Source organism: Dankookia sp. P2 (assembly GCF_050632255.1).
In the GTDB taxonomy this organism is placed as follows: Bacteria; Pseudomonadota; Alphaproteobacteria; order Acetobacterales; family Acetobacteraceae; genus Paracraurococcus.
This window is the reverse complement of the sequence record NZ_CP192581.1, coordinates 4,529,475-4,583,900: the sequence shown is the minus strand read 5'-3', so window position 1 is coordinate 4,583,900 and position 54,426 is coordinate 4,529,475. Positions and strand designations below refer to the sequence as shown.

General features: G+C 73.4%; 55 protein-coding genes and 10 pseudogenes (1 of these 65 cut by a window edge). 42 read left to right on the top strand and 23 right to left on the bottom strand.

Annotated features, from left to right (window positions below):
• The first annotated feature begins 105 nt into the window (after positions 1–105).
• The 19 genes and pseudogenes from ACQ86J_RS27125 (at position 106) to ACQ86J_RS27035 (ending at position 11,993) form a co-directional block, all read left to right on the top strand.
• A complete protein-coding gene (locus tag ACQ86J_RS27125; RefSeq protein WP_431267972.1) occupies positions 106–336 on the top strand; it encodes a hypothetical protein in 231 nt (76 codons plus the stop codon).
• Positions 337–497: 161 nt separating this feature from the next.
• Positions 498–683, top strand: coding sequence for a Flp family type IVb pilin (locus ACQ86J_RS27120; protein ID WP_431267971.1), 186 nt, complete (start codon positions 498–500; stop codon positions 681–683).
• Complete coding sequence (locus tag ACQ86J_RS27115; protein WP_431267970.1) at positions 680–1,186, top strand: prepilin peptidase; 507 nt, start codon at positions 680–682, stop codon at positions 1,184–1,186. Before ACQ86J_RS27120 ends, ACQ86J_RS27115 begins: the two co-directional genes overlap by 4 nt.
• 162 nt (positions 1,187–1,348) lie before the next feature.
• Positions 1,349–1,618, top strand: a pseudogene (locus ACQ86J_RS27110) (Flp pilus assembly protein CpaB); the annotation flags it as partial.
• A gap of 76 nt (positions 1,619–1,694) precedes the next feature.
• Positions 1,695–2,045, top strand: coding sequence for a Flp pilus assembly protein CpaB (gene cpaB / locus ACQ86J_RS27105; protein ID WP_431272552.1), 351 nt, complete (start codon positions 1,695–1,697; stop codon positions 2,043–2,045).
• A complete protein-coding gene (locus ACQ86J_RS27100; protein WP_431272551.1) occupies positions 2,045–3,448 on the top strand; it encodes a type II and III secretion system protein family protein in 1,404 nt (467 codons plus the stop codon). The genes cpaB and ACQ86J_RS27100 overlap by 1 nt, the downstream gene beginning before the upstream one ends.
• Before the next feature lie 10 nt (positions 3,449–3,458).
• The gene (locus ACQ86J_RS27095; protein ID WP_431267969.1) at positions 3,459–3,749 is read left to right on the top strand and encodes a hypothetical protein; all 291 of its coding nucleotides are present in this window, start codon (positions 3,459–3,461) and stop codon (positions 3,747–3,749) included.
• On the top strand, positions 3,749–4,084 hold the full coding sequence (locus ACQ86J_RS27090; protein WP_431267968.1) for a hypothetical protein: 336 nt from the start codon (positions 3,749–3,751) through the stop codon (positions 4,082–4,084). The genes ACQ86J_RS27095 and ACQ86J_RS27090 overlap by 1 nt, the downstream gene beginning before the upstream one ends.
• 50 nt (positions 4,085–4,134) lie before the next feature.
• Positions 4,135–4,965, top strand: coding sequence for an AAA family ATPase (locus tag ACQ86J_RS27085; protein WP_431272550.1), 831 nt, complete (start codon positions 4,135–4,137; stop codon positions 4,963–4,965).
• Positions 4,962–5,516: pseudogene (locus ACQ86J_RS27080) on the top strand (ATPase, T2SS/T4P/T4SS family); the annotation flags it as partial. The gene ACQ86J_RS27085 and the pseudogene ACQ86J_RS27080, both read left to right, overlap by 4 nt.
• Positions 5,494–5,838, top strand: coding sequence for an ATPase, T2SS/T4P/T4SS family (locus ACQ86J_RS27075; protein WP_431272549.1), 345 nt, complete (start codon positions 5,494–5,496; stop codon positions 5,836–5,838). The pseudogene ACQ86J_RS27080 and the gene ACQ86J_RS27075, both read left to right, overlap by 23 nt.
• 19 nt (positions 5,839–5,857) lie before the next feature.
• Positions 5,858–6,358, top strand: a complete 501-nt coding sequence (locus tag ACQ86J_RS27070) for an ATPase, T2SS/T4P/T4SS family (RefSeq protein ID WP_431267967.1) — start codon at positions 5,858–5,860, stop codon at positions 6,356–6,358.
• On the top strand, positions 6,355–7,302 hold the full coding sequence (locus ACQ86J_RS27065; protein WP_431267966.1) for a type II secretion system F family protein: 948 nt from the start codon (positions 6,355–6,357) through the stop codon (positions 7,300–7,302). Before ACQ86J_RS27070 ends, ACQ86J_RS27065 begins: the two co-directional genes overlap by 4 nt.
• A complete protein-coding gene (locus tag ACQ86J_RS27060; RefSeq protein WP_431267965.1) occupies positions 7,299–8,225 on the top strand; it encodes a type II secretion system F family protein in 927 nt (308 codons plus the stop codon). The genes ACQ86J_RS27065 and ACQ86J_RS27060 overlap by 4 nt, the downstream gene beginning before the upstream one ends.
• Positions 8,222–8,692, top strand: a complete 471-nt coding sequence (locus tag ACQ86J_RS27055) for a TadE/TadG family type IV pilus assembly protein (protein WP_431267964.1) — start codon at positions 8,222–8,224, stop codon at positions 8,690–8,692. The genes ACQ86J_RS27060 and ACQ86J_RS27055 overlap by 4 nt, the downstream gene beginning before the upstream one ends.
• A gap of 50 nt (positions 8,693–8,742) precedes the next feature.
• Complete coding sequence (locus ACQ86J_RS27050) at positions 8,743–9,252, top strand: hypothetical protein (RefSeq protein ID WP_431272548.1); 510 nt, start codon at positions 8,743–8,745, stop codon at positions 9,250–9,252.
• On the top strand, positions 9,249–10,715 hold the full coding sequence (locus tag ACQ86J_RS27045; protein ID WP_431267963.1) for a pilus assembly protein TadG-related protein: 1,467 nt from the start codon (positions 9,249–9,251) through the stop codon (positions 10,713–10,715). Before ACQ86J_RS27050 ends, ACQ86J_RS27045 begins: the two co-directional genes overlap by 4 nt.
• A gap of 11 nt (positions 10,716–10,726) precedes the next feature.
• Positions 10,727–10,957, top strand: coding sequence for a hypothetical protein (locus ACQ86J_RS27040; protein WP_431267962.1), 231 nt, complete (start codon positions 10,727–10,729; stop codon positions 10,955–10,957).
• A 232-nt stretch (positions 10,958–11,189) separates the two neighbouring features.
• Positions 11,190–11,993, top strand: coding sequence for a hypothetical protein (locus ACQ86J_RS27035; RefSeq protein ID WP_431267961.1), 804 nt, complete (start codon positions 11,190–11,192; stop codon positions 11,991–11,993).
• Positions 11,994–12,003: 10 nt separating this feature from the next.
• Here ACQ86J_RS27035 and ACQ86J_RS27030 read toward each other — a convergent pair whose 3' ends face one another.
• The 3 genes from ACQ86J_RS27030 to ACQ86J_RS27020 form a co-directional block, all read right to left on the bottom strand.
• Positions 12,004–12,765 (bottom strand): DUF4189 domain-containing protein, encoded by a 762-nt coding sequence (locus ACQ86J_RS27030; RefSeq protein ID WP_431267960.1) that lies wholly within the window; start codon positions 12,763–12,765, stop codon positions 12,004–12,006.
• A 211-nt stretch (positions 12,766–12,976) separates the two neighbouring features.
• On the bottom strand, positions 12,977–14,146 hold the full coding sequence (locus ACQ86J_RS27025; RefSeq protein WP_431267959.1) for a pyridoxal phosphate-dependent aminotransferase: 1,170 nt from the start codon (positions 14,144–14,146) through the stop codon (positions 12,977–12,979).
• Between the two features lie 9 nt (positions 14,147–14,155).
• Positions 14,156–15,703: a gamma-glutamyltransferase gene (locus ACQ86J_RS27020; protein ID WP_431267958.1), complete on the bottom strand. Its 1,548-nt coding sequence runs from the start codon at positions 15,701–15,703 to the stop codon at positions 14,156–14,158.
• Here ACQ86J_RS27020 and ACQ86J_RS27015 point away from each other — a divergent pair.
• Positions 15,663–17,087, top strand: coding sequence for a M48 family metalloprotease (locus ACQ86J_RS27015; RefSeq protein WP_431267957.1), 1,425 nt, complete (start codon positions 15,663–15,665; stop codon positions 17,085–17,087). The genes ACQ86J_RS27020 and ACQ86J_RS27015 overlap by 41 nt on opposite strands.
• A complete protein-coding gene (locus ACQ86J_RS27010; RefSeq protein WP_431267956.1) occupies positions 17,084–18,649 on the top strand; it encodes a DsbA family protein in 1,566 nt (521 codons plus the stop codon). Before ACQ86J_RS27015 ends, ACQ86J_RS27010 begins: the two co-directional genes overlap by 4 nt.
• A gap of 257 nt (positions 18,650–18,906) precedes the next feature.
• On the opposite strand, the gene ACQ86J_RS27005 is transcribed toward ACQ86J_RS27010, so the two are convergent.
• Positions 18,907–19,752: an MlrC C-terminal domain-containing protein gene (locus tag ACQ86J_RS27005; protein ID WP_431267955.1), complete on the bottom strand. Its 846-nt coding sequence runs from the start codon at positions 19,750–19,752 to the stop codon at positions 18,907–18,909.
• On the bottom strand, positions 19,752–20,426 hold the full coding sequence (locus ACQ86J_RS27000; protein ID WP_431267954.1) for a M81 family metallopeptidase: 675 nt from the start codon (positions 20,424–20,426) through the stop codon (positions 19,752–19,754). The genes ACQ86J_RS27005 and ACQ86J_RS27000 overlap by 1 nt, the downstream gene beginning before the upstream one ends.
• On the opposite strand from ACQ86J_RS27000, the pseudogene ACQ86J_RS26995 reads away from it, so the two are divergent.
• The 4 genes and pseudogenes from ACQ86J_RS26995 to ACQ86J_RS26980 all read left to right on the top strand — a co-directional run.
• Positions 20,416–21,078: pseudogene (locus ACQ86J_RS26995) on the top strand (M20/M25/M40 family metallo-hydrolase); the annotation flags it as partial. The gene ACQ86J_RS27000 and the pseudogene ACQ86J_RS26995 overlap by 11 nt on opposite strands.
• 148 nt (positions 21,079–21,226) lie before the next feature.
• The gene (locus ACQ86J_RS26990; protein WP_431272547.1) at positions 21,227–21,685 is read left to right on the top strand and encodes a M20/M25/M40 family metallo-hydrolase; all 459 of its coding nucleotides are present in this window, start codon (positions 21,227–21,229) and stop codon (positions 21,683–21,685) included.
• A complete protein-coding gene (locus ACQ86J_RS26985) occupies positions 21,685–22,284 on the top strand; it encodes a hypothetical protein (protein WP_431272546.1) in 600 nt (199 codons plus the stop codon). The genes ACQ86J_RS26990 and ACQ86J_RS26985 overlap by 1 nt, the downstream gene beginning before the upstream one ends.
• Positions 22,245–22,700: a hypothetical protein gene (locus ACQ86J_RS26980; RefSeq protein WP_431267953.1), complete on the top strand. Its 456-nt coding sequence runs from the start codon at positions 22,245–22,247 to the stop codon at positions 22,698–22,700. Before ACQ86J_RS26985 ends, ACQ86J_RS26980 begins: the two co-directional genes overlap by 40 nt.
• A 91-nt stretch (positions 22,701–22,791) precedes the next feature.
• Here ACQ86J_RS26980 and ACQ86J_RS26975 read toward each other — a convergent pair.
• From ACQ86J_RS26975 to ACQ86J_RS26950, 6 genes and pseudogenes are all read right to left on the bottom strand, one after another.
• Positions 22,792–23,561 (bottom strand): annotated as a pseudogene (locus ACQ86J_RS26975) (competence/damage-inducible protein A).
• Positions 23,558–23,977: a type II toxin-antitoxin system VapC family toxin gene (locus tag ACQ86J_RS26970; protein ID WP_431267952.1), complete on the bottom strand. Its 420-nt coding sequence runs from the start codon at positions 23,975–23,977 to the stop codon at positions 23,558–23,560. Before ACQ86J_RS26970 ends, ACQ86J_RS26975 begins: the two are co-directional and overlap by 4 nt.
• Positions 23,977–24,219, bottom strand: a complete 243-nt coding sequence (locus tag ACQ86J_RS26965) for a FitA-like ribbon-helix-helix domain-containing protein (protein ID WP_431267951.1) — start codon at positions 24,217–24,219, stop codon at positions 23,977–23,979. Before ACQ86J_RS26965 ends, ACQ86J_RS26970 begins: the two co-directional genes overlap by 1 nt.
• A 43-nt stretch (positions 24,220–24,262) precedes the next feature.
• On the bottom strand, positions 24,263–25,171 hold the full coding sequence (locus tag ACQ86J_RS26960) for a bifunctional GNAT family N-acetyltransferase/(deoxy)nucleoside triphosphate pyrophosphohydrolase (protein WP_431267950.1): 909 nt from the start codon (positions 25,169–25,171) through the stop codon (positions 24,263–24,265).
• Positions 25,172–25,522: 351 nt separating this feature from the next.
• Positions 25,523–26,794, bottom strand: a pseudogene (argJ, locus tag ACQ86J_RS26955) (bifunctional glutamate N-acetyltransferase/amino-acid acetyltransferase ArgJ).
• A gap of 70 nt (positions 26,795–26,864) precedes the next feature.
• Positions 26,865–27,791: a peptidylprolyl isomerase gene (locus ACQ86J_RS26950; protein WP_431267949.1), complete on the bottom strand. Its 927-nt coding sequence runs from the start codon at positions 27,789–27,791 to the stop codon at positions 26,865–26,867.
• A gap of 307 nt (positions 27,792–28,098) precedes the next feature.
• On the opposite strand from ACQ86J_RS26950, the gene secA reads away from it, so the two are divergent.
• From secA to ACQ86J_RS26910, 8 genes and pseudogenes are all read left to right on the top strand, one after another.
• The gene (secA, locus tag ACQ86J_RS26945) at positions 28,099–30,021 is read left to right on the top strand and encodes a preprotein translocase subunit SecA (protein WP_431267948.1); all 1,923 of its coding nucleotides are present in this window, start codon (positions 28,099–28,101) and stop codon (positions 30,019–30,021) included.
• A pseudogene (locus ACQ86J_RS26940) lies at positions 29,934–30,509 on the top strand (preprotein translocase subunit SecA); the annotation flags it as partial. The gene secA and the pseudogene ACQ86J_RS26940, both read left to right, overlap by 88 nt.
• 188 nt (positions 30,510–30,697) lie before the next feature.
• Complete coding sequence (locus tag ACQ86J_RS26935; RefSeq protein ID WP_431272545.1) at positions 30,698–30,835, top strand: SEC-C metal-binding domain-containing protein; 138 nt, start codon at positions 30,698–30,700, stop codon at positions 30,833–30,835.
• A gap of 87 nt (positions 30,836–30,922) precedes the next feature.
• Positions 30,923–31,483: a hypothetical protein gene (locus tag ACQ86J_RS26930; RefSeq protein ID WP_431267947.1), complete on the top strand. Its 561-nt coding sequence runs from the start codon at positions 30,923–30,925 to the stop codon at positions 31,481–31,483.
• A 98-nt stretch (positions 31,484–31,581) separates the two neighbouring features.
• Positions 31,582–31,872, top strand: a complete 291-nt coding sequence (locus ACQ86J_RS26925) for a pseudouridine synthase (protein WP_431267946.1) — start codon at positions 31,582–31,584, stop codon at positions 31,870–31,872.
• Positions 31,872–32,213 (top strand): pseudouridine synthase, encoded by a 342-nt coding sequence (locus tag ACQ86J_RS26920; RefSeq protein WP_431267945.1) that lies wholly within the window; start codon positions 31,872–31,874, stop codon positions 32,211–32,213. Before ACQ86J_RS26925 ends, ACQ86J_RS26920 begins: the two co-directional genes overlap by 1 nt.
• 87 nt (positions 32,214–32,300) lie before the next feature.
• A complete protein-coding gene (locus ACQ86J_RS26915; protein ID WP_431267944.1) occupies positions 32,301–32,582 on the top strand; it encodes a hypothetical protein in 282 nt (93 codons plus the stop codon).
• A gap of 66 nt (positions 32,583–32,648) precedes the next feature.
• Positions 32,649–33,134, top strand: a complete 486-nt coding sequence (locus ACQ86J_RS26910) for a hypothetical protein (RefSeq protein ID WP_431267943.1) — start codon at positions 32,649–32,651, stop codon at positions 33,132–33,134.
• A 114-nt stretch (positions 33,135–33,248) separates the two neighbouring features.
• Here the strand turns inward: ACQ86J_RS26910 and ACQ86J_RS26905 are convergent.
• From ACQ86J_RS26905 to ACQ86J_RS26870, 8 genes and pseudogenes are all read right to left on the bottom strand, one after another.
• Positions 33,249–33,674: pseudogene (locus ACQ86J_RS26905) on the bottom strand (YaiI/YqxD family protein); the annotation flags it as partial.
• A gap of 65 nt (positions 33,675–33,739) precedes the next feature.
• Entirely contained in the window at positions 33,740–34,165 is a 426-nt protein-coding gene (locus ACQ86J_RS26900; RefSeq protein ID WP_431272544.1) for a hypothetical protein, read from the bottom strand.
• A 355-nt stretch (positions 34,166–34,520) separates the two neighbouring features.
• Positions 34,521–35,477: pseudogene (locus ACQ86J_RS26895) on the bottom strand (transglycosylase domain-containing protein); the annotation flags it as partial.
• A gap of 348 nt (positions 35,478–35,825) precedes the next feature.
• A complete protein-coding gene (locus ACQ86J_RS26890; protein WP_431272543.1) occupies positions 35,826–36,095 on the bottom strand; it encodes a hypothetical protein in 270 nt (89 codons plus the stop codon).
• Positions 36,007–37,968: an alpha-2-macroglobulin family protein gene (locus ACQ86J_RS26885; protein ID WP_431267942.1), complete on the bottom strand. Its 1,962-nt coding sequence runs from the start codon at positions 37,966–37,968 to the stop codon at positions 36,007–36,009. Before ACQ86J_RS26885 ends, ACQ86J_RS26890 begins: the two co-directional genes overlap by 89 nt.
• Positions 37,857–38,852, bottom strand: coding sequence for a hypothetical protein (locus ACQ86J_RS26880; protein ID WP_431267941.1), 996 nt, complete (start codon positions 38,850–38,852; stop codon positions 37,857–37,859). The genes ACQ86J_RS26885 and ACQ86J_RS26880 overlap by 112 nt, the downstream gene beginning before the upstream one ends.
• A 64-nt stretch (positions 38,853–38,916) precedes the next feature.
• Positions 38,917–39,384, bottom strand: a complete 468-nt coding sequence (locus ACQ86J_RS26875) for an MG2 domain-containing protein (protein WP_431267940.1) — start codon at positions 39,382–39,384, stop codon at positions 38,917–38,919.
• Positions 39,312–40,931, bottom strand: coding sequence for a hypothetical protein (locus tag ACQ86J_RS26870; protein WP_431267939.1), 1,620 nt, complete (start codon positions 40,929–40,931; stop codon positions 39,312–39,314). Before ACQ86J_RS26870 ends, ACQ86J_RS26875 begins: the two co-directional genes overlap by 73 nt.
• A 327-nt stretch (positions 40,932–41,258) precedes the next feature.
• Here ACQ86J_RS26870 and ACQ86J_RS26865 point away from each other — a divergent pair, with 327 nt between their 5' ends.
• The 4 genes from ACQ86J_RS26865 (at position 41,259) to ACQ86J_RS26850 (ending at position 45,786) form a co-directional block, all read left to right on the top strand.
• Entirely contained in the window at positions 41,259–41,888 is a 630-nt protein-coding gene (locus tag ACQ86J_RS26865; RefSeq protein ID WP_431267938.1) for an efflux RND transporter periplasmic adaptor subunit, read from the top strand.
• On the top strand, positions 41,870–42,271 hold the full coding sequence (locus tag ACQ86J_RS26860; protein ID WP_431267937.1) for an efflux RND transporter periplasmic adaptor subunit: 402 nt from the start codon (positions 41,870–41,872) through the stop codon (positions 42,269–42,271). The genes ACQ86J_RS26865 and ACQ86J_RS26860 overlap by 19 nt, the downstream gene beginning before the upstream one ends.
• 99 nt (positions 42,272–42,370) lie before the next feature.
• Complete coding sequence (locus ACQ86J_RS26855; protein WP_431267936.1) at positions 42,371–45,457, top strand: efflux RND transporter permease subunit; 3,087 nt, start codon at positions 42,371–42,373, stop codon at positions 45,455–45,457.
• Positions 45,454–45,786, top strand: a complete 333-nt coding sequence (locus tag ACQ86J_RS26850) for a DHCW motif cupin fold protein (RefSeq protein WP_431267935.1) — start codon at positions 45,454–45,456, stop codon at positions 45,784–45,786. The genes ACQ86J_RS26855 and ACQ86J_RS26850 overlap by 4 nt, the downstream gene beginning before the upstream one ends.
• A gap of 161 nt (positions 45,787–45,947) precedes the next feature.
• Here ACQ86J_RS26850 and ACQ86J_RS26845 read toward each other — a convergent pair whose 3' ends face one another.
• The 3 genes and pseudogenes from ACQ86J_RS26845 to ACQ86J_RS26835 form a co-directional block, all read right to left on the bottom strand.
• The gene (locus tag ACQ86J_RS26845) at positions 45,948–47,366 is read right to left on the bottom strand and encodes an MDR family MFS transporter (protein ID WP_431267934.1); all 1,419 of its coding nucleotides are present in this window, start codon (positions 47,364–47,366) and stop codon (positions 45,948–45,950) included.
• A complete protein-coding gene (locus ACQ86J_RS26840; protein WP_431267933.1) occupies positions 47,363–48,379 on the bottom strand; it encodes an NADPH:quinone oxidoreductase family protein in 1,017 nt (338 codons plus the stop codon). The genes ACQ86J_RS26845 and ACQ86J_RS26840 overlap by 4 nt, the downstream gene beginning before the upstream one ends.
• Before the next feature lie 109 nt (positions 48,380–48,488).
• Positions 48,489–49,273: pseudogene (locus tag ACQ86J_RS26835) on the bottom strand (tripartite tricarboxylate transporter substrate binding protein).
• Positions 49,274–49,522: 249 nt separating this feature from the next.
• Here ACQ86J_RS26835 and ACQ86J_RS26830 point away from each other — a divergent pair.
• The 5 genes from ACQ86J_RS26830 to ACQ86J_RS26810 all read left to right on the top strand — a co-directional run bounded on the left by ACQ86J_RS26830 (position 49,523) and on the right by ACQ86J_RS26810 (position 53,404).
• Complete coding sequence (locus tag ACQ86J_RS26830) at positions 49,523–50,653, top strand: CaiB/BaiF CoA transferase family protein (protein ID WP_431267932.1); 1,131 nt, start codon at positions 49,523–49,525, stop codon at positions 50,651–50,653.
• On the top strand, positions 50,650–51,915 hold the full coding sequence (locus tag ACQ86J_RS26825; RefSeq protein ID WP_431267931.1) for a hydantoinase/carbamoylase family amidase: 1,266 nt from the start codon (positions 50,650–50,652) through the stop codon (positions 51,913–51,915). Before ACQ86J_RS26830 ends, ACQ86J_RS26825 begins: the two co-directional genes overlap by 4 nt.
• 132 nt (positions 51,916–52,047) lie before the next feature.
• Positions 52,048–52,296, top strand: a complete 249-nt coding sequence (locus ACQ86J_RS26820) for a hypothetical protein (protein ID WP_431267930.1) — start codon at positions 52,048–52,050, stop codon at positions 52,294–52,296.
• 65 nt (positions 52,297–52,361) lie between these two features.
• Positions 52,362–53,120 (top strand): hypothetical protein, encoded by a 759-nt coding sequence (locus tag ACQ86J_RS26815; protein WP_431267929.1) that lies wholly within the window; start codon positions 52,362–52,364, stop codon positions 53,118–53,120.
• 20 nt (positions 53,121–53,140) lie between these two features.
• Positions 53,141–53,404 (top strand): hypothetical protein, encoded by a 264-nt coding sequence (locus ACQ86J_RS26810; RefSeq protein ID WP_431267928.1) that lies wholly within the window; start codon positions 53,141–53,143, stop codon positions 53,402–53,404.
• 136 nt (positions 53,405–53,540) lie between these two features.
• On the opposite strand, the pseudogene ACQ86J_RS26805 reads toward ACQ86J_RS26810, so the two are convergent.
• Positions 53,541–54,426: pseudogene (locus ACQ86J_RS26805) on the bottom strand (efflux RND transporter permease subunit); it runs 2,165 nt beyond the window's last position.

The window sequence follows — 54,426 nt, the reverse complement described above, 5'->3', positions numbered from 1 at the left end:
GCTTCCTGCGCGGATGCAGGGCCGCGCCGGCGGCGGGAATGGAGCCAGGCAGTCGCTTGGTACCATTCGGCGACACCCGAGCGCGGCGAGGCCTACCGGCTGCGGGTGATGGCCAACCTGGGCGCTCCGGCTGCGCTGCCTCTCTCCGCGCCGCGCCTGCCGGCCGTGCTGCGGCCCGACCCGGTGGCGCCGCTGCTCTCCCCGGTCGCGCTGCGCATCCCGGTCTTCGTGCCGCAGGCCCTGGCGCGCCCGGTCGCACCGGCGGGTCCGGCGGTGGCGAAGCCGGTGCCGCTGCTGGGCACCGGGCCGCGGGTCATCACCCTGCGGGGTGGCTGACCGGTGGATGGCTTCCACTCGCAATGGTTGAGAAAGACATCTCGTCGCAAGGTGTAAATAGTTAATCGCAGTCTCAATTGCATATCATAGATAGAAAAAAGTACGACCTCTTCGGGCACCCGGATCGTCTCCCGGGCTGCCGCCAGCACGAAGGAGGTCCCATGTCCCTGACGTCCCTGTATCTCTCCGCCCGCAGCCTGGTCACCGACCGCAAGGGCGTCACCGCGCTCGAGTACGGTCTGATCGCCGCGCTCATCGCCACCGTCATCATCGGTGCGGTCACCGCGCTCGGCACCAATGCCTCTGCCATGTTCCAGAACATCGCCGACAAGATCGCCGGCAAATGAGCCCGATCGCCGGCGGGGCCCTGGGCCTCGCCGGCATCGCCCTGCTGGCGGCAGCGCTGCATGACGTCGCCGCGCGCACCATCCCGAACCGCCTCAGCCTCGCCATCGCCTGCGCCGGCCTCGCCGCGCGTGGCTTGGCCGGCGACCTGCTGCCGAGCCTGGTCGCCGCCGGCCTTGTCTTCCTCCTGGCCCTGGCCGCCTGGCGCTGCCGGGTGATGGGCGGCGGCGACGTGAAGCTGCTGACCGCCTGCGCCCTGCTGGCGCCGCCCGCCGCGGTGCCTGGCCTGCTCCTGGCGGTCGCGCTCGCCGGCGGGCTGCTGGCGCTCGGCTATCTCGTGCTGCGGCCGCTGGTGCCGGTGCCCGCTTCAGCGCCCGTCCCGGCACGGCCCGCCCCGCTGCTCGCCCGTGCCCGGCGGGCCGAGGCCTGGCGCATCCGCCGCCGCGGCCCGCTGCCCTACGGCGTCGCCATCGCTCTTGGGACTTTCTTCACGCTCCTTGGCTGAAGGTGCGGCCCATGCTGCTCCGCATCCTCCTCTTCGGCCTTCTCACGCTCGGCCTCGCCGGCTTCGGCGGCGTCGCCTGGTACAGCCTGCAGCCCGGTCAGCCCCCCGTCGTGGAGGCGCCGCCGCCTCGCCAAGGCCGGCTTCCTGGTCGCCGCGCGGCCGTTGCGCGCCGGCGCCCTCATCAAGCCGGAGGATTTCACCGTCCAAGAGCTGGAGATCGACGCCGCCCCCGCCGGCGCCCGCCGCGACAGCCGGGAGGCACGGGCCGAACTGTTCGGCGCCATGGTCCGCCGCAGCCTGCCGCCCGGCGACCCGATGCTGGCCGAGGACGTGCTGCGTCCCGGCGACCGCGGCTTCCTTGCCGCCGTGCTCGGGCCCGACATGCGCGCGGTCTCGGTGGGCGTCGATGCCGTCTCAGGCACGGCCGGGCTGATCTGGCCGGGCGACCGCGTCGACGTCGTGCTCACCCAGCAGCTTCAGCGACGACAACCTGCCGGCCTATCGCCGCGTGGCCGGGGAGACGGTGCTGCCCGACATCCGCGTCATCGCCATCGACCAGGCCCTGATGCAGGGCGCCATGGGCGAGGGCCCGGAGAGCAACCGCCAGGTCCGCACCGTGACGCTCGAGGTCACGCCGAAGCAGGCGGAGCGCGTCGCGGTGGCGACCCGGCTCGGCCGGCTGGCGCTGGTGGTCCGCTCCGCCAGCGGGGCGGAGGCCCCAGCCGAGACCGACGCCACCATCACCTGGGGCGGCGATGTCTCGCCGGCGCTCCGCGCCGGGCGGGGCGCCGCCGATGTCCAACCCCAGACCCTGCAGATCTTCCAGGGTGCCGCAAAACGCGAGGAGTTCCGCTTCTGATGCGCATCGCCGGATTTCTGGCGCTGCTCCTGCCCGCGCTGGCCGCGGCGCAGGACGCGCCGCCCCCACGCCCCGCCGCGCCGCCCATCCGGCAGGTCACGCAGGAGAACAGCGCCGCACTGCGCGCCGGCCTGCCGCTGGCAATCGAAGCCGGGGCGGGCCGCATCCTGCAGCTGAACCGCGCCGCCGGCTCGGTCTTCGCTGCCGATCCGCGGGTCGTGGAAGTGCGGCCGGCCAGCCCGACCAGCCTCTTCCTCTTCGGCGTGGCGCCGGGCCGCACTACGATCGCCGCCATAGACGGCCAGGGCAATCCGGTCGCGCAGTACGAGGTTACGGTTCGCCCCTCAGGCTTCGGTGCGGGAGAGGCGCAGTCGACCATCGCCCGCCTGCTGCCCGGCAACCGCATCCGTGCCGAGCAGCGCGGCAACGGCATCGCCCTGCACGGCGAGGTGGCGACCGCGGCCGAGGCCGACCAGGCCGCCAGCATCGCCCGCGGCTACCTGGCCGAGGGGCAGCAGCTTGACAACCGGCTCTCGGTGCTCGGCCAGGTGCAGGTGAACCTCCGCGTGCGCATCGCCGAGGTGTCGCGCGAGGTGACGCGGCAGCTTGGCGTTGACTGGCAAGCGGTCGGCCGGTCCGGCAATTTCGCACTCAGCCTGCTGACGCGGAACGCGTTGTTCGACGCGATCAACCCGTCCAGCACGATTGTCGCCGGCTGGACCGACGGCAAGTCCGACATCAACGGCATCATCGACGCGCTGGCGCAGGACCGTCTGATCACCGTGCTGGCCGAGCCGAACCTGACCGCGATGAGCGGCGAGACCGCGAGCTTCCTGGTCGGCGGCGAATTCCCCATCCCCGTCGCGCTGCGCGACAACGTCGTCACCGTGCAGTTCAAGCAGTACGGCGTCAGCCTGGCCTTCGTGCCGACGGTGATGTCGCAGGGCCGCATCAGCCTGAAGGTCCGGCCCGAGGTCAGCGACCTGACTGAACAGGGCGCGGTCCGCCTCAGCTCCGGCAATTCCTCGATCCAGATCCCCGCGCTGACGGTGCGGCGGGCGGAGACGGTGGTCGAGCTCGGTAGCGGCCAGAGCTTCGCCATCGCCGGCCTGCTGCAGGACAACGCCCGCACGCTGGGCCGAGCGCTGCCGGGGATCGGCGAGGTGCCGGTGCTCGGCGCGCTGTTCCGCTCCGACCGCTTCCAGCGGAACGAGACCGAGCTGGTGATCATCATCACCCCTTATGTCGTCCGTCCGGCGAGCGAAGCCGTGGCGCTGCGCGCCCCGACCGATGGCTATGTGCCGCCCGACGATGCCGACCGCATCCTGCTGTTCCGCCAGATCGCCCGCCAGCGCGGCCTGCCACCGCGGCTGCCCGGCGAGGCCGGCTTCGGCCTGAACTGAGGAGGCCGTCATGCGCATCCGCCTACTTCTGGCCCTGCCGCTGCTGGCGACGACCGCCGGCTGCGACATCTTCGATCCCTACAAGCGGGAGGGCACGTGGCGGCCCACCGCCGCCAATGAGCGGAACCTGGCGACCATGGCCGTGATCCCGGCCGAGCGGGTGCAAGGCACCGGTGCGGCCGGTGCCGCTGGCTTCACCGCCGCCGGAGCGATCGACCGGCTGCGGGTCGACCGGGTGAAGCCGCTGCCGGATACCGGCCTCGCGCGGATCATCACCGTGCCCGGCGGAGGCGGCAACTGATGCCCGACCATCCCTTCCCCGATCCGCCCGAGGACCAGCAGCACCGGCCGGAACGCAAGCCGTTGGTCTGCTTCGCCGCCGACGCCGAGACCGAGGAGGCGCTCCGCACCGGCCTCGGCGACACGGTGCGGCAGGACGCCGAGTTCCGCCGCGCCGACATCACTCGCGCCATCACTGCACTGCGCGAGATGCCGACCCCTGGACGCTGGTGGTCGATGTCGCCGGCCATCCGCAGCCGCTCGCCGCGCTCGAGGACCTGTCGCAGGTGGTCGAGCCCGATGTCCGGGTGCTGGTGGTGGGCGACCGCGAGGATGTCGGCTTCTACCGTCAGCTGACCCGCGGCCTCGGCGTTGCCGACTACCTCTACAAGCCGCTGACCGCCGCAATGGTGGCGGAGAATTTCGGCCCCGTGGTCGCCCGCCGCCGCTTCGCCGCGGCGCCGGCGCGCGGCGGCCGGCTGCTGACCGTGACCGGGGTGCGCGGCGGGGTCGGCGCCTCCACCATCGCCGCCAACCTCGCCTGGTACCTGGCCAATATCGCACACCGCCACAGCGTGGTGCTGGACGCCGACCTGCATCGTGGCACCCAGGCGCTGCTGCTCTCGGCCCAGGCCGGGCCTGGCCTGCGCAACGCGGTCGAGCATCCGGACCGGGTCGACGAACTCTTCGTCGAGCGCGCGGCGACCGCGGCTGGCGACCGTCTGCACCTGCTGGCGGCCGAGGAGGCGCTGAGCTCGCCGCTGGCCTATGCGCCGGGTGCGGCGGAACGGTTGGTGGCGATGCTGCGCCGCCGCTACAACTTCATCCTGGCCGATGCCCCCTTCGCCGCGGATGGCATGGAACGCGAGCTGCTGGACCTGGCGCAGCACCGCATCCTGGTGCTGGAGCCGACCCTGGCCTGCCTGCGCGACACGCTGCGATTGCTGCAACTGGAACCGGGGCCGGGCCAGGCAAACCGGCCGCTGCTGGTGCTGAACCGCGCCGGGCGCAAGGGCGGCCTCTCCGCCCGCCAGGTGGCCGAGGCGCTGAAGCTCGCCCCCGACATCGTCGTGCCAGACCTGCCGAAGCGACTGGAGGAGGCGGCGACGCTCGGCCAGCCCGCGGCGGCCGCAGGCGGCCCCTTCCGCGAGGCGATCGCCCGGCTGGCCCGCGCCGCCGGCGGCGTGGCTGAGGATGCGGCGCCCCGCAAGGGCCTGCTGGCACGGTTCCGCCGATGAGCAACGCCCTCGTTCCCAGCTTCGGCCGGCGCCGGCCGGAACCGGCCCCGAGCCCGGCCGGGCCGGTCATGCGCCAGGTGCCGGAGCCAACCGCCCCGGCCGCGCCTGCGGCCAGGCCGGGCCCGGGCGCCGGCGCGCCGCTGGCCGAATTGCGCGCGCTCTGCCTTGCCCGCATCGACCCTTCCAGCGTCGCCACCATGGCACCCGACCGGCTGGCAGCCGAGGTCGAGCGGCTGCTGGCCGAGGTGGCGACCGAGCAGCGGCTGCAGCTGAACGCGCGAGAGCAGCGGCAGCTCGCGCTCGACCTCGTGGACGACATGCTCGGCCTCGGCCCGCTCGAGCCGCTGCTGGAGGACGAGGCCATCACCGACATCATGGTCAACGGCCATGACAAGGTCTTCGTCGAGCAGCGTGGCAAGGTGGTGCTGTCCGGCATCCGCTTCCGTGACAACCAGCACCTGGCCAATATCGCCCAGCGCATCGCCGCAGCGGTCGGTCGCCGGATCGACGAGAGCAGCCCGATGGTCGATGCCCGGCTGGCCGATGGCAGCCGCGTCAACATCGTCTTTCCTCCGTTGGCGATTGACGGGCCGGCGGTCTCCATCCGGAAATTCTGCCCGCCGCGTCATCGACTTCGACAAGCTGGTCGAGTTCGGCGCGCTGACCCGACCGATGGCGAAGGCGCTGCAGGTGGCCGCGCGCTGCCGGCTGAACGTCGTCATCTCGGGCGGCACCGGATCCGGCAAGACAACCATGCTGAATGCCCTCAGTCGCATGATCGACCAAGGCGAGCGGATCGTCACCGTCGAGGACGCGGCGGAATTGCAAGCTGCAGCAGCCGCATGTGGTGCGGCTGGAGACGCGGCCGCCTAGCCTCGAGGGCCGCGGCGAAGTGACCCAGCGCGACCTTGTCCGCAACGCGCTGCGGATGCGGCCCGACCGTATCATCCTCGGCGAGTGCCGCGGGCCGGAGGCCTTCGACATGCTGCAGGCGATGAACACCGGCCATGACGGCAGCATGAGCACGGTGCACGCGAACACCTCGCGCGACGCGCTGATCCGCGTCGAGAACATGGTGATGATGGGCAGCTTCGGCCTGCCGACCCGGGCGATCCGCACGCAGATCGCCAGCGCCGTCGACCTGATCCTGCAGGTGGAACGCCAGCGCGACGGCTCTCGCCGCTTGGTCCAGGTCACCGAGCTGGTTGGGCTGGAAGGCGATGTCTTCACCCTGAACGACATCTTCCAGCTGGAGCACGAGGGCGAGGACCAGGACGGACGCCTGCGGGTTCGCTGGAAGGTCAGCCGCGCCCGGCCGGCCTTCCTGCCGCGCCTCGCCTATTTCGGCCAGGACCGCGCCTGGGCCGCGGCGCTCGAGGAAGCGGAGCGGTGAAGGGGGTGTTCCTCGCCGGCAGCGGGCTGCTCGGGCTCGGCCTGCTGGTCGTGCTCGGCCTCGGCGCGCTGCAGCGCCAGGACCGGCGACGGGCGCGCGTCACTGCCGTGGTCGGGCCGCATCGCCCGGCCGGCATGGTCGCGCCGCCACGGCGGCACTGGCTGCTCGACGCGGCGGAAGGGGCATGGCTGGTCCGCCTTGCCACGCTGTTCGGCCTGCGACTGGACCGTGTGGCGGAATACCCGGTGCGCTGGTGGATCATCCCGCTGGTCGCACTGCCGGCGGCGCGTGCCGCGGCCGGGCTGGCGGCGCTCCTCGGCGGCGACCTGCTGCTGCTGGCGACGCCCGCCTTCTGGTTCCTGTTCTGCCGCTGGGCCTTCGGCTGGCTGGACACCAGGCGGATCGAGACGCTGTTTCGCCAGTTCCCCGATGCGCTCGGCATGGTCACCCGCGCCGTCCGCGTCGGCATCCCGGTCAGCGAGGCGATCCGCGCCGTCGCGCGGGAGGCGCCGAAGGAGACCGCGGCGGAGTTCCAGCGCATCGCCGACCGGCTCTCAATCGGCCTGCCGATCGACCAGGCCCTTGGCGAGACCGCGCATCGCAACGGCGTGCCGGAATACCGCTTCTTCGCCACCGCGCTGTCGCTGCAGAGCCAGACGGGCGGCGGCCTGGGCGAGACGCTCGAGAACCTGGCCGAGGTGATCCGCAAGCGCGTCGCGCTGAAGGAGCGCGGCTATGCCCTGGCGGCGGAGGCGCGAACCTCGGCCGGCATCCTGGCCGCCCTGCCCTTCTTCACCGCCGGCGTGCTGGCGGTGCTCAGCCCGGGCTATGTGGCGCTCCTGTTCAGCGACCCGGGCGGGCAACGCATCCTGGCTGCCGCCATCGGCCTGCTGCTGATCGGCATCCTGGTGATGCGCGGCATGATCAAGCGGTCCCTGTCATGACCCCGGCGCTGCTCGGTGCCGGTGCGGCGGCGCTGCTCAGCTTCGGCCTGCTCCTCGCTTGGCTGCTGCGCGCCATTGGGCGAGAGCAACGGGTCGGCGAGCGCCTGCTCGCGGTGCAGCGCAGTGCCGGGATCGATCAGGTGGCGCTGCCCTGGTCGGCGCGGCGGGCGGTCCTGCGCGGCCTGGCCGGGATCGGCCGCCTGCTGACCGGCGGCGGCATCCTGTCCGGCCGGACGGTGGAGGAGCTGGAGCAGACCCTGATGGCCGCGGGCTTCCGCGGCGACCGGGCACTGGCCATCTTCGTCGGCGCCAAGGTTCTGCTCTTCCTCGGCCTGCCACTGGCCGCCGCCGCCGCGCTGCAGGCGCTTGGCGCCGGGCAGAAAGCCTGGACCATTGGCTTGCTGGCGGCGGCGATCGGCGGGCTGCTGGCGCCGGACATGGTGGCGAAGCGCCTCCGCAAGCATTACCTGCGGGAGCTGGAGCGCGGCCTGCCGGACGCGCTCGACCTCATGGTCATCTGCTCGGAAGCCGGCCTCGCGCTGGAAGGCGCGGTGGAGCGCGTGGCGACCGAGATCGGCCCGGCCAACCGCGCCGTTGCCGCCGAATTCGCCGTCTGCAGCAGCGAGCTGCGGATTCTGTCCGACCGCCGCGCGGCGCTGATGAACATGGCCGAGCGCACCCGGCTGGAGCTGCTGCGCCGGCTCGGCACGACCCTGGCGCAGACGCTGCAATACGGCACGCCGCTGACCCAGGCGCTGCGCACCCTCTCGGCCGAGATGCGGCAGGACCAGCTGGTGCGGTTCGAGGCGCGCGCGGCGAAGCTGCCGGTGCTGCTGACCGTGCCGATGATCCTCTGCATCCTGCCGACGCTGTTCCTGGTGGTCGCCGGGCCGGCCATGCTGCAGGCCTCCCGCCTGTGGTGAGGCGCCTGCTGCAGGATGCGCGCGGCGCCACGGCGGTGGGATTCGCCCTCGCCGGCTCGGCCTTCTTCGCCGTGCTGCTGCTGATGACGGAGGCCTGCTGGCAGGTGGCGACCGGCGCCGCGCTGGATGCGGGTGGACGGGAAGCGGCGCGCTGGGCCGCGACCGGCCAGGCGCCGCCGACCGGATTCAACGCGACCGGCTATGTCGCCGACACCATCCTGAAGACCTCCGGCCTGCCGCTCAGCTCGGCCGGACTCAGCGTGACGGCGGAAAGCTTCCCCGGCTTCGGCAGCCTGGCCACACCCGGGGCCGCCAAGCCCGGTCTCGGCGGGCCGGGCGACGTGGTGCGCTACACCGTCGTCTATCGCGGCCGCGGCCTGACCCCGCTCGGCCGCGCGCTGCTGCCGCTCGGCGTTCTGCAGATCCAATTCGTGATCCTGGCGAAGAATGAGCCTTATCCGGCATAGCTGACCCGCGGCGCGGCGCGGCGGCGGTTGAATTCGCCCTGCTCGTCCCGCTGCTCATCCTGCTGTTCGGCGCGACGGCGGAGATCGTCGTCCATATCCGCACCAATTTCCGGCTGGAACGCACGGCGGCCGAGGTGGCGAATGTCGCCAGCCAGTTCGATGCGCTGGCCCCGGCCGATATCGCCGGCCTGTTCGACGCGGCCAAGGCGATCGCAGCACCCGTGCTCGCTTGGTCCAACGGCACCGGCACCGGCCGCGCCCGGACGATGATCGGCGTGGTCAGCGGCACGGCGTCCGGCAACAGCCTCGCCTGGTCCTGCTCGCGCGGCGATGCCGGGCTGGTCAGCCTCGTCGCCGGCAAGGCCGCCCTGCCGAACGGGTTCGTGGTGCCGAACGGCCAGAGCGTACTGGTGGTGGAGGTGATCAACGCGGTGACGCCCTGGTCCATCATGGCGGCGCCAATCTTCTTCGGCACGGCGGGGCCCGGCCCGGTGCGGACCTACGCCATCGTCCGGCCGCGCACCGCGGCGCTCACCAGCATCGGCGGGGCCTGCCCATGAAGCGCCTCGGCCGTCGCGGCAACATCGCCATGCTGGTGGCGCTGCTGGCGGTGCCGCTGGTCGGCATGGTCGGCATCGCCACGGATGGCGCCCGCGCCTGGCTGCTGCGGTCGAGGCTGCACACCGCACTCGACGCCGCGGCGCTGGCCGGGGCGCGCAATATCGCCCTGCCGGCGGCGCAGCGGGATGCCGAGGTCGCGGCGATGTTCTGGACCAATCACGGCGTGCGTGGCACCGGCTACACGCCGGCCAAGGCCACCGGCACCGCCTGGCGCGGCTTCCTCGACGCCTCGACCACGCTCGATCCCCCGCTCGCGGTCGACAGCAGCACAATGCGCGTGACCGCCCGCGCGGTGCTGGACACCACCTTCGCCCGGGTCATGGGCATCCGGACGCTGACCGTCGCCGCCGCAGCCGAGGCGCGGCGGGCCGATATGGGCATGGAACTGTCGCTGGTGCTCGACGTCACCGGCTCGATGGGCGCGAACCTCACGCCGAGCCCGATTGGCAGCGCCACGACCAACGGCACCAACATCGACGCGCTGCGCCTCGCCGCCGCCGACCTCGTCGGCATCCTGTACGGGACGCGGGAGACGGTGCCGAATCTCTGGGTCTCGGTGGTGCCCTACACCACCACCGTGAACATCGCGCCGCAGCGCACCGGCTGGCTCGATCCCGGCAGCCGCGACCTGACGCGCTACGCGCCGCGCGGCTGGACCGGCTGCGTCGAGGCACGCGCGGCGACAGGCAACGACCAGACCGATGCGCCGCCGGGGAGCGAGCCGTTCAAGCCCTTCTTCTGGGCCTCCACCCTCGGCAAGTACACGCTGAAGAACGGCGGCGCGGCGGTGCCGGGCGACAACGACTGGGCGGCGTCGCTCACCGGCACGAACGGCATCTCCGAGATGTACCAGGACGTGCGGGAGAACAACAATTCGGGCCCGAACGCAGGCTGCCCACAGGCTCCGATCCTGCCGCTGACGGCGGCGAAGACCAGCGTGCTGGCACGCATCATGGCGCTGCGCTCCACCTTCAAGGGCGGCACGATGCACAATGTCGGGCTGCAGGCCGGCTGGTTCACCCTCAGCCCGCGCTGGCGCGGGCTCTGGACCACCGGCGCGCTGGATGCCGGGGCGGATACCAGCCCTGCCACGCTGCCGCTGAACTACGGGACGCAATACATGCAGAAGGTCGTCGTGCTGATGACCGACGGCCAGGCGAACTGGAACGACTGGGGCGGCGGCGCCCCGGCGACTGCAGCGATACCAGCACGAGCAACGCCGCGACGCCGGCCGGCGCGCCGCCGCTGCGGCCGCTCGGCTGCCCGAAATCAGGCTATCCGGGGAACGTCATCCTCGCCGCCGGCGCGCCGCCGATCCAGGACGCGTCGGGCAACAACAACACTGACTATTCCGGCCATGGCCGCCGGCTGGAAAATCGCCTCGGCATCACCCCGCCGCTGACCGCGGCACGGATGACGAGCGAGCTGAACACCCGCATGTCCAATCTCTGCGCCGCGATGAAGCGGCAGGGAATCATCGTCTACACCATCACCTTCAACCTGACCGAGGCGGCGACCCAGGCGCTGTTCCGCGGCTGCGCCAGCCAGCCGGACTACTGGTTCAACAGTCCGACCCAGGCCGACCTGCGCAACGCCTTCCGGCAGATCGGCTCGCAGCTGGCCAATCTGCGCCTGGTGCGATGAGCGATCTTCACCACGCGGCAAGACCTGCCGGGGTAATCGATGGGGGAAAAGGACCCGTGCCGAAAATGGTACTCAACATCCCGCCGCGGCGCCGCGCCCGCACCACGTTCCTACTGTTCCTGCCGCTGCTGCTGGCCGCCTGCCAACCGGCGCGGAAGCCGGACTCCTCTCGCTCGAAAGCCGGCTGCGGCTGGCCGCGACGCTCGACGGCCCGCGCGGCGGCGTCGCCTCGGTGGAGGTGCTGCGCGAAGCGGTGCAGCAGCGGCCGCAGGACGGCGCGCTGCGCGAGAAGCTGGCCATGGCGGCCGAACGCGCCGGCCGGGACGGCGAAGCAGCGCAGGCGTTGCGCGAGGCGATCGGGCTGCTCGGGCCGACGCCGCCGCGGCTGATGGCGCTCGGCCGGCTCGAGCTGCGGGCCGGCAACACCGCCGCTGCGGCCGCGGCCTTCGCGGAGGCCAATGCGCTCGCCCCCGGCAATGCCGCGGCGCTCGGCGCGCTCGGCCTGGCGAAGGACCTGTCCGGCGACCCGGCGCAGGCGCAGGAAGCCTACCGGGCAGCCCTGCTGCTGGCGCCGCGGGACTGGGGCATCCGCGCCAATTACGCCATGTCGCTGCTGCTGAGCGGCCAGGCCCGGACGGCGGCGGAGGCGTTGGCGGAAGCCGAGTACGCGCCGGATGCGCCACGCCGGGCCCGGCACAACCTGGCCCTCGCTTTGGCTGCCACCGCCCGGCCGGACCGCGCGGTGCGGCTGCTGCGGCTCGACATGGGACCGGCCGAAGCCGCAGCCATGGGCCAGGAGCTCACGGCGATCGCCGGGCAGCTCGATCCGGCGCCGGCCCCGCCGCTGCCGCCGGTGGCGCGCCGCGCCGCCAGCCGGGCGGTCGCGCCGGCGCAGGGACGCCTGGCCCAGCTCCGCCCGGAGATCGTGCGGGAGGAATTGCCGCCCCTGCCCGGCCCGCCCCCTTCGCCCCGGGCGCAGCCTGGGCCCGCCGCCGTGCAGGCGCTGTTCCTACCAGGCGAGGATCCGCCGGCCTGAGCCGGCCGGCTCAGGGCCTGCCGCAGGAACTGGCGACCACCTCGCAGCCGGTGGTGCGCTCGCGCGACCGGCACTCATCCATCGCCATCCCCTCGGCGGCTTCCCGCGTCGGCCCGCTGCCGGCGGCGGCATAGCTGACCGAATAGGTCCGCGGGTCGGCGGTGCGGAACAGCCCGAGCGTCCGCCGTGCCTGCGCCACCGCGCCGCAGCGGTCGGCGAACTCCAGCGCGGCCCGGCAGGGGGCGCCGCGTGCACCGCAGGCGGATTGCGCCTGGGTATGGGCCGCAAGCCGGTCGGCCACCCCAACGGTGAGGCCGAAATCGGTGCCCGGCGCCGCAGCCAGGTAGGCGGCGCCCCAGCCGCGACCAGCCGGCGCCGCCACCGCGGCGCCGCCGGCCGAGGCGGCAAGTTGCGCGCCCCGCGCCGCGGGCGGGGGCGCCGCCGACGAAGCCGGGGGCGCGGCGGCAGCATAGGGCAGGCCGCGCGCGGCCGCCGCCGGGACGGCCTGGGCCGGCGGCGCGGCCCGCCGGGCCTCGGCCTGGGTCGAGGGCCGGCTTCGCAGCCGGGAAGCCGGCGGCGCTTGCTGCGGCCGAGTGGCGCCGGCGGCGCGATCGTAGTCCTGCGAAGCATTGCAGCGGATCAGGCAGGCCTGGATCTCCGGCCGGTTGTCGCGCACCTGTCGCGAGACGGCGCCGCATTGCTGCGCGCAGGCACCGCTGACCGCGAGGGTCTGGGCCATCGCCGGCCGCCCTGCCGGCAGCAGCACCGCCATGGCGAGCAGCCAGCCGAGGCGGCTACCGCCCCACCGTCTGCCGGCCGCATCCCAGGCTCCCCGTCGCCCCATCTGGTCCCCATCCGGTCCGGCGGGTGTAGCCGCGCCAATCTGGAGTTGATGGTCCCGAGATAACGATCGCGAGGCCGTGCGGCAAAGCCTCAGTCACGCTCGGCTCTCGATTATGTGTGCCATCACACATCGCAGGGCTTCAGCGCCCGAGCCAGGCCGCCAGCCGGGCAGGCGCCGCCGCCATGTCCGCCTCCGGCCCGCAATAGCTGAAGCGCAGGAAGCGCCCGCCTCGCTCACGGTCGAAATCCACTCCCGGCGTCGCGGCGATCCCGGCCTCGGCCAGCATCCGCTGGCAGAAGGCGACCGAGTCGTTGGTCAGGTGCCCGACATCGGCCCAGAGGTAGAAGGCGCCGTCGGCGGTGGACAGCCGGTCGAACCCGGCCCGCGGCAGCGCCTGCAGCAGGGTGGCGCGGGAGCGCCGGTAGGCGGCGATATTGGCCTCCGGCTTCTCCCGACAGTCGAAGGCCGCCTCGGCCGCCACCTGGGCGACATGCGGCGCCGAGATGACCATGTTCTGCGCCAGGCATTCCACCGGCCGCACCAAGTCTTCCGGCAGCACCAGCCAGCCGATCCGCCAGCCGGTCATCGAGAAGTACTTGGAGAAGCTGTTGACCACGATGGCCGAGGCCGAGACGGCCACCGCCGTGGTCTCCGGTACCTCGCCGTAGCTCAGCCCATGATAGATCTCGTCCGAGATAAGCCGTACCCCGGCGCGCTCGCACCAGGCGGCGATGGCGGCGAATTCGGCCGGCGGCAGCATGGTGCCGGCCGGGTTGCAGGGGCTGGCCAGGATGAGGCCGGCCGGCGGCGGGTCCAGTGCCTCCAGCATGGCGACCGTCGGCTGCCAGCGCGTCTCCGGCCCGCAGGGGATCAGCTGCGGATGCATGCCGAGCGCGGTCAGGATATTCGCGTAGGGCGGGTAGAAGGGCGTCGCCATGGCGACACGGTCACCCGGGTCGAAGGCGGCCAGGAAGGCCAGCGGGAAGGCGCCGGAGGCGCCGACCGTCACCGCCACCCGCTCCATCGGTACCGCCGCGCCGTAGCGTTCGGCATAGTGGCGGGCGATCCGGGTGCGGAGCGAGCGTAGCCCGAAGGCCTCGGTATAGCCCATCGGCGCGCCCGCCTGCAGGGCGCGGATCGCCGCCTCGGCGGCGCCGCGCGGGGCACCGGTGCCGGGCTGGCCGACCTCCATCCGCAGGATTCCCGGGGCGCCGGGCGGCAAGGCCGCTGCCTGGGCATTGGCCGCGCTGATCACGTCCATCACCAGGAAGGGCGGCGCTGCGGCGCCCCGGCCGGTCTTGAGCGCCACCCCCGCCTCCTACTGGTCCACCGCGCCGAGCGAGACGCCGGCGCCACGCGGGTCGGTCACCGCGAGGCAGCGGTCCGGCCGCCCCGGCAGGTAGTTGGTGCAGGCGGCGAGCTGGGTCCGCGCCGTGCCCGGGGCACCGCCTTCCAGCGCCGCATCCGCCGGCAGGGCGCGCAACAGCTGCAGCGCCGCCGGCCCGGCCACCCCGATCGGCGCCGATTCCTGGCCGGAAGCCGCGGCGGCCAGCCGGAAGCCGCGCAGGTTGGGATTGTAGGCGATGGCAGCGGAGAGCAGCGGCGGCTGCACCGCGCCGATTCCCGGCGCCGCGGCCAGCAGGAAGCCCATCCCCGGCACCACGCGCCCGGTGCCGAAGAGGTTGTTCATGGTGAAGGCGCAGGACACGGCGATGCCCTGGCGATCGAAGGCGACCAGCCCGGCCGAGGCCGGCAGCGCGCCGAGCCGCCCGGGCGGCAGGTCGGCGGCGGCGACCAGCGCCTTCGGATCGCCGCCGCGGGCACGCCAGGCGGCGCCGACGGCTAGGCCGCGCGCATTGGCCTGGGCGATGTCCGCGCCGCCCCGCAGCGCCTCGAAGGCGGCGGCGGCGGCGAGCCCGCCATCGGCCGGCGGCGGCAGGAAGGCGATCCGGTCGCCGCCGCGGGAGGCGTAATCGAGTGGCGCCAGCAGGTCCGGCAGCGCCGCGCGCAGCTCGTCCAGGGTCAGGTTGCCGCCGACCGTGCGGGAGGTCTCCTCCAGCCGCCGGGCCAGCACGCCCTGGTGCATGTCGCCGACCCCGGCCAGGCGAAGCTGGCCGAGCGTGCCGGCCAACTCGGCCTGGATGATGGTCTCGCCCGCCTGCTTCGGGCCGCCGCCCGGGCGGCCGAAGATCGCCTGCGCCGTCGGGTCGGCCAGCAGCGGGCCGGAGACGGCCGCGAGGTCGGCGGCCAGGCCGCGGCTGACCTCGGTGCCGAAGCGGGCGCGCTGCTCGGCCGGGGCGATCAGCTCCTCGAAGGGGCGGCTGGAGCGACGGGTGTGCAGAGCGAAGAGGCCGCGCGCCAGCAGCGGCACCGCCGCCGGGCGGTCGGCGCCGGCCGGGATGCCGGCCCGGCCACCGGGCAGGAACATGACGGCCTCGACCGCCGCCTTCCGCGGGTCGAAGACCAGGCAGGCGCCGCCGCCGCCGATCCCGACCCGGGACGGCAGGGTGACGGTCATCATGAAGCCGGCGGCGACCGCCGCATCCACCGCCGTGCCGCCGGCCGAGAGCACCTGCCGCCCGGCCAGCGCCGCGGCCGGGTCCTCGGTGGCGATGCCGCCGAGGAAGCCGCGGACGAAGCCGGGCTGGCCCTCGGCCGGGCCGCTCGGGCCGAGCGGGTTCAGGCTGGCCAGGGTCTCGCAGCCGGGCAGCGCCAAGGCGGCCATGGCCAGCAGGGCGGCGCGCAGGCCGCGGCCGGCCGGCCGGGGCGAGGCCGTCGCCTGCCCTCCTGGGCGGCCCCGGTCACCCTGGGGTATGACGCCCGGCATGCGGAAGGCGTGGGCCCTGTTCTCGGCGCTGCTGGTCATGCTGGCGTCCCTGGTCCCTTCTCTCGCGCCGATCGCGGCGCGGGCCCAAGGCGGCGCGTCAGCGGTGGTCACGATCCGCGACGCCGAGACGGAGGCCTTCCTCCGCGGCATAGCGCATCCGCTGTTCCGCGCCGCCGGTGTGGACCCCGCCCTGGTGCGGATCACGCTGGTGCAGGCGCGGCCCATAAACGCCTTCGTCACCAGCGGCAACCGCATGTTCATCAACACCGGGCTGATCCAGCAGTCCGGCAGCGTCGCGGAGCTCGCCGGGGTGCTGGCGCACGAGACCGGCCACATCGCCGGCGGCCATGTTGCGCGGCTGCCGGAGGAGATGCGGAACGCCTTCATCCGCTCCATCGCCGGGATGCTGCTGGGCGGCGCCGCGGCGGTCGGCGGCGGCCGCAATGTGGGCGGCAATGCCGGGGCCGCCATCATGCTCGGCAGCCAGACCATGGCGATGGGCGAGCTCTATGCCTTCACGCGCGCCCAGGAACAGGCGGCCGACCAGGCCGGCGTCGCCTATCTGGACCGGCTCGGCTGGTCGTCCCAGGGCCTCGCGACGCTGCTCGGCCGGCTGCGGGAGCAGGAGATGCTGGCGGTCGGCCGGCAGGACCCCTATTTCCGCACCCATCCGCTGTCGCGCGACCGGCTGGAATTCGTCACCGAGCACCTCGCCCGCAGCCGGCTGGCCGAGGCGCCCTGGCCGGCGGCGCTCGAGGGCGGCTACCGGCTGGTCCGCGCCAAGCTGGACGGCTTCATCGACCCGCCGATGACGACCTGGAAGCGCTACCCCGAAAGCGATTCGAGCCCCGCCGCCCGTTATGCCCGGGCGATCGCGCAATACCGGTCCGGCCGCACCGACCAGGCGGTCGCGCTGCTGGCGCCGCTGCTGGCGGAGCAGCCGGGCAATCCCTGGCTGCGCGAATTGCAGGGCCAGATCCTTTTCGAGGCGGGCCGCCCGCGCGAGGCGGTGGCGCCGCTGCGCGAGGCGGCGCGGCTGGCACCCTCCGAGGCGCTGATCCGCACCGCGCTCGGCCGGGCGCTGATGGAGACGGGCGAGCCGGCCCTGCTCCGCGCCGCCGCGGGGGAGTTCGAGGCCAGCCTCCGGATCGAGCGCGACAACGGCTTCACCTGGCGGCAGCTCGGCATCGTGCATGGCCGGCTGGGCCAGGGCCCGCAGGCCGACCTGGCCCTGGCGGAGGAGGCGATGCTGGAGGGCGACTTCCCCAAGGCCCGCCGCCTCGCCCGCCAGGCGGAGGAGGCCTTGCCCCCCGGTCCGCTGAAGTTGCGCGCGCAGGATTTGCGCGAGGCGGCGCGGCGGGACAACCTGACCAAGGAACAGCGCGAGCAGGACGACGCGATGCGCAGGAGACAACCCCGGTGACACGCCCCATCCTGCTGGCCCTCGCGGCCGGCCTCGCCTTGGCCCCGCCGGCCTTTGCCCAGGGTTTCTCGCCGGAGCAGCGGCGGGAGATCGTCGATGTCCTGCGCGACGCCCTGAAGCAGGACCCGTCCATCCTGCGCGACGCGCTGATGGCGCTGGAACAGGCCGAGACCTCCGCCAAGGCCGAGGCCCAGCGGGCCGGGATCGCGGCGCAGGCCACGGCGCTGTTCCGCAACCCGGAGGACCCGGTGAAGGGCAATGCCCAGGGGGCGGTGACCATCGTCGAGTTCTTCGACGCCCGCTGTGGCTACTGCAAGCAGATGGAGCCGGTGGTGGACCAGATGCTGCGCCGGCAGAAGGATGTCCGGCTGGTCCTGAAGGACCTGCCGATCCTCGGCCCCAACAGCCTGCTGGCCAGCCGCGCCCTGCTCGCGGCCCAGCGCCAGGGCAAGTATGCCGAGTTGCACGACGCGCTGATGAAGCTGCGCGAGGAACCGGCCGAGCCGGTGCTGAAGCGGGAGGCGGAGCGGCTCGGGCTCGACTGCGGCGCGGCTGCGGCGGGACATGGACGACCCGGCGATCGGCCGGCGGCTGCAGGAGAATACCCGCCTCGCCGGCGCGTTGCGGATCGAGGGCACGCCGGCGCTCATCATCGGCGACACGCTGGTGCCGGGCGCCGTCGACCTCGCCACGCTGGAGCGGCTGGTGGCGGAGGCGCGCGAGAAACGCGGGGGCTGACCGCCATGCCGCATTTCCTCTGCCAGACCTGCAGCATCCAGTTCGCCGAGAGCGAGCAGCCGCCGGCCGCCTGCCCGATCTGCGAGGACGAGCGGCAATATGTCCCGGCCCGCGGCCAGCAATGGACCACGCTGGACCGGCTGCGGGGCGGCCATGCCAACACCTGGCGGGCGCTGGAGCCCGACCTGCTGGCGATCCGCAGCGTCCCCGCGGTGGGGATCGACCAACGGGCGCTGCTGGTGCGGACGCCGGCGGGCAACCTGCTCTGGGACTGCATCGCCCTGCTGGACGCGGCGACCATCGCGCTGGTCCGGGCGCTCGGCGGGCTCGCGGGCGTCGCGCTGTCGCATCCGCACTACTATTCGACCATGGTCGAATGGGGCCGCGAATTCGGCGTCCCCGTCTGGGTCCATGCCGCCGACCGGGAGCACGTGACGCGGCCCGACCCCTGCCTGCGCTTCTGGGAGGACGATGCGCAGCCGGTGCTGCCCGACATCACCCTGCACCGGCTGGGCGGGCATTTCGCCGGCGGCGCGGTGGCGCATTGGCGCGGCGGCGCGGAGGGCCGCGGCGCGCTGCTGTCCGGCGACATCCTGCAGGTCCTGCCCGACCGCCGGCATCTCGGCTTCATGCGCAGCTATCCCTGCCTGATCCCGCTGCCCGCGGCCGAGGTGCGGCGGATGGCCGGGTACTGCGCCGGGCTGGAATGGGAGGCGATCTACGGCGCCTTCCACGAGCGGGAGATCCTGGCCGGCGGCAAGGCGGCGCTGGCCCGCAGCGCCGAGCGCCACTGCGCCTGGGTCGAACGGATGGTGGAGCCCTGAGGCAGACGGCGAAGCCCCGCCGGGGTTTTAGGGTTTGAGCCTCAAGCCGGCTCAATTGCCCTCAAACCGATTGAGGCCGGTCCGGCCCTTTTCGGCGCTTCGCCAGGCTTTCCGCAGCCTGCCGCCGAGCCTGCCTTTGGATTTTTGGAATCTGAGCTTTTCAATCCCGGCTCGCGACGGGCCGCCCGGGCGCCGCGGGCAGGCGCGGCTGCTGATTATATTCCTATAGCGCGGTCCGGTCGCGAAAGCCAGCGCCGTCAGCCCTCCCAGGCCGCGGCCGCGTCCAGCGGGAAGACCGGCCGCGGCAGCCGCTTCCAGGCGAAATTGGCCAGGACCGGGCTGGTCAGGCCGGGTGCGTCCACCTCGATGATCCGGTCGTCGGGGAAGTGTTCGTCGAAGCCGGCGCGGAAATGCCCGCGGCTCTTCACCACCACGCAGCGCGCCAGCCCGATGTCGATGCCGTGCAGCTCCAGCATCGCCGGCTCATGCAGCTGCCGCCGCAGCGAGCCGACCACGACCCGCAGGCCCGAGCCCGCCAGCTCCAGCAGCGCCGAGGGACCGAGATCGAAGCGCCGCCCCGCCATGGTGCCGCGCCGCCCCACCCCCGTGCCGTCGCGCACCGCCAGGATGCGGGCCGGCGCCGCAAATCCTTCCGAGAATCCCGAGGGGACGCGGTTGAAGGCCGCGTGGAATTCGGCGCCCTCGCCCAGCGCATGCGCCTCGGCCGCCAGGGCCGGATCGACGAAGACGCCGAGCACGACGCCCCGCGCCCCGGCCGCATGCAGCGCCCGCAGCAGATACGTCGTGCTGCCGCGCCCGCCGCCGCCGGGATTGTCGGCGACATCGGCCAGCAGCACCGGCGGCACCTCGCCCCGCCCTGCGGCGACGGCCAGGGCCACGGCATCCTGCAGCGGCGTCAGCGCGGGCCGGTGCCTGTGCCGCTCCGCCCAGGCATGCCGCGCGAGCCGCGCGGCGGTCTCCCGCGCCAGCGCCGCATCGCCGCAGCGCGCGGTCACCGTCACCGTCATCCCGCATTTCGGCAGGTCGGAGAAGACGAAGCCGCCGGCGACCGAGGCATTGGCGATGCGCGGATCGGCGCGCATCAGCGACCTCGGCCTCGGCGATGCGCTCGGCATAGGGGCCGGCTTCGGTCAGCAGGGTGACGGAAGGCGGAACCAGCGGCAGCCGGACGAAGGCCCGCGCGAAGCGCCCGCCGGCCAGCAATTCTGCGCAGCAGGTCGGCCGACTCGGCGGCGCGTGCCGCCATGTCGACATGCGGATTCGTCCGGTAGACCACCAGCGCGTCGACGGATTCGACCAGAAGTTCGGACACGTTGCAGTGAAGGTCGTGGCTGCAGACCACCGGCACCGCGGGGCCGACCACCTGGCGGATCATCGCCGCGATGACGCCGTCGCTGTCCTGCTCCCCGGTTGCCGAGGAGGCGCCGTGGCTGGCGAGATAGATGCCGTCGAGAGGCAGCGCGGCGGCCAGGCCGCGCCGCATCGCATCGAGGAGGTCGAGGAAGACCGCCTGCTCGATCGGCCCGCCAGGCGGCGCCGCGGCAACCAGCAAAGGCACAGCGCACCAGGGGCCGGTCGCATCCATGCGGCGGTAGAAGCCAGGGATCTCGGCCGGCAGGTGGCTGGCCTCGGACCGCGCCAGCGTGCTCACCGCCTCGCCCTGCACCAGGCATTGCCGCGCGAAATCCTCGCGCCGTGTCGGCGGCGCGAAGGCGTTGGCCTCGAGGTGCAGGCCGAGCACCGCGATGCGCGGCACGGCCGATCCAGCGGATGGCGCCATGGCGGTGACAACTCCTCCCCTTGCACGGATTGCCGTGCTCACCACCCCGTATAGACTGACTGAGGGAGGCAAAGAGATGCTTGAGGAGGCAGTCACGCTGCTGGAGCGGCTCGTGGCCTTCGACACGACCAGCCGCAACAGCAACCTGCCGCTGATCCGCTGGGTGGAGGACTGGCTTGCGGCGCATGGCGTCGAAAGCCGGGTGACGCTCGACGCGGCGGCGGAGAAGGCGAACCTGCATGCGGTGGTCGGGCCGCGCATCGCGGGCGGCATCGCGCTGTCCGCGCATGTCGATTGCGTCCCGGTGGAAGGCCAGGCCTGGCTGGCCGATCCTTTCGCCCTGCGGCGGCAGGAGGGCCGGCTGATCGGCCGCGGCACCGCCGACATGAAGGGCTTCGCCGCCTGCGCGATCGCCATGCTGCCGCGCATTGCCGCGATGCCGCTGACGCGGCCCGTGCATCTCTGCCTGACGCATGACGAGGAGACCACCGCGGCCGGCGCCCGGGCGCTGGTGCCGTGCCTGGGGGAAGGCCAGCCGCCGCCCGCCGCCTGCATCGTCGGCGAGCCGACCGGCATGGCGCCGGTCATCGCGCAGAAGGGCTATGCGAGCTGGGATGTCACCGTCACCGGCCTGTCGGGCCATTCGTCGCGCACCACGGAGACCGCGAATGCGCTGCAGGCGGCGGCCGAGGGCGTCGCCTGGCTCTCGGCCCGGGCACGCGCGATCCGCCACGACCGGCCGCCGCGCCGAAGGCTTCGAGCCGGCCTGGACAACGGTGCATGTCGGCACCTTCGAGGCCGGCACCATCCTCAACATCGTGCCCGACCGCGCACGCTTCCTGTTCGAGGTCCGCAGCATCCCCGGCGACGACCCGCAGGCGGTGCGCGACGGGCTGGTCGCCTTCATGGAGGAGACGGTCCTGCCGCCGCTGCGCGCGGTGGCGCCCGATGCGCGCATCACGGTCGCCGAACGCTCGCACCTGCCGGCCTTCGACCTGGCCGAGGATGCGCCGCTCGCCCTGCTGGTGCAGCGGTTGACCGGGCGCAACAGCGTCGCGCGCGTCAGCTACGGGACCGAAGCCGGGTTCTTCCAGGATGCCGGAATCGCCACCATTGTCTGCGGGCCGGGACACATCGCCCAGGCGCACCAGCCGGAGGAATGGGTGGCGGAGAGCCAGATCGCGTCCTGCCTCGACTTCATCGACCGCCTCGCGGGCACGCTGGCGGCGCGGTGATGCCCGACCAGGACGCATTGCCCCCCGCGCTGGCCGCGATCCTCGCCGGCGGCACCCTGGCGGGGCCGCCGCGGCTGGATGTGCGGATCGTGCGGCCGGACCTGGAGGCCTGGTTCGGCGGCAACGTGATGCGGGGCGTCTGGAGCTTCGTCGCCGCGGAACCCGGGCCGCATGTCGCGGTGGTCGCGGCGACGCATGGCAACGAGATCGGCGGCGCGGTGGTGCTGGACCGCTGGCTGCGCGGCGGGCTGCGGCCGGTGCGCGGGCGGCTGTCCCTGGTCATGGCCAATCTCGACGCGCTCGGCCGCTTCGACCCGGAGGACCCGACCGCCAGCCGCTTCATCGACGAGGACCTGAACCGGGTCTGGGACGAGGAGACGCTGTCCGGCGGAAGGCGGTCCTGCGAACTGCGCCGGGCCCGGGCGCTGCGGCCGCTGCTGGACACGGTCGACGTGCTGCTCGACCTGCACTCGATGCTCTGGCCCTCGGACCCGCTGATGCTTGTCGGGCAATCGGCGCGCGCCGCGCGGCTGGCGCGGAGATCGGCCTGCCACCCCTGGTGGTGGCGGATGACGGGCATGCCGCCGGGCTGCGGCTGATCGACCATGCGCCCTTCGCCGATCCGACCGGCACGCGAACCGCGTTGCTGCTGGAAGCCGGCTCGCACTGGGAGACGGTGACGGTCGCCACCATGGAGGTGGCCGCGGCGCGGCTGCTGCGCCTGGCCGGGACGGTTGCGGCGGAGGATGCGCTGCTGGTGCCGCCGCCCGCCACCGCGCCGCCGCCCGGGCGGGTGGCCCGGGTGACCCGCACGGTCACGGCGCAGACCAGTGGCTTCGCCTTCCTGCGCCCGTATCGCGGCGGCCATGTGGTGCCGCAGCGGAACACGCTGATCGCGCTGGACGGGGAGGCGGAGATCCGCACCCCGCATGACGACTGCCTGCTCGTGATGCCGAGCCTGCGGGCGATGCCGGGGCAGACCGCGGTGCGGCTGGCGCGCTTCGCCGAGGAGTGAGAGGGGTCGCGCCACGCAGCGGCTGCCAGGCGCGGAAAAATGGATGAGCGGTCCGGGGAGAATACCTTCTCCCCGGCCTTCCTTGCCGTGCCTATTCCGGCGCCGGCTCGCCCTCATGCGCCGCGCCGAAGCCGGCGAGCAGCGCCAGGCATTCCGCCGCAGCCTGGTCCACCGCCGCCCCGTCGGTGCCCTTGGCCACCAGCGCGACGCCGCCGCCCTTGCCGCGGTAGTAGGGATAGCTGCCGAGATCGAGCGCCGGGTACTTCGCCTGGATCGCCGACAGCCCCGCGGCGATCTGGCCTTCATAGACATAGTCGGCATGCACGGTGTGCGAGAGGATCGGCGCGCCGCCTTCCAGGGTCGGCGCCAGCGCCTCGAACATCGCCCGCATGATGCGGGGACGCCCGCCATCACATGGACGTTCTCCATCGAGAAGCCAGGCGCCATGGTCTCCGAGGAGACGATCGGCACGGCGCCCCTCGGCAGCGTCGCCATGCGCAGGCGGGCGGCGTTGAACTCGACCGGCGGGTCGCGGCGGGCATATTCGGCGGCCATCGCGGCGCGGGAGGGCTCGTGCACCTCCCAGGGCACGTTGAAGGCCTTCGCCAAGCATTCGCTGGTGATGTCGTCATGCGTCGGGCCGATCCCGCCGGTGGTGAAGACATGGGCGAACTTCGCCCGGCACTCATTCACCGCGGCGATGATGGTCTCCGGCACGTCGGGGATGACGCGGGCCTCGCGCAGCGGGATGCCGATCTCGCCGAGGCGGGTGGCGAGGAATTGCAGGTTGGCGTCGCGGGTGCGGCCCGAGAGCACCTCGTTGCCGATGATCAGCAGGCAGGCGGTGGGGTTGTTCGTCATGGGGAATCCTGGACGCGGTCGGGGGACCAGAGGGGGATCGAGAGGGCCTCCGCCAGGGCGGCCAGGCGGCGGTCGAAGGTGGCGAGCGGCAGGCCGCGGCGCTGGGCGACGAGAAGGTAGCAGCAATCATAGATCGGGTGGCGGTGCTGCTGCGAGAGCGCGACGGCGTCCCGCAGCAGCGGCGCCAGCGGGAGGAGCGTGATGCGCAGCGCCGACAAGGCCTCGAACGCCTCGGACGGCAGCGACGCCGAGACCTCGCCGCGCCGCTGCTTGCGGAGCAGGGCATTCATCGTCTCGACGATCAGCAGGTCGGGCGCAACGAGGAACAGGTCGGGCGCGAGCAGGCCCTCCGCGGCAGCCGAGCCGGCTTCCGGGACGAACCAGGGCACCGCGCAGCTCGCATCGACGACGACCATCAGTCGTCGTCGCGCTCGCCGTCCCGCCAGCGGCGGATGGTCTCGGTCGAGTCGGAGGTCTGCCGCGGCTGGGCGGCCCGCAGCGCGCGCAGCTTCTCGATCAGGGCGGCCCGGTCGTCCTGCGCGTCACGGGTGATCAGGTCGCGCACATAGCCTTCCAGCGAGGTGCCGGCCGCGGCGGCCTTCCGCTTCACCCGTTCGACGACGGCATCATCGAGTTGCCGGACCAGGACCTGCGCCATTCCCGTCTCCCGCGCTATCATTGGATGATAGCACGCCCCTCCCTCACAGGAAATCCCGCAGCATCGCCACCAGCGGCTTGTCCGCCGGCGGCATGGCATAGCCGCCGAGCTTCTGCGGCCGCACCCAGGCCAGCGCCTGGCCCTCCACCGGGCGCACCTCGCCCTGCCAGCGCCGGCACAGGTACAGCGGCATCAGCAGGTGGAATTTCTCGTAGCTGTGGGAGGCGAAGGTGAAGGGGCCGAGGCAGGCGGCCGAAACGTCGATGTCCAGCTCCTCCTTCAGCTCGCGGATCAGCGCCGCCTCCGGCGTCTCCCCGGGCTTCACCTTGCCGCCGGGGAATTCCCCAGAGCCCCGCCAGCGGCTTGCCCTCGGGACGCCGGGCCAGCAGCACGCGGCCATCGGCATCGACGAGCGCGACGGCGGCGACCAGCAGCACCGGCAGGCCCGCGGCCGGCGCCTCGGCCGGCGGCGGCGCGTCGCCGGTGATCTCCTCCCGCCCGCCCTCGAAGAGCAGCACGGGCATCGGCCCGCCGCGGGAGAGGAAGGTCTGCACCCCTCCCCGGCCGGCCGCAGCCCGATCCGCCGCAGCACCGCCTGGGAGCGCGGGTTGTCCTTCAGCGCGCTGGCGCGGATGCCGGCGATCTCCAGGTTGGCCAGCGCCCAGCGGCAGAGCCGCCCGGCCGCCTCCGGCGCCAGGCCCTGGCCCCAGAAGCGGCGGCCGAGCCAATAGCCGAGCTCGGCCGTCCGGCCATCGCGCCCCTGAGCCCGCCCTTGGGCCCGCGCCAGGGTCAGGCCGATGCAGCCGACCAGGTGCTCGGCGCCGTTCTCCTCGCCGATGATCGCCAGGTGCCAGGCCTCGCCGGCCTCGATCTGCGCCCAGGTGGAGGCGATCCAGGTATCGGCGAGCTCGCGCGGATAGGGGAAGGGCACGCGGGCCAGGGTCTTCGCCACCTCCCAGTCGTTGACCAGGCGGTGCAGCGCGGCGGCATCCGCCGGAAGCAGGGACGAAGGGTCAGCCGCTCGGTTCGGAGCGGCGGGAAATCGGGGGGTGCGGAGGTCACGGGGGGCGGCGACTCACTCGGGGGGCTGCCAGGAACGGCCATGGACCCCCGGCTGTCAACGCGGCGCGCCGGTCCCGGCACCGCGTCCCGGCCTGCGAGTTCGTTGAGCGTGCGATCCATGCAACATCGGGCCGCAGGCCCGGCCGCGCGGGAGCTGCGGAGGGGCGCCGGAGCCCTGCTCCGGGCCGATCCCGGCATCCTGCCGCCGCGCGTGGACCGCCCGAAGCGGCCGGGCCGGGCTTCACCCCGGCGCCGGCCGCCGCATCGCGCGGCTCCAGCTGCGGTAGCTGCCGTTGATGTCGATGTAGCCGTGGGTGAGATCGCAGGTCCAGACGCGGGCCTTGCCCCTGCCGAGGCCGATATCGACGGTGATCTCGACCTCCCGCCCCTTCATGTGGGCGACCACCGGGGTCTCGTCGTAGCCGGCGACGACGCCGCCGTCGCGCCGCCATCCAGGTGCCGCCGACGGCCACGCTGAGCAGGTCGCGGTCGGCCGGCTCCCCGGCCTTGCCCACCGCCATGACGATGCGGCCCCAATTGGCGTCCTCGCCGGCGATCGCGGTCTTCACCAGCGGCGAATTGGCGATGGTCATGGCGATGCGGTGGGCCGACTTGGCGCTGACCGCCCCGGTGACGTTGATCTCGATCAGCTTCTGCGCGCCCTCGCCGTCGCGGGCGACCATCAGCGCCAGGTCGTGCAGCACCTCCTCCAGCGCCCGGGCGAAGTCCTTCAGCACCGCGCCGCCCTCCTTCGGCACCCGCGGGTGCTTGGCCTGGCCGGTGGCGAAGACCAGCACGGTGTCGCTGGTCGAGGTGTCGCTGTCGACGGTGACGCAGTTGAAGGTCTTTGCGGTCCCCTTCGACAGCAGCGCCTGCAGCGCCTCGGCCGGGATCTTTGCGTCCGTGGCGACGAAGCTCAGCATGGTCGCCATGTCCGGGGCGATCATGCCGCTGCCCTTGGCGATGCCGGCGATGGTCACCGTGGTCCCGCCGATATCGGCGGTCCGCACCGCCGCCTTGGGGAAGGTGTCGGTGGTCATGATGCCGCGGGCGGCCTCGGCCCAGCGCTCCGGCACCAGCCCGGCATGCAGCCCGGGAAGCGCGGCGGTCAGCTTCCCGTGCGGCAGGGTCTCGCCGATCACGCCGGTCGAGCAAGGAAGACCTCGGCCGGCTTGCAGCCGACCAGGCCGGCGGCGGCCACCGCGGTCGCCTTGGTCGCCTCCCGCCCCGCCTTGCCGGTGAAGACGTTCGCATTGCCGGCATTGACCACCAGCGCGCGCGCCTTGCCGCCCTTCAGCGCCTGGCGGCACCAGTCCACCGGGGCGCCCGGGCACTTGTTGCGGGTGAAGACGCCGGCCACGGTGGTGCCCGGGGCGAGTTCCATCATGGTCAGGTCGGCCCGGCCGACATAGCGGATGCCCGCCGCCACCACGCCGAGGCGGACGCCGGCGACCGGCGGCACCTCCGGCAGCGGCAGGGCGAGCGGGGAGACGGCGAGATCCTTGCCGGCCATGCGGCATTCCTCCTCAGCGGGCACGCCCTTGCCCGCGCCGGCGGTCCCGGCGCGGGCGGCGTGCAATGGTTCAGCGGCGTTGCGGCGCGGGGCGGGCGCCCGGCGGCGTGGCGGCCGGCGGCGCGGCGTTGTCGAGCAGCGAGCCGCCGGCCGGCGGCTGGTCCAGCCGCTCCACCTTGGCGCTCGCACGGATCCGCTGCACCACCGCATCCACCTGCTCCTGCAGCATCTGCTGGCGCAGCTGCTGGCGGCTCTCCTCGAAGCTCGGCACCGGCGCGGCGCGGCGCTCCTCGACCTTGATGACATGCCAGCCGAAGGGGCTCTTCACCGGGGCGCTGAGCTCGCCCGGCTTCATCGCGAAGGCCGCCTCGGCGAATTCGGGGACCATGTCGCCCCGCTTGAAGAAGCCGAGGTCGCCGCCGTCGCGCGAGCCGGGATCGGTCGAGAGCCGCCGGGCCACCGCGGCGAAATCCTCGCCGCCCTTGACCGCGGCGAGCGCCGCCTGGGCCTCCGGCTCGGTCTTCAGCAGGATGTGGCGGGCGCGGACCTCCTCGTCGCCCTGGCGCTTGCCGTGTTCCTGGTCGTAGCGGGCGCGCAGCGCGGTGTCGGTCACGCTGGCCGCCACCTCCCGCGCCAGGAAGGCCTGCTGCAGCTCCTGCTCCTCGGCCCGCTGGATGCGGCGGCGCACCGCCTCTTCCTTGTCGAGGCCGGCGGCCCGGGCGGCGGCGGTAAGCGCCCGTTCGGTGATGGTGCGCTCGACCAGCTGGCGGCGGACCTCGGCGGGGATGACCTGCATCAGCGTGGCCGGCGGCAGGTCGCGCATGTCGGCCGGCATCACGTCCTGGGCGGTGGCCAGGACGTCGGACAGGCGGATCGGCTGGCCATCGACCCGGGCGAGGATGGGATCCTCGGCCGGGGCGGCAGCAGGGGCGGCGGGCGCCTGGGCCAGGGCGGCATGGGGTGCGACCGGCAGCAGCAGGGCGGCAGCCAGGGTCATGGAACGGAAACGCATACGGAACGGCACCCTTCGGACGGCGCCGGACAATGGCCGAAGCCTCCCCTGCGGCAACCGGGGCCAGAGGGCCATGTGGCGCCGCCGTTGACCTGGGCGCGGCGCTTGCCTATCTCTCGCCGCGCGCCGGGGTCGCGCAGCACCCGCCGCCCGGAAGGGTCCGGGGCCCATCTTGGCCCCCTCCTCCCTTCCGTCACGACCCCGCCTCGCCTGCGGCGCCCGTCCCGCCTGCGATGCCGCTGCGACCGCGGCCCGCGCGGGCCCGGCGCCATCCCGGAGTAGCAAGGCCCGCATGTTCGGACGCATCGCCCGCGCCATCCTCGGCACCGCCAACGACCGGGCGCTCAAGCGCCTGCAGGCCCGCGTGCCCCAGGTCAACGCGCTGGAGCAGCAGACCGCCGCCCTCGACGATGCGGCCCTGCAGGCCCGCACCGCCCAGTTCCGGGAGCGCCTGGCCAAGGGCGAGACCCTCGACGACCTGATGCCCGAGGCCTTCGCCACGGTGCGGGAGGCGGCGAAGCGCGTGCTCGGCCTGCGCCATTTCGACGTCCAGCTGGTCGGCGGCATGGTGCTGCACGAGGGCAAGATCGCCGAGATGAAGACCGGCGAGGGCAAGACCCTGGTGGCGACGCTGCCGGTCTACCTCAACGCCCTGTCCGGCAAGGGCGTCCACGTCGTCACGGTGAACGACTACCTGGCCAGCCGCGACGCCGAATGGATGGGGCGGATCTACCGCTTCCTCGGCCTGACCACCGGCGTCATCGTCCATGGCCTGTCGGACGAGCAGCGCCGCGCGGCTTACGCGGCCGACGTCACCTACGGCACCAACAACGAATTCGGCTTCGACTACCTGCGCGACAACATGAAGTACCGGCTGGAGGAGATGGTCCAGCGCGACTTCAACTACGCCATCGTCGACGAGGTCGACAGCATCCTGATCGACGAGGCGCGCACCCCGCTGATCATCAGCGGCCCGTCGGAGGACAGCTCCGACCTCTACCGCCGGGTGGACGAGGTCGTGAAGCGGCTGGTCGAGGACAGCTCGACCTTCGAGAAGGACGAGAAGCAGCGCACCGCCAACCTGACCGACCAGGGCTCGGAGACGGTCGAGGAGATGCTGCGCGAGGCGGGGATGCTCGAGGAGGGCAACCTCTACGACTTCCACAACGTGACGCTGGTCCACCACGTGAACCAGTCGCTGCGGGCGCATGTGCTCTTCGCCCGCGACGTCGACTACATCACCCGCGACGACAAGGTCATCATCATCGACGAGTTCACCGGCCGCATGATGGAGGGCCGGCGCTACTCGGACGGCCTGCACCAGGCGCTGGAGGCGAAGGAGCATGTCTCCGTCCAGCCCGAGAACCAGACGCTGGCCAGCATCACCTTCCAGAACTACTTCCGGCTCTATCCGAAGCTGGCCGGCATGACCGGCACCGCCAGCACCGAGGCGGACGAGTTCGCCGAGATCTACAAGCTGGAAGTGGTCGAGATCCCGACCAACGTCCCCGTCGCCCGCAAGGACAGCGACGACGAGGTCTACCGCTCGGCCACCGAGAAGTACGCCGCCGTCGCCACCCTGATCGACGAGGCCCGCACCCGCGGCCAGCCGGTCCTGGTCGGCACCACCAGCATCGAGAAGTCGGAGGTGATCTCGGCGCTGATGAAGCAGCGCGGCATCCCGCACAACGTGCTGAACGCCCGCTACCACGAGCAGGAGGCGGCGATCGTGGCGCAGGCCGGAAGGCCCGGCGCGGTCACCATCGCCACCAACATGGCCGGGCGCGGCACCGACATCCAGCTCGGCGGCAACATCGAGATGCTGGCGCGCCAGGAGGCCGGCGGCCTCGGCGAGGGCCCGGAATTCGAGGCGGCGATGGCCCGCCACAAGCCCGAGGTCGAGGCCGGCCGCCAGAAGGCCAAGGCCGCCGGCGGGCTCTTCGTCATCGGCACGGAGCGGCATGAGAGCCGGCGCATCGACAACCAGCTGCGCGGCCGCTCCGGCCGCCAGGGCGACCCGGGCGCGTCCCGCTTCTTCCTGAGCCTGGAAGACGACCTGATGCGCATCTTCGGCAGCGACCGCATGGGCGGCATGCTGCAGAAGCTCGGCCTGAAGGAGGGGAGGCGATCGTCCACCCCTGGATCAACAAGGCGCTCGAGAAGGCGCAGAAGAAGGTCGAGGCGCGCAACTTCGACACGCGCAAGAACCTGCTGAAATACGACGACGTCATGAACGACCAGCGCAAGGAGGTCTATGCCCAGCGCAAGACCTTCATGCAGGCGACGGAGGTCGCCGAGACGGTCGCCGAGATGCGCCGCGAATGCATCGCCGACATGGTCGACAAGGCGATCCCCGAGAACGCCTATCCCGAGCAATGGGACCTCGACGGGCTCGAGGCCAAGGTGCGCGACCAGCTCGGGCTCGACCTGCCGGTGGCGGCCTGGGCGAAGGAGGAAGGCATCGACGAGACCCAGGTGCGCGAGCGCATCGAGGCCGCGGCGGAGCAGCACTTCGCCGCCAAGGCGGCCAATATCGGCCCCGACCTGATGCGGATGGTCGAGAAGTCGCTGCTGCTGCAGATCTTCGACGCGGTCTGGAAGGAGCACCTGCTCGCGCTCGACCACCTGCGCCAGGGCATCGGCCTGCGCGCCTATGGCCAGCGCGACCCGCTGAACGAGTACAAGTCGGAAGCCTTCGGCTTGTTCAACGGCATGCTGGCCGACCTGCGGGAGCGGGTGACCAGCGTGCTGATGCGGATCGAGCTGCAGCCCGACCAGCCGCCGCCCTCCCCGGACCCGGTGCGGGTGCTGGACATGCGCCACCCCGACCCGGCGATGGCCGAGCTGGAGATGGCCGGCGAGGGCGAGGCCGGCGGCTACGCCCCGTGCCGATGGCGACCGGCGATGCCGGGCGGCGGGCCGAGGCGGTGGACCCGAGCGACCCCACGACCTGGTCGCGCACCCCGCGCAACGCGGCCTGCCCCTGCGGGTCGGGCAGGAAGTACAAGCACTGCCACGGCCGGGCCTGAGCTCGGCCTCGGCGGGGTGAAGCAACTGTAAGTTTATATAACACGGAAACGTGTAGTATCGGAGCGTCCCGTTTTCGGAAACGTTCCATGCCCGACTGCACCTCCGTCACCCCGCATACCATCCACCATGCTGGCTGCGGCTGCGCGCTGCCGCTCGGGCGCCGCGGCGTGCTCGCCGGCCTCGGCGGCCTGCTGGCCTTGCCCGCCATGGCCGGCATCGCCCGCGCCGCCAGCGGCAACTACGAGGCGATGCTGGTCAATTGCATCGATCCGCGCTTCACCACGGGCAGCTTCGAGTACATGGGCGCGCAGCACCTGCGGAACCGGTACAGCCAGTTCGTCATCGCCGGCGGGCCGATCGGCGCGGTCCACCCGCGCTTCGCCGCCTGGCACCAAGCCTTCTGGGACAATCTCGACATCACCGTCGCGCTGCACAACATCCATGCCGTCGTCGCCCTGACCCATCGCGACTGCGGTGCCGCCAAGCTGGCCTTCGGCGAGGCTGCGGTGGCGACGCCAACCGACGAGACCACCGCCCATGCCGAGGCGCTGAGCAGCTTCCGCGCCGAGGTCGCCAGACGGAAGCCGGCGCTGCGCGTGGTCACCGGCATCATGGCGCTCGACGGCTCGGTGACCGAGGTCGGCTGACCGCGCGGCCGGGGGCGTGGTAGGAGATCCGCGCCACCGGCCACGGACCAGCCCCATCGCACGCCCCCGCCGTCGCCGACCCCGGCCCGCTCGCCCGGTTGCTGCACCAGGACCCGCAGGTGCTGATCCTCGACAAGCCCGCGGGCCTGCCGGTGCATCGTGGCCCGCGCGGCGGCGCCTCCATCGAGGACTGGCTGCCCACCCTGGCCATGGGCAAGAAGCGCCTGCCGCAGCCGGCGCACCGGCTGGACAGCGACACCGCCGGCTGCCTCGTGCTCGGCCGGACCAAGCCGATGCTGGCCGCGCTCGGCGCAATCTTCGCCGCGGGCCGGGCGGAGAAGACCTACTGGGCCGTGGTCCGCGGCACCCCGCCACGGCCGGAGGGGTAGTGGACGCCCCGCTCCTCAAGCACAGCACCGCCAAGGAGGGCTGGTGGATGGCGGTCGATCCGGCCGGCCAGCCGGCCCGCACCGCCTGGCGGGTGCTGGGCCAGGCCGAGGGCCTCACCTGGCTGGAGCTGCGGCCGCGGACCGGCCGGACCCACCAGCTCCGCGTCCACTGCGCCCATCTCGGCTGCCCGATCCTCGGCGATGCGCGCTATGGCGGCGGCGAGGGCCGGCTGCACCTGCTGGCGCGCGCCATCGCCCTGCCGCTCGAGCCGCCGCGCAGCGCGGTGGCCCCGCCGCCGCCGCATATGCGGGCGGCGCTCGCGGCCTGCGGCTGGGCATGATCCGCCGCCTCGCCCTCGCCCTGCTGCTGGCCGCGCCTCGCCGCGGCCCAGGCGCCGCGCTGCGGCTTCGGCCTGGGGCTGGAGGCGTTGCGCAGCGCCGACCGGCAGCTGCAGGCGGGGATCGCGGCGGCCGAGCTGCTGCCCGGCCGCGACGCCGCCGAGGCCGCCGCGGCGGCGCTGGCCGAGGCGACCGGGCGCTTCGAGGGCTGCGGCTGCCGCCGGGCGGCCGAGCAGGCGCGGGAGGCGGCGGGCCTTGCTGAGCAGGCGCGGTCCGAGGCCAGCGCCGACCGGCTCGGCCGGGCGCTGGCCCGGGCGCGCGTCTCCATCGGCCTGGCGCGCGACCGGCTGGACCGCCAGGGCTGCGGCTGAGCCGCCCGGGGTGATCCCACGGCGGGCCCGCGCGTTGCGATGGACCCGATCGAAGGATGCCCGCGCATGACCCGCTTCCGTCTCCTCGCTTCGACCATGGGCCTCGGCCTGCTGCTCGCCTCCGGCGCCATGGCCCAGGGGGCGGGGGCGGGGGCGGTGGCGGGGGCGGCGGCGGCGCGTCGGGTGGCGCATCGGGCGGGGCCGCGGGCACCTCGGCCGGGACTGCCGGCGGGGCCGGCGCCGCGGCGGGCATGGGCCGCGGCGGCGTCAATGGCGGCACCAATCCGGGCTCGCTCGGCATGGGCCAGCCGAGCACCCCGCCACCCGGCGGGGGAAGCGCCGCCGCCGGGGCCGGCACGACCGGTCAGGCTGGTGGCCAGGGCGTCCGGCGGGGCGCAGACCCATCGCGGCGCGCTGGAACAGCAGCAACGCTCCGCCGGCGTCGCCAATCCGGCCGCCCGCGACGCGCAGCAGCTACGCGACCTCAACGCCATGTCGAAGCAGCTGGCGCCGAATGCGCCGGTGCCGGCGCCCGAAGCGCCGGCACGGTAGAAGGCCGGGGGAGAGGGTATTCTCCCCCGGACCCATTCATCTGGCTTTATGAGTCCGGCAACTGCCACCTAGCGAATGCGTGCTTCGGGAAGAGACTATCTTTCCTTCCCAACCCTACTCGAAGCTCACCCAGGCCCGCGGCGGCGGCGCCGCCTTGTCCCGCTTCGCCGCGGCGATCTCGGCATCCAGCGCCGAGAGGAAGCGCGACCGGTCGGCCTGGGTCAGCGGCGCCGGGCCGCCGGTCTGCATGCCGCGCTCCCGCATCTCGGCCGAGACCGCCCGCCCGGCCAGCGCCCCGCCGATGTTGTCCGGCGTCCAGGGCCGCCCCTTGAAGCCGATCGCCCGTGCCCCCTTGGCGAGGCAGCGGGAGGCCAGCGGGATGTCGGCGGTGATGCAGACATCGCCCCGCGCCGCCCGCTCGGCGATCCAGTCATCGGCCGCGTCCGCGCCTTCCGGCACCAGCACCATCTCGACATTGGGCAGGCCGGGCGGCCGCACCGGGCGGCTGCCGTTGCTGACCACCTTCACCGGGAGGGCCAGCCGGGTCGCGACCCGGAAGACCTCCTCCCGCACCGGGCAGGCATCGCCATCGACATAGAGGATCGTCACCGCACCCTGACCTCCGCCCGTGCCGCGGCACCCGCGGCGTCCAGCACCGTCACCCGATAGAAGCCCGGGCCGGGCGGCGTCCAGGCCGCCTCGCGCCGGGCCGGTTCGGTCGCGACAGGCTGGCCGTCCACCAGGAAGGTCAGCGGCCGCTGGCCACCGGCGGCGCGCAGCGTGACATGCGCGGCGCTCTCGCCCAGCACGGCGCCGGGCGGCGGGAAGGTCAGGCGCAGCCGGTCGAGCGCCTCGGCCTGGGCAGGCGCGGTCGCCCGCACCGGCAGCCCCTCGCGCGGCGCCGCCGGCAGCCGCTCGAAGACCCGCGCCAGGACCGGCAGGGCGGTGCGCGCGCCGGTCGCCCCCGGCAATGGCGTGCCATCCGGCCGGCCGATCCAGACGCCGACCACGTGGCGGGCATCGAACCCCATCGCCCAGGCGTCCCGCCCGCCCCAGCTCGTGCCGGTCTTCCAGGCGATCCCCGGCGGCCCGCCCATGGGGAAGGGCTGCACCAGCACGGCGGCCGCCAGCCGGGCGGCGCGCGGCTCGAAGGCCGGACGCCGTGCCTCGGCCGGGCCGGGCGTGAGCCGCAGCGCCGCCCCGGCCCCGCCATCGCCGAGCGCGGCATAGAGCGCCGCCAGCTCCCGCAGCGTCGTCCCCATCCCGCCGAGGGCCAGCGGCAGCGACGGATCGGCCCCCGGCGGCAGCCGTCGGCGGGCAGCCCGCCAGCTTCAGCGCCGCGGCGAAGCGGAAAGGGCCGAGCTCCGACAGCAGCGCCACCGCCGGCAGGTTCAGCGATTGCCGCAGCGCATCCGCCACGGTGATCCGCCCGGCGAAGCCGCGGTCGATATTCTCCGGCGCATAGGCGCCGAAGCGCCGCGGCAGGTCGGCCAGCAGGGTCTCGGGCGCGGCCAGCCCGGCCTCGAAGGCCAGGGCGTACAAGGCGGGCTTCAGCGCCGAGCCGGGCGAGCGCACCGCCCGCGTCAGGTCGAGCGACCCGGCCCGCCCCGCGGCGCCGAACTCGCCGCCGACCAGGGCGCGCACCTCCCGCCCGCGCAGCTCGGCGACGACCAGGGCGAGGGAGGCGCGGTCGGGCAGGTCGCGCAGCGCCGCGGCGGCGATCTCCTCCGCCGCCCGCTGCAAGGGAAGGTCGAGCGTGCTGGCAATGCGCGCCCCCTCCGCCCCGCGCGCCAGCTTCCGCGCCAGGTGCGGCGCCAGGCGCGGCATCGGCAACCGGGCCAGCGGCACCGGCGCGGCGGCGGCCAGGTCCTCCGGCCCGATCCCCGGCACCCCGGCGGCGCGGCGGGCCAGCAGGGCATCGCGCGCGGCGCGGGCGGCCTCGGGGTGGCGGTCGGGCCGCAGCGCCTCGGGCCGGCGCGGAATGGCGACCAGCAGCGCCGCCTCGGCCGGGTCGAGCCGCGCCGCCGGCCGGCCGAACCAGGCGAGCGACCCGGCCCGCACGCCCTCGAGGTTGCCGCCCATCGGCGCCAGGGTCAGCCAGATGCCGAGGATCTCGTCCTTCGAGAAACGCGCTTCCAGCTGCAGGGCGCGCAGCACCTCGACCGCCTTGCTCCGCAGGGTCCGCGGCCGCGGCTCCAGCAGCCGGGCGGCCTGCATGGTCAGGGTCGAGCCGCCGGAGACCACGCGCCCGGTGCGGGCCCATTGCAGCGCGGCGCGACCGAGCGCGATCGGATCGACGCCGGGATGCGAGCGGAAGCGACGATCCTCGGCGGCGACCAGCATGGCGAGGAGATGCGGCGGCACCTCGGCGGTGGTGGTGGCCAGCCGCCAGGTGCCGCCCGGGGCGGGCAGGACCGAGAGGGTGCGGCCCTCGCGGTCGAGCACCTCGGTGCCCACCGCGCGCAGGCGCGACAGGTCGGGCGGGGCGAGGCGGTCGAGGGCGACGAGGCCGAGGGCGGTGGCGACCACCGCCGCCCCCGCCAGCAGGGCAGGCCGGGCGCGACGGCTGCCGGGCGGCGTCCCGCGCCGGGAACCGGCCGGCAGGGCGCCGCCGCCCGCGGGCCGGCAGGCGAGCCTGTCCCGCCAGCGGGGGCCCGGCCCGGGGATGGTCGGCGGCATGGCCTGCCTTCCTCAGTCCACCGGCAGCACGGCGACGCGGCCGCCATTCTGCCGGGCAAACATCGCCGGCCGGTACATGTCCTCCACCTGCGCCCCCGGCAGCTCGAACCGCCCGGCCGTCACCGCGCGCAGCCGCACCGCGAGGCGGAACTCGGGCGCATCCGGGGTCAGGTCGAGCGCCGCGGCGAAGCGGTCATCGAGCGCCGGCGCCGCCAGGGTCTCGCTCAGCGTGCCGAGCCAGGGCATCCCCGCCACCTCCCCCGCCGCCAGCCTTCCGACGATCTCCCAGCCCGCCGGCAGCCCCTGCTGGACGATGGCCCGCTGCGCCTGGCCGCTCTCGGCCCGGCCTTCCAGCAGCAGGACGAAGACCTGGTTCCTGCCGCAGCGTATCGAGGTTCAGCGGCTGGCCCGCGAGGTCGAGGAACTTCCGGCCGATCCGCATCCCCGCCCGCCCGGCTGGCGCCGGCTGGGCCGGGATGCCGGTGACCGAGACGCTGGCCCAGAGCGGCGCCTCGCCGAGGTTGCGCGCCACGCCCGCGGCGGATAGCGGCACCGCGACCTGCGGCGCCGGCGGCTCCGCCCCTCCGTTCACCGCGACCCGCACCGGGCGTCCGTCGCGCCCCAGCGCCGCCGCGGCGGCGACTGCCCAGGCCTGTTCCTGGGTATTGGCCAGCGCCGGCGCCAGCTCCGGCCCCGGCAGCCGGCCGATGGCCTCGGGCAGGCGGTCGGGCAGCAGGCCGCTCTCCTTCAGCAGCACCGCGACGGCCAGGGCATCCCGCGCCGCGCTGCCGTAGTCATAGAGCCAGGCCTGCCGCGTTGGGGCGGCGAGCGCGGCGGCGAAGGCCTGCTCGGCGCGCGGCCGGTCTCCGGCCCGGGCGAAGGCGGCGCCGAGTTGCGCCTTCGCCAGCGGCGTCGGCAACTCGTCGAGCTGCTCCAGTAGCCGCCGCGCCGCGCCGAGGCGCGGCCTGCCGCCGAGCGACAGCACATGGACCCGATAGGCCTGCGCCGCGAACTCCTCCGCCCGGTCGGGCGAGACGTCCTCGGCCTGCTCGGCGGTTGCCTGCAATGCCTGGTCGAGCGCCGCGTCGGGGATGGCGGCGCCGGCGGCGCGGGCGCGCAGCAGGGCCTCCACAGCGTAGGCACCCGTCCACCACTCCGGCTCGCCCTGGGCCGACCAGAGGCCGAAGCTGCCGTCGAAGCGCTGCTTGCCGAGCACCGCCTCGGCCGCGCGCTGCAGCCGCGCGGCGCGCGCCTCGGCGGCCTCGCCGAGGCCGGGCATCAGCGCGAAGGCGAGCAGCTGGGAGGCGGATTGCTCGAGGCAGCCATAGGGATAGCGCTCGAGCTGGCGCAGCATGCCGGCTGCGTCGTAGCGCACCGGCCCGCCGAAGCCGGCCGAGGCCAGCCAGGTCCCGGCGACCCAGCGCGCGGGATCGAGCCGCAGCGGCCGCTCGGCGCCTGGCGGGATCTCCTGCGCCGCGACCTCGGTGGTGACGGGGCGGGAGGAGCGGACGGTGATCCGCGCCTCCCGCGTCGCGGTGAAGCCGTCCGGCCCGGCGATGGCGAGGCGCAGCACGCCCTCCCCGGCGCCGGCGGCGCGGAGGGCGCTGGCCGGCAGGGCGCGGGCATTGGGCGCGAGCGTCGCCGCCAGCCGGGCCGGGCCGGCGAGCGCGATCGCGCCCTCGGCCGAAAGGGTCGCGCTCACCTCACCCGCCGGCAGGTCGAGGTTGTGCAGCAGCACCGGCAGCCGCGCCTCGTCGCCGGGCGCGAGGAAGCGGGGCAGCAGCGCCTCCGCCACCACCGGGTCGCGGACGGTCAGCGGCCTCGCCGCTGCGCCGATCCGCTCGCCGGCCCAGGCGACGGCCATCAGCCGCAGCTCTCCGGCGAAGTCGGGCAGGTCGAGCGTGACCGTCGCGGTCCCGTCCGGTGCCACCGCGACCGGGCCGGAGAAGAGCGCCACGGTCCGTTGCGGCACGTCGATCGCCGCCATGGCGAATTCGTCGCCGCCCTGGCGCAGCACCGCCGCCTCGCCCTCGGGCGGCGGGATCAGCCTGCCGTAGTCGTCGCGGATGTCGGTGCCGAGCCGGCGCTTGCCCATGAAGTGCCCGACCGGGTCGGGCGAGGCGAAGCGGGTGAGGCGCAGGATGCCCTCGTCCACCGCGGCGAGGGTGAGGGTCGCCCCCTCCCCGCCCCGGTCAGCCGGACCGGCACCTCCAGCTTGCGGGACGGGCGGACGCGGTCCGGCGTGCCGATCGCCACCTCGATCCGGCGGGAGCCGGGATCGACCTGCAGCCAGGCGAGGCCGAGCGCCCGGCCGGGATGTCCCTGGCGCGCCTCGCCGGGGCGGAAGGCGGTGACGGCGACATAGGCGCCCGGCCCCCAGGCCGCGTCCACCGGGACCTCCACCTCCGTCCCGCCCTCGGCGACCTCGATCTCGCGGATCGAGACGAGGCGGTCGGTCAGCACCGCGAGGCTGGCGGGGCCGGAGAAGGGCGGGGTGATGCGGAGCCGCGCCACCGCGCCCGGGGCATAGGCCCGGCGGTCGGCGGCGACGTCGACCTTGTCCGGCACCTCCGCCGTCTCGCCGCCCGCCCAGCCCGCGCGGAAGCGGATGGAGGTGATCGCCATCCCGCCGGGCTCGGCCACCTCCAGCCGGTAGCGGCCGAAGGGCAGCGCGCGGGCGAAGCGGGCCGGGGCGGCGGCGGTCACGGCGAGATCGGCGCTGTCCACCGCCTCGTCGCGCCAGACCGTCTCGTAGCGGGCCTGGCCGGCGCGGGTGACGACGCGCCAGTCGGGCCGCTCCCGCACCAGCCGGGCGCGCAGCCGCGCCGCCACGGGCCTGGCGTCGCCGTCGAGGGCGATGACCTCGAACCCCGCCTCCGCCCCGGCATCCACCGCGAGCTCGGCGAAGAGCGGCTTCACCCCGATCAGGCGGTTGGCGGCGCGGACCGGCAGGGTCAGCGTGGTGCGGGAGGCGCGGCCGCCCGGCTCGTCGATGGCGATGGCAAGCTCCGCGTCCAGCGGCCGGGTGGTGTCGGGCACCCGTGGCAAGGCGAGGGTCAGGCTGCCCTGCCCCTGGCATCGAGCGGCTCGATCTCGAAGGGGATCAGGTCGGGGGCGGATCCTCGTCCACCAGGCCGAAGACATAGTCCTTGTGCTGAGCGAAGGGCGACCGCTGGGCCTGCAGCCGCAGCTCGGCGCTGCCGGTGAGGCCGGCGCCGGGCGCGCCATAGAGGAAGCGCGCGGCGAGGGGCACCGCCAGAGGCTGGCCGGGCACCAATGGTCGAGGGGCCGGGCCGGCGGTCACCTCCAGCCGCTCGGGGACGAAGGCGTCGACGCGGAACTCGGCGCGGCCGATCGGCGGCGCGGCCGGGTCGGCCAGCACCTCCAGCGTCCAGACTCCGGCCGGGGCGCCGGCGGGCAGCGGGATCGGCCAGAGCAGCGCGGCACCCGGCGCCCGCGCCGGAACCTGCTCGGCGAAGATGCTGCCGTTGGGCCGCTTCACCCGCAGCCGGGCCGGGATGTCGGCCGGTGCGCCGCCGCCGTCGCGCAGCAGCACCGCGGCCTGCACCACCTCGCCCGGCCGGTAGATGCCGCGGTCGAGCCAGGCAAAGGCATCGAGCGGCCCGGGATGCGGCGCGCCGGTGGCGCCGCGGTCGGACAGGTCGAAGGCCGCGGCGTCGAGGTCGAGCGCGACCAGGTCGTCGCCCAGCGTTGCATGCAGCGCCCGGGCCGCCATGGGCCCCTGGCCGCGCAGCAGGGGGCGGCGAAGCGGACGGTGCCGTCGGCCTCGGTCACCGCCTCGGCCAGGATGTCGTTGGAGGCGGCCAGCAGCCGGACCTGCACGCCGGCCAGCGGCCGGCCGGCGCCGAAGGCCCGCGCCTGCACCGCCAGCCCCTGCGGCCCGCGCCAGGCGGTGAGCCCGAGGTCGGTGACGATGACCGGCAGCGCCGCCGCCCCGCCCTTGCTGCCGTCGGCCGGCCTGGCGATCAGGGCATAGAGGCCAGGGCCGGCGGTCCGCAGCGCCTCGGGCAGCGGCAGGGCGCTGCGCTGGACCCGGTTGGGCTGCAGCGCCGGCAGCTCGACCCGGCCCTCCCAGACCGTGCGGCCCCAGCTTTCCGCGAGGTCGTCGGCCGCCCAGCCGGAGATCGCCTCCCCCGCCGTCCAGGTGTTGCGGCCGAAGGGCACCAGGTTGCGCTCGCCCACCCGCACCACCTTCAGGGCGAGCGCCGAAAGGTTGACCGTGGCGAGCCCGACCTGCTGCGCCTGGCCGCGCGGCAGCAGGAAGCGGCTGGCGTCGAAGACGATCCGCGCGGCACGGTCGGGCATGGCGATGCGCAGCACGGCATCCTTGTTGAGCCGGAGGCCGTCCTCGGCCGGCAGGCCGGCGCGCAGCACGACCCGCGTGGACTGCCCATGCGGCAGCCCGGCAAGGCAGAGCTGCTCGCCCTCCCGCAGCACCGCGAGGCCGGGGACGGGCGGCTCGGCCCGGACCCAGTCCTGCGGCTGCCAGTCGGTGCGCTTCGCCAGGGGCACGGTGAAGCGCAGGCAGGCCCGGGCCGGCTCGGCCTCCGGCTCGGTATCGATCCCGGCGACCAGCAGCCCGGCGGCGCGGCGGGCCTCCGCCAGCATCTGCCGGTAGCGCGGGTTGTCCGGCGCCCGCTGCAGCACCGCCTGCAGCGCCTGCAGCTGCTGCGCCGGGCGGTCCAGCCGCTGCAGGGCCTCGGCCATCACCAGCAGCCCGGCGATCTCGGGCGGGCCGGAGGGCACGGTCTGGAAATTGACCCAGGCCGCCTGCAGGGCGCGCGCCGGATCGGGCGGGGATTTCTGCAGCAGCGCCCGGGCCAGGGCCAGCCAGTGCTCCGGCCGCGCCTCGCCGGCCGCGACCCGCTCCTCCCAGGCCTGGGCGGCAGCCGCCCAGTTCTGCTGGCGCTCGGCCTGCACCGCGCGGGCCTCGGCGGTCGCGCGCTGCTGCGGGGTGGCGCCGGCGGGGAAGCGGCGGCCAAGCTCCCGCTGGTAGCCGGCGGCATCGCCGGACAGGCCCGGCAAGTCGAATTCCTGGGCCCACGCCGGCGGCGGGGCGAGCAGCAGGCCGAGAAGCAGCAGGAGCGGCAGGCGCATGGGGTGGACGGCCTCGTGGCTGGTATCGGCCGGCAGGATGGCACAGCGGCGCGGCGAAGGTGACACCCGGATGCCGCGCCACCCTGGCCAACCCTTGCAGGACCGGCATAAGTCAATATTTTTGGCACGGTCGTTGCTGGTGCCCGGGCAGCGTTCCAGCCCGGCTTTTCCGGTCCGGTCGTTTGGATGTGCGACCGACCGCGTGGGACGCTTCGGTTTCTTTCGTATAGGATCAGGCCTTGGCCCCCGCCCTGGCGGACCAGGGTCGGCCTTTTGGGAACGGAACGGATGATGCCAAGCCTGTCGCCGCGGTTGCGGCGCGCCCCCATGGCCGGCCTGCTCGCGGCCCTGCTGGCCATCCTGCCCGCCGCCGCGGCGCTGGCCCAGGGCGGCGGCGCCGTCCCGGTCACCACCGACCCGGTCCGCGCCGGCCCGGTGCCGATCGAGATCCTGGCCAACGGCATCGTCGCCTCGGAATCCGTCATCACCGTGCGCGCCCGGGTGGATGGCCAGATCGAGCAGGTGCTGGTCGAGGAAGGCCAGCTGGTGAAGAAGGGCCAGCCGCTCTTCATCCAGGACAGCCGCTTCAATCGCGCCCTGCTGGCGCAATTCGAGGCGAACCTGATCAAGGACCGGGCCCTGCTGACCCGCTACACCGCCGACCTGCTGCGCTACCAGCAGCTGGGCCGGGAGAGCGTCGCCTCCCAGCAGCGCTTCGAGCAGGCGCAGTCGGATGCTGCCTCGGCCGCCGCCCAGGTGAAGGCGGACGAGGCGCTGGTCGAGCAGGCCAAGGTCAATGTCGGCTTCTCCACCATCACCGCCGAGATCGACGGCCAGCTCGGCGCCATCCCGCTGCGCGCCGGCAATTTCGTCCGCCAGGCGGAGAATACCGCGATCACCACCCTGACCCAGCTCGATCCCATCCTGGTGCAATCTCCGTGCCGGAGCGCTGGCTGACCGAGATCCGCGCCGCGATGCGGCGCGGCACCGCCATGGTGCGGGTCCGGGCGGAAGGCGACAGCCGGCCGCCCGCGGAGGGCAAGCTGGTCTTCATCGACAGCGCGGTGGATGTCGCCACCGGCACCATCGCGCTCAAGGCGCGGTTCGATAATGCCGACCACCGGCTCTGGCCCGGCCAGTATGTCCAGGTCGTCATGGTCCCGCGGGACGAGGAGAACGCGATCTCGGTCGCCGGTCCGGCCCTGCAGACCGGGCAGGACAGCCGCTTCGTCTTCGTGCTCGGCCCGGACGGCGCGGCGCACCGCCGCAACGTCCAGCTCGTGCGCATCACCGGCGACCGCGCCGTGGTGAAGGGCGAGCTGGCGGCGGGGAGAAGGTGATCGTCGACGGCGCCCAGCGGGTCACCGAGGGCACCAAGGCGGTCGAGCGCGCGCCGCAGCAGCGCGTCTCCAGCAACTGAGCCGGCCCGGGGCAGCGCGATGAACATCTCCGAACTCTGCATCCGCCGCCCGGTCATGACCGGGTTGCTCTCGGTCGCCGCGATCGTCGCCGGCCTGCTGGCCTACACCAAGCTGCCGGTCGCCGCCGTCCCGCGGGTCGACTTCCCGGTCATCACCATCTTCGCCAATTTCCCCGGCGCCAGCCCGGAGACCATGGCGACCAGCGTCGCCCTGCCGCTGGAACGCGAGCTGTCCACCATCGCCGGCGTGGACACCATGTCCTCGATCAATGGCCAGGACACCTCGCAGATCACCGTCCAGTTCCAGCTCAACAAGAACATCGACGCCGCGGCACAGGACGTGCAGGCGGCGCTGACCCGGGCGCAGCGCCGCCTGCCGGTCGACATGCTGGTGCCGCCCAGCTACCGCAAGGTGAACCCGGCCGATGCGCCGGTGGTGCTGCTGACCCTCTCGGGCGGCGACAAGCCGCTGTACTACCTGAACGACATCGTCAGCACGATCATCAGCCCGGCGCTGTCCCGGGTCATCGGCGTGGCGCAGGTGCAGGTCTTCGGCGAGCAGCTCTACGCCGTTCGGGTCCGGCTCGACCCCGACCGCACCGCCGCCATGGGGCTGGCCTTCGACACCACGCTGCAGTCGATCGCCCAGGCCAATTCCTCCACCCCCGTCGGCGTGCTGAACGGCCAGCGGCAGCAGCTGACGCTCCGCGCCAACGACCAGCCGCAGGACGCCGCGGCCTTCGGCAACCTGGTCATCGCCGGCAAGCCGCAATCGCCGGTCCGGCTGAACGAGATCGCCAGCGTCGCCGATGGTGTCGCCAATACCCGCATCGCCGCCTGGCGGAACGAGGACCGCGCCCTGGTCCTGGCGGTGCTGCGCCAGCCGGACGCCAATACGGTCGAGGTGGTGGATGGCGTCCGCGCCAGCCTCGACGGGCTGCGCGCCGCGCTGCCGCCCGGCGCCAAGCTCGAGGTCTTCCTCGACCGGTCCAAGTCGATCCGCGCCGCGGTGCACGACGTGCAGGAGAGCCTGGCGATCGCCATCGGCCTCGTGGTGCTGGTCTGCTTCCTGTTTCTCCGGCGGATCAGCGCCACGCTGATCCCGACCATCGCCGTGCCGATCAGCCTCTGCGTCGCCTTCGGCCTGATGTACGCGCTCGGCTACGGCATCGACAACGTGACCCTGCTGGGCCTGACCATCGCGGTCGGCCTTGTGGTGGACGATGCCATCGTGGTGCTGGAAGCCATCGTCCGGCACATCGAGGAGGGCATGGCGCCGATCCCGGCGGCGATCCGCGGCGCCAAGGAGATCGGCTTCACCGTCCTCTCGATCACCCTCTCGCTGGTCGCCGTGTTCCTGCCGATCCTGCTGATGGGCGGGGTGGTCGGCCGGGTCTTCAACGCCTTCGCCGCGACCGTCACCCTCTCGGTCGTCGCCTCCTGCATCGTCTCGCTGACCCTGACGCCGCTGATGGCTTCCCGCCTGCCGGCCCACACCAAGCCCTCCTGGCTGGAGCGGGTGCTGGAGCGGGGCTTCGTCGCGGTCGAGCGCGGCTATGCCTGGCTGCTCGACCTGAGCCTGAAATCCCGCCTGGTCGTCTGGCTGATGTTCTTCGCCTCTCTGGGTGCCGCGGGCTACATGGCCGTGGTCATCCCGAAGGGCTTCTTCCCGGTCGAGGATACCGGTCTGCTGGTGATCAACACCGAAGGACCGCGCGGCGCCTCCTTCGACGCGATGGCGCAGATGCAGGGCCGGCTCTCCGAGATCCTGCGGGCCAGCCCCTACGTCACCAACGTGGTCTCGAACATCGGGGCCGGCGGGCCCAGCATCTCGATCAACCAGGGCCGCGCCTTCGTCGAGCTGAAGGAACGCCAGGACCGGCCGCCGATCCAGCAGGTCATCCAGAGCCTGCGGCGGGAGGCCAGCCGCATCCCCGGCCTCCGGGTCTTCATCAACCCGATCCAGAACCTGAATTTCGGCAGCCGCATCACCCGCACGCTCTACCTCTACACGCTGCAGGGGCTGCGGCTCGACGAGCTCTACGACTGGGCGCAGCGCCTCGAGAAGAAGCTGGTCGAGCTGCCGCAACTGCAGGACGTCAACACCGACCTGCAGATCGATGCGCCAGTGGTCCAGGTGAACGTCGACCGCGACCGCGCCACCTCGCTCGGCGTCTCGGTGGACAATGTCCGGCAGGCGCTGTTCTCGGCTTTCGGCAGCCGGCAGATCTCGACCCTCTATGGCCAGGCGAATGCCTACCAGGTCATCCTCGAGGCCCTGCCGGAGGACCAGCGGGACGAGACGGGCCTCGCCAAGCTCTATCTCCGCTCGGTCACCGGCAAGCTGGTGCCGCTCTCGGCCGTGGCGCGGATCGAGCGCACCACCGGCCCCCTCAATGTCAGCCACCAGGGCCAGCTGCCGGCCGTGGTCATCGGCTTCAACACCCCGCCGGGGGTGGCACTGGGCGATGCGGTGAACGCGATCCGCGCGGTGGAGCGTGACCTTGGCCTGCCGCCGACCGTCGTCACCGGCTTCTCCGGCGCGGCGCAGGTCTTCCAGCAGGCGCTGGCCGGCCAGGGCGCCCTGGTTCTGGCCGCCATCCTGATCGTCTATGTCGTGCTCGGCGTGCTGTACGAGAGCCTGATCCACCCGCTGACCATCCTGTCCGGCCTGCCGGCGGCGGCGCTCGGCGCCTTCCTGACGCTCTGGCTCTTCGGGCTCGACCTGTCGGTGATCGCGGTGATCGGGGTATTGCTGCTGATCGGGCTGGTGAAGAAGAACGCCATCATGATCGTCGACGTGGCGCTGCAACGGCAGCGCGGCGGGGAGGAGCCCTTTGCCGCCGTCCGTACCGCCTGCCTCGTGCGGTTCCGGCCGATCCTGATGACGACGCTCGCCGCCGGCGCCGGCGCGGTCCCGATCGCCGCCGGCTGGGGCGCCGCGGCCGAGCTGCGCCAGCCGCTCGGCCTCGCGGTCATCGGCGGGCTGATCGTCTCGCAGATGCTGACGCTCTTCGTGACCCCGGTGCTTTACCTGGGCTTCGAGGGGCTGGCCCGCCGCTTCACCCGGCAGCGCGCCCTGCCCCAGGCGGCGCCGGCCGAATGAAGATCCCCACCCTTCCCTTCACGGTCACCGACTGGTCGGGCGTGCCGGAAACCCGGCACCCCGGCGAGACCGGCGAGGCGATCTGGCGGACGCTGAACATCGGCGACCTGCGGGTGCGGATGGTCGAGTACACGCCGGGCTATCTCGCCGACCACTGGTGCGACCGCGGCCATGTGCTGCTGGTGCTCGAGGGCGAGCTGGAGACCGAGCTGCGCGACGGCCGGCGCTTCACCCTGAAGTCGGGTGTCAGCTACCAGGTCTCGGATTTCGGCGATGCGGCGCATCGCTCCTCGACCCGCACGGGGGCGAAGCTCTTCATCGTGGACTGAGCAAGAAAAGCCCGGGGAGAAGGTATTCTCCCCGGACCCCTCATCTATTTCTGTGGGGCGGCACCCGACCCACAAAAGGAAAGGTGGGGTTTGGGGAGGGAATACTTTCCCCTCCCCAACCTTCCTTCACTCCGCCGCCACCCGCTTCACCCCATGCCCGCTCACCGCCTCCCCGCATCCGGCGCCAGCCGGGCGAAGAAGGGCGCCGAGGCGGCAACGACCACGGCCGCCACCAGGAAGGCCATGGCGAAGTCGTGCACCTGTGGCGCGTGATGCCCGGACAGCATCGCGCTCACCTCCAGCGAGGTCGTCGCCAGCACCACGCCGAGCGCCGGGGCCAGCTGCTGCGCCGTTCCGGCGAAGCTGGTCGCGGCCGAGAGCCGCGCGGTCGGCACGTCCGCGAAGGCCAGCGTGTTCAGCGCGGTGAATTGCAGGCTGCGGAACAGCCCGCCCAGCGCCAGCAGGGCGAAGATCAGCGGCAGCGGCCAGTCCGGGGTGAAGGCCGCGGGCAGGGCCACCCCCACCGCGGCCACCAGGGAGGCGCCGATCAAGGCCCGGCGGAAGCCGAACCGCTTCAGCAGCGGCCGCGCCAGCGGCTTCATCGCCAGCGCGCCGAGCGCCGTGGCGAAGGAGACCAGTCCCGCCTCCGACGCCGATTTCCCGAAGCCCACCTGCAGCAGCATCGGCACCAGGAAGGGCGAGGTCCCGGCGCCGACCCGGAACAGCGTGCCGGCCAGGGTGGACTGGCTGAAGGTATGGATCTTCAGCAGCGAGAGATCGAGCGCCGGCCGTTCCACCCGCCGGCAATGCCGGATGGCCGCCCAGCCGAACATCAGCCCGAGCACCAGCCCGGCCTGCGGCATCCCCTGCGGCACCACGCCGCGGCCGATCGTCTCCAGCCCGAACATGAACAGCGCGAGCGCCGCGCCGATCAGGAAGAGCCCGGTGCGGTCCGGCGGGCCGGGACTGCCGGGCGGGATGGCCGGGATCTTCCAGGCGACCAGAGCGAGGCCGAGCGCGCCGATCGGGAGGTTGATCAGGAACACCGATTGCCAGCCGAAGGCATCGGTCAGGAAGCCACCCAGCGGCGGGCCGCTGATCGGCCCGATCATGGCCGGCATGGTCAGCCAGGCCATGGCGCTCAGCATCTCCTCCTTGCGGATCTGCCGCAACAGCAGCAGGCGGGCGACGGGGACCATCATCGCCCCGCCGACGCCCTGCAGGACGCGGGCGCCGATCAGCTTGGCGACGCCGGTCGCCCGGCCGCACAGCACCGAGGCCAGGGTGAAGACCACGATCGCGGTCATGAAGACGCGCTTGGCGCCGAACCGGTCCGCCACCCAGCCGGAGACGGGGATGAAGACGGTGAGCGCGACCAGGTAGGAGGTGATGGCGGCGCCGAGCCGGGCCGGTTCCACCGCCAGGTCCCGTGCCATGGCCGGCAGCGCGGTGGCGACCGCGCTGCTGTCGAGGTTCTGCATGAAAAGCGCGCTTGCGACGATGGCCGCAACCATGCGCGGGTCGGCCTTCTTCGCGGGCGCGGTCGTGGGGGCGGGTGGCGCCCCGCCGGTATCGCTCATGCCGACAGGCTAGGCCTCGCCCGGCCGCAGCACCACCCGCCCCACCGCATTGCGGCCGCGCACCTCGGCCATGGCCGCGCGGGATTGTCCCAGGGGAAGCTGGCATGCACTTCGGGCCGCAGCGCGCCGGCCGCCCACCAATCGACCAGTTGCTGCCAGAGCGCGCGAGCCCGCGTGGCATGGACATGACGGTTGTCTCCCGGCGACCAGCCGACATAGGTGCCCCAGTTCAGCCCGGCGACGGCGATGTTCTTCAGCAGCAGCAGGTTGATGGGCAGGGTCGGGATGCCGCCGGCAGCAAAGCCGATCGTCACCATCATGCCGCCATCGCCGAGGCAGCGCAGGTTGTCGTCGAAGACCGGCCCGCCCAGCGTGTCCAGCACGGCGGCGACGCCGGCGCCGCCCGTCGCCTCCCGCACCGAGTCGCGGAAGGGCAGCGCGCTGTCCAGCACCACATCCGCACCGCGGCTTTCCGGCACGTGCCGCTTGTCGGCGCCGCAGCGGGCGACGACCCGGGCGCCGAGCGCCTTGGCGATCTCGACGCCGGCCAGGCCGACGCCGGCCGCGGCGCCATGCACCAGCACCCATTGGCCCGGCTCCACCCGCGCCCGCCACATCAGGGCGGAGCCGGCGGTCGGGTAGCTAATCGGCATGGCAACGGCGGCGTCGAGCGGCGCCCCGGCGGGGATCGGCACGACATGGATGCTGTCCGCGACCGCTTCCTCCGCCAGCCCGCCCCAGTCGAGCACGGCGAAGACCCGGGTGCCCGGCGGCAGCGGGTTCGCCACGTCAGGGGCGGATCCGATCACCGTCCCGGCGATCTCGGTGCCCGGCGTGAAAGGCAGCGGCGGCTTGCGCTGGTACTTGCCGGCGACGACCAATTGGGTGGCGAAGCTGACGCCCGAGGCCTCGACCTTGATCCGCACTCCGCCCGGCCGCATCGGCGGGGGCGGAATCTCCTTCATCTCCAGCGCGTCGAATTCACGCCAGCTTTCGCAGACCAGGGCGCGCATCAGGGCCTCTTCGGAAGCGGCCGGCGATGCGCCGGCCAGGGATGGGTCTTGGTGGCAGGGTCGGGATTCCGGCCGGCACGCCACGCCGCAGCCGTATCGAGGACGGCCTTCAGTCCAGCGTCACGCGCGCATCGCGCACGAGCCGTCCCCAGCGGTCGTATTCGCGGGCACAGAACAAGGCGAATTCCTCCGGCGTGTCGGCCACCGGCTCGGCGCCCAGGGTGGCGAGCTTCTCCCGCACCTCCGGCACCCGGACCGCGGCGGCGACCGCCTGCTGCAGGCGGCCGACGACGGGCGCAGGCGTCTTCGGCGGCGCCCAGATGGCATACCAGGTGGCGATGTCGAAGCCGGGCACCCCGGCCTCGGCCACCGTCGGCAGGTCCGGGTAGGCGGCGACGCGCCTCGCCGTGGTGACGGCCAGCGGCCGCAGCAGCCCGGACCGGACCGCGCCGGCGCTGGAGGGGATGCTGTCGAACATCAGCTGGATATTGCCGGCGATCAGGTCCTGCACCGCCGGCCCGGCGCCGCGATAGGGCACGTGCACCATCTCGGTCCCGGTCATCAGCTTGAACATCTCCCCGCCAGCTGCAGCGCCGAGGCATTGCCGGAGGACGCATAGGACACCCGCCCGGGATTGGCCTTCAGGTAGGCGACCAGCTCCGCGATGCTGCGGACGGGCAGGTTGGGGTTCACCACCGCCACCAGCGGCACCCTGGCCATGTTGGTCACCGGGGTGAAATCGGCCAGCGCATCGAAGGGCATGGCACGGTTGAGATGCGGGATGATCACATGGATCGATGCGTTCATCAGGAAGGACTGCCCATCCGCTGACGCCCGGGCGATGACCTCCGAGCCGATGACGCCGGAGGCGCCCGCCCGGTTCTCGATCACCATGGGCTGGCCGAGCTCCTGCGCCAGCCGGGCGGCGACCACCCTTCCGAGGATGTCGGTCGGCCCGCCCGGGGGATAAGGGACGACGAAGCGGACGGGCCGCGATGGCCAGTCATTGCCCTGCGCGAAGGCCGCCGGCGCCGCCAGCAGCCCGCCCAGGGCGAGCCGCCGCGTGATCCCTCTGCCGGACATCCCTTCCCCTCCGCGCCGTTCCGGGCAGGATAGGGGCGGAAACGCCCGAGGGAAAACGCCATGGCCGACAGGTTGCAGCCCTACCGGGGCCTTTTCGTGCTGGATGCCAGCCAGGGCATCGCCGGCCCCTATTGCGCGACCCAGCTCGCCGCCTGCGGCGCGACGGTGGTGAAGATCGAGCCGCCCGCCGGTGACTGGTCGCGCGGCCTCTCGACGCGGGAGGGCACGCAGAGCGTCATGCATGTCAGCTTCAACCGCGGCAAGCGCAGCGCGGTGCTGGATTTGCAGTCTGAGGCCGGGCGCGCCGCCATGCTGAAGCTGGCAGCCAAGGCCGACGTGATGCTCGAGGCCTTCCGCCCCGGCGTGGCGAAGCGGCTCGGCCTGGTGCCGGAAGCCGGCAAGCCGGATGTCGTGTTCCTCTCCGTCTCCGGCTTCGGCCAGCGGGGCCCGCATTCCGAGCGCCCCTGCACCGACAGCGTGATGCAGGCCTATAGCGGCATGGTCTCGCTCAATGTCGGCATGGATGGCGTGCCGCACCGCACCGGCCAGATCATGGCGGTGGACATGGTGACCGGCCTCTCGGCCTTCATCGCGGTGCAGGCGGCGCTGGCCGAGCAGGCGCTGGACCGGGTGGCGGGCGCCGCGCCGCGGGCGCGGGTGCTCGACGTCTCCCTCATGCAGAGCGCCGCGGCGCTGATGGGCTTCAACATCGCCGAGCAGGGGCTGCTCGGCCGCGTCCCGCCGGCCGCCAACCTGCCGGCCGGCACCTACCAGGGCAGCGACGGCCGCTGGTTCATGGTGGCCCTGCTGCGGGAGCCGGAATACGTCCAGCTCTGCGGGATCATCGGCCGGCCGGAGCTGGCGACCGACCCGCGCTTCGCCAGCTTCGCGCTGCGGGCCGAGCACCGCGACGCCCTGCTGCCGGAAATCCGTGCCGCCGCCGCCACCCAGCCCGCAGCGGAATGGGTGCGGCGCTTCCAGGCGGTGCGGATGCTCTGCGACCTCGTGAACACGCCGCTCGACTGGCTGGCCGACCCGCATGCCGAGGCGGTCGGCGCCGCGGTGCCGCTGGACCAGCCGGGGCTCGGCACCCTGCCCTTCCCCCGCCTGCCCGGCCTCGGCCCCTGGAGCGTGCCGGCACCGGCGCTCGGCGAGCATACCGAGGAGGTGCTGCGGGAGATCGGGCTGTGACCCTCGCCGACGCCGTCGCGGCGCAGGCGCCCCTGGTGCAGCGGCTGCTGGACGGCCTCGCCGCCATCGGCGCCGACCCACCCGGCATCACGCGGGACGCCTATGGCCGGGGCGAGAACGAGGCGCAGGCGCTGATCGCGGCGGCCGGCGCTGCGCTCGGGCTGGAGGCGCGGCGCGATGCCGGGGCGAACCTGGCGCTGCGCTGGGCCGGCACCGACCCCGATGCGCCGCCCATCCTGATCGGCTCGCATCTCGACAGCGTGGTGCAGGGCGGCAATTTCGACGGCGCGGCGGGGGTGGTCGCCGGCATCGCCGCGGTCGCCGCGCTGCAGGCGGCGGGCATTCGGCCGCGAATGGATATCGAGGTGCTGGCGCTGCGCTGCGAGGAGGCGGTGTGGTTCGGCCTCGGCCTGATCGGCAGCCGCTGCCTGCTGGCCCGGCTGCCGCCCGGCGCGCTGGACCTGCCGCATGCCCGCACCGGGCTGACCTTGGCCGAGTCCATCGCCGCCTGCGGCGGCGACCCGGCGAAGCTGGGCCGGCCGCTGCGCGACCCGGCGCGGCTCGGCGCCTATCTCGAGGTGCATATCGAGCAGGCGCCGCAGCTGGTGGAAGCCGGGGCGCCGGTCGCCATCTGCCTCGCCAATCCCGGCAACGTGCGGCACCCCTTCATCCGCATCACCGGCGAGGACGCGCATACCGGCCTGCCGCACCGCTTCCGCCGCGACGCGGCGCTGGCCGCCGCCGACCTGGCCCTGGCGCTCGAGGCGATGTGGCTGGCGGAGGAAGCCGAAGGCCGCCCCATGGCGGTCACCATCGGCCGCTTCCACACGCCGGTGGAGCGGCACAGCCTGACCATGGTCTCCGGCCGGTTCGAGCTGAGCCTCGACCTGCGGGCCTATTCGGCGGCGCATCTGCAGGCGCTGGAGGCGAAGCTCGGCTCGATCGTCGCCGAGGTCGCGGGGCGGCGCGGCGTGCGGATCGCGCTCGGCGAGCGCAGCGCCGCGGCACCCGGCCCGATGGACCCGGGGATCATCGAAGGCCTGGCCTCCGCCGCGACGCGCGCCGGGCTGGAAGCGCCGCGGCTGAACAGCCCCGGCAGCCATGACGCGAATAATTTTGCCGCGGCCGGCGTGCCGACGGGCATGCTGCTCGTCAGGAACCGTAACGGGAGTCACAACCCGGAGGAAGCGATGGAGACCGGGGATCTGATGGCCGCCGTCGCGGTGCTCGTGCATTGGCTGGCGGAGCGCGCAGAGGCGTAAAGGCTGGGGAGGAAAAAGCATGTCGTCCCGAGGTCGGCATTCGCCGCGCGGCGGGTGCCGGACTCGGAAAATAGAGGAGGGTCCAGGGAGGATACTTCCTCCCTGGCCTTCCATGCAGGAAGGACCAATCCGATGCAGCAGGACGCCCAAGGCAATGCCATCTCGGCCGCCGGCGCCGAGGCCGCCCGCGCCTTCGACCACACCATCGCCGGCTATCTCGGCTACCGCTCTCGACACGTCGCAGCGCATGCAGGCGCTGCTGGCGGCCGACCCGGAATGCGGCATGGCGCATGCGCTGAAGGCCGCTTTCCTGCTGCTCGGCTACAAGCAGGACTTCGTGCCGCTGGCGAAGGATCTCGATTGCCACCGCCAGACGGCTGACCGCGCGCGCGACGCCGCGGGAGCAGGCGCATGTCGCCGCCCTGGCGGCCTGGTCGGAGGGCGAGATGGACCGGGCGCTGGCAGCCTGGGAGGGCATCCTGGCCGAGCACCCGCGCGACATCCTCGCCTTCCGCCTGCACCACTTCTGCGCCTTCTGGCTGGGGCGGCCGGAGACGATGCTGGCCTCGGTCGAGCGGGTGCTGCCGGCCTGGAGCCGGGAGATCCCCGGCTATGGCGGCGTGCTCGCCTGCCGCAGCTTCGCCAACGAGGAAGCCGGGAACTACACCATCGCCGAGGCCGCGGGGCGCGCCGCCATCGCGCTCGACCCCGGCGACCTCTGGGCGGCGCATGCGGTCGCGCATGTGCTGGAGATGCAGGGCCGCCGGAGCGAGGGGATCGCCTGGATCAGGGACCTGGAGCCGCACTGGGAGGGCGGCAACAACATCACGCACCATCTCTGGTGGCACCGGGCGATGTACCACCTGGAGCAGCGCGATTTCGCCGGCGTGCTGTCGCTGTACGACACGCGCTTCCGCAACCTGGCGAGCCCGGTCACCCAGGCGCAGCCGGACCTCTACATCGACGTGCAGAACGCGGCCTCCATGCTGTTCCGGCTGTCGCTGCACGGGGTGGAGGCGGGCCATCGCTGGGAGGAGCTTGGCGGACAAGGCGGAGGCGAGGATCGGCGACACGCTCTCGGCCTTCACCCTGCCGCACTGGATGATGGCGCTCTGCGGCGCCGGGCGCTGGGCGGCGGCGGGGCGGCTGATGGATTCTGCTGCGCGACGCGGCGCGCCGCAATGCCGGTACCAACGGGCCGCTGATCGCCCGCTATGCGCTGCCGGTGGCGGAAGCCGTGCTGAAGCATGCGCGGGGCGACCATGCCGGTGCGGTCGCGGCGATGCGGCCGGCGCTGCAGGGCATGTACCAGCTCGGCGGCAGCCACGCGCAGCAGGATGTCTTCGAACAGCTCTTCCTGCATGCGGCGATGAAGGCGGGCCAAACCGGCGATGCGCGGATGCTGCTGGAACGCGTCGCCGGGCGGCATCCGGTGCCGCCGGAGCGGCGCGTGGGGTACGCGGAGGCGGCGCGCAGCGTGGCGCACTGAAAGGTCGGGGAGGGAAAGTGTTCCCTCCCCGAACCCCACCCTTCCTTTTTGTGGGTCTTGCAGCCGCCGCACAGCGAGTGCCGACTCAGAGAAATAGATGAGGGGTTCGGGGAGAATACCTTCTCCCCGATCTTTCTTATTTCCGCCCCGCGACCCAGGGATAGAGCGTCGGCAACACCAGCAGCGTCAGCATGGTCGCAGTCACCAGCCCGCCGATCACCACCGTGGCCAAGGGCCGCTGCACCTCGGCCCCCGCGCTGGTCGAGATCGCCATTGGCAGGAAGCCGAGGCTTGCGACGGTCGCCGTCATCAGCACCGGGCGCAGCCGCAGCATCGCCGCGTCGCGCGCCGCCGCCATGGCGTCCTTCCCCTCCAGCCGCTGCTCGACGATGGTGCTGACCAGCACCACCCCGTTCAGCACCGCGATGCCGAAGAGCGCGATGAAGCCGACGGCGGCCGAGATGCTGAAGGGCAGGTCGCGCAGCCAGAGCGCCAGCACGCCCCCCGTTGCGGCGAAGGGCACGTTGACGAAGATCAGCGCGGAGAGGCGGAGGCTGCGGAACATCACGTAGAGCAGGCCGAAGATCAGCGCGAGCGCCGCCGGCACCACCACGGTCAGCCGCGCCGTCGCCTCCTGCAGGTTCTGGAATTGGCCGCCCCAGTCCATCGAATAGCCCGCCGGCAGGCGGACCTGGCTTTGCACCGCGGCCTGCGCCTCGGCGACGAAGCTGGCGATGTCGCGGCCGCGGACATTGGCCTCCACGGTGATGCGGCGGCGGCCCTTCTCGCGGCTGACCTGGGCCGGCCCGTCCTCCACCACCACGCGCGCCAGCTGGGTCAGCGGCACGGCGCGGCCATTGGCGTCGGCGATGCGGAGCGCGCGGATGCGGTCGGGATCGGCGCGGTCCTCCGGCCGCAGCCGGACGCGGATGTCGAAGCGGGCATTGCCCTCGACCAGCGTGCCGACGGTGCGCCCGCCCAGCGCCTCGACCACGTCGAGCACGTCGGAGGCATTGAGGCCG

Bases quoted from the DNA above. Each gene is read 5' to 3' on its own strand.
- ACQ86J_RS26870 (WP_431267939.1), bottom strand. From the start codon at position 40,931: ATGCGCCTGCCGCTCCTGCTGCTTCTCGGCCTGCTGCTCGCCCCGCCG.
- ACQ86J_RS27020 (WP_431267958.1), bottom strand. From the start codon at position 15,703: ATGACCAGCAGCGCCGAGAACAGGGCCCACGCCTTCCGCATGCCGGGC.
- ACQ86J_RS26965 (WP_431267951.1), bottom strand. From the start codon at position 24,219: ATGGCGCAGGTCCTGGTCCGGCAACTCGATGATGCCGTCGTCGAACGG.
- ACQ86J_RS26910 (WP_431267943.1), top strand. From the start codon at position 32,649: ATGACCCGCTTCCGTCTCCTCGCTTCGACCATGGGCCTCGGCCTGCTG.
- ACQ86J_RS26845 (WP_431267934.1), bottom strand. From the start codon at position 47,366: ATGAGCGATACCGGCGGGGCGCCACCCGCCCCCACGACCGCGCCCGCG.
- ACQ86J_RS26930 (WP_431267947.1), top strand. From the start codon at position 30,923: ATGCCCGACTGCACCTCCGTCACCCCGCATACCATCCACCATGCTGGC.
- ACQ86J_RS26970 (WP_431267952.1), bottom strand. From the start codon at position 23,977: ATGGTCGTCGTCGATGCGAGCTGCGCGGTGCCCTGGTTCGTCCCGGAA.
- ACQ86J_RS26985 (WP_431272546.1), top strand. From the start codon at position 21,685: ATGCCCGACCAGGACGCATTGCCCCCCGCGCTGGCCGCGATCCTCGCC.
- ACQ86J_RS26830 (WP_431267932.1), top strand. From the start codon at position 49,523: ATGGCCGACAGGTTGCAGCCCTACCGGGGCCTTTTCGTGCTGGATGCC.
- ACQ86J_RS27085 (WP_431272550.1), top strand. From the start codon at position 4,135: ATGGTGGCGGAGAATTTCGGCCCCGTGGTCGCCCGCCGCCGCTTCGCC.
- ACQ86J_RS26950 (WP_431267949.1), bottom strand. From the start codon at position 27,791: ATGACCCTGGCTGCCGCCCTGCTGCTGCCGGTCGCACCCCATGCCGCC.
- ACQ86J_RS26850 (WP_431267935.1), top strand. From the start codon at position 45,454: ATGAAGATCCCCACCCTTCCCTTCACGGTCACCGACTGGTCGGGCGTG.
- ACQ86J_RS27045 (WP_431267963.1), top strand. From the start codon at position 9,249: ATGAAGCGCCTCGGCCGTCGCGGCAACATCGCCATGCTGGTGGCGCTG.
- ACQ86J_RS26840 (WP_431267933.1), bottom strand. From the start codon at position 48,379: ATGCGCGCCCTGGTCTGCGAAAGCTGGCGTGAATTCGACGCGCTGGAG.
- ACQ86J_RS27120 (WP_431267971.1), top strand. From the start codon at position 498: ATGTCCCTGACGTCCCTGTATCTCTCCGCCCGCAGCCTGGTCACCGAC.
- ACQ86J_RS27075 (WP_431272549.1), top strand. From the start codon at position 5,494: ATGCCCGGCTGGCCGATGGCAGCCGCGTCAACATCGTCTTTCCTCCGT.
- ACQ86J_RS26865 (WP_431267938.1), top strand. From the start codon at position 41,259: ATGGCCGGCCTGCTCGCGGCCCTGCTGGCCATCCTGCCCGCCGCCGCG.
- ACQ86J_RS26900 (WP_431272544.1), bottom strand. From the start codon at position 34,165: ATGGGGTTCGATGCCCGCCACGTGGTCGGCGTCTGGATCGGCCGGCCG.
- ACQ86J_RS26815 (WP_431267929.1), top strand. From the start codon at position 52,362: ATGGACCGGGCGCTGGCAGCCTGGGAGGGCATCCTGGCCGAGCACCCG.
- ACQ86J_RS26935 (WP_431272545.1), top strand. From the start codon at position 30,698: ATGGCGACCGGCGATGCCGGGCGGCGGGCCGAGGCGGTGGACCCGAGC.
- ACQ86J_RS26820 (WP_431267930.1), top strand. From the start codon at position 52,048: ATGCAGCAGGACGCCCAAGGCAATGCCATCTCGGCCGCCGGCGCCGAG.
- ACQ86J_RS27030 (WP_431267960.1), bottom strand. From the start codon at position 12,765: ATGGCGGTGCTGCTGCCGGCAGGGCGGCCGGCGATGGCCCAGACCCTC.
- ACQ86J_RS27090 (WP_431267968.1), top strand. From the start codon at position 3,749: ATGCCCGACCATCCCTTCCCCGATCCGCCCGAGGACCAGCAGCACCGG.
- ACQ86J_RS27005 (WP_431267955.1), bottom strand. From the start codon at position 19,752: ATGCGCGCCGATCCGCGCATCGCCAATGCCTCGGTCGCCGGCGGCTTC.
- ACQ86J_RS27100 (WP_431272551.1), top strand. From the start codon at position 2,045: ATGCGCATCGCCGGATTTCTGGCGCTGCTCCTGCCCGCGCTGGCCGCG.
- ACQ86J_RS26855 (WP_431267936.1), top strand. From the start codon at position 42,371: ATGAACATCTCCGAACTCTGCATCCGCCGCCCGGTCATGACCGGGTTG.
- ACQ86J_RS27040 (WP_431267962.1), top strand. From the start codon at position 10,727: ATGACGAGCGAGCTGAACACCCGCATGTCCAATCTCTGCGCCGCGATG.
- ACQ86J_RS27115 (WP_431267970.1), top strand. From the start codon at position 680: ATGAGCCCGATCGCCGGCGGGGCCCTGGGCCTCGCCGGCATCGCCCTG.
- ACQ86J_RS27095 (WP_431267969.1), top strand. From the start codon at position 3,459: ATGCGCATCCGCCTACTTCTGGCCCTGCCGCTGCTGGCGACGACCGCC.
- ACQ86J_RS27015 (WP_431267957.1), top strand. From the start codon at position 15,663: ATGCGGAAGGCGTGGGCCCTGTTCTCGGCGCTGCTGGTCATGCTGGCG.
- ACQ86J_RS27060 (WP_431267965.1), top strand. From the start codon at position 7,299: ATGACCCCGGCGCTGCTCGGTGCCGGTGCGGCGGCGCTGCTCAGCTTC.
- secA (WP_431267948.1), top strand. From the start codon at position 28,099: ATGTTCGGACGCATCGCCCGCGCCATCCTCGGCACCGCCAACGACCGG.